Origin of the sequence: Herpetosiphon llansteffanensis (assembly GCF_003205875.1) — a bacterium.
GTDB lineage: Bacteria > Chloroflexota > Chloroflexia > Chloroflexales > Herpetosiphonaceae > Herpetosiphon > Herpetosiphon llansteffanensis.
Genome location: NZ_PUBZ01000147.1, coordinates 115,343 through 160,548, shown reverse-complemented (window position 1 = coordinate 160,548; position 45,206 = coordinate 115,343). Strand labels below are relative to the sequence as shown.

The following is a 45,206-nucleotide window of genomic DNA, read 5'->3' as shown; positions in this document are numbered from 1 at the left end:
AAGGATTGGCGACCCGCATTGCGAGCAAGGTGACGCATCTCGTCGTCAAAGCCGTATTGCGGGCGCGATTTGGGATCGATGTCCTCACCTTTACGGTTATCAACGATGCCTAACTCACATCAGGCGTATAATCTAATGAATTAGAAATACGTTATGGAGGATTAAGCGAAGTCGGAATTAAAAATAGATTTCACTTAATCCTCTTTTATTATTTATTAACTATAATTATTTATTTCAATTTTCTTATAATAAATTACTGAATATAAAATCCATCGAGTATAACTATAAAATATAATCATATTAATACTAAATTCATATTCGATTGAGAGATATTTGTAATTCACTGATCCACCAACAAGCCTTGGCTCCTATCTTTCGCACGCAAGGCCATTGTGTGCTTGATTCGGACATATAATTGCATCTCGAACACCACAACATCAACCCATGAAGGAGTATAGCAATGAGATATGTGTTTGCATTCCTATTGGCATGCCTGCTGCTCCAGGGCTGTAGCTCCAGCCAACCAACCATTGTGACCGATGATCTGCGCATCGCTAGCGAGCAGCTCCAGCAGACCGACATTGTTCCCTCGGCAACGGCAATTCCTCCCTCAGTGGTTCCGCCAACCCCAACTGAAGAATGGTATGAATACGCTGGTTGCGAAAACTTATCCCGCCCGCTGTATCCCCAACGACTGCTCTACCCCGACTATCGTGATCTCACCCAGACAGACATACCAACTCCTCCGATCGAGGTTCGGCACACGACATTCAGGAGTTCCGCCGCTGCAAGCACGATCTTAGCATGGTATCGTGAACAGGCCCTTGCCGATGCTTGGCAGGAAAAGCAATTTACGGCAACGATGAGTCGGTATGAATATGGCAATGGAGTCTGTGGGCCTGCATTTGAAATAACGATTACTGTCACCAGCGATGCTACTGATTCGATAGTAACCATGACCCGAGAATTTTCTGGCCCATTTTCAACAGAGCTTTGGCCCAAAGATTAGATCTATCATGTAAACCAGCACACCATCGAAAGGCAACCCATGAGCAACCAGCAAACCTACATCAACCTTGGCTACTACCTTTCGCACGCAGGGCCATGGTGCGATCATTACAGCATCACAACCCCTACGTTTTTCTTTACCCAAGATGCCAAACATCCATTACTGCTTGAGCCTGACTGTATCGATAAAATCACCAATGTTGGCGCGGCAACCGATTGGCTCGGCCAAAAGCTCGATGCAGGCTTTAAATTTCCCTATGTGTTTACGGTTTTTGAGGTTGCTTTGGAGTTTGTCAAAAACTTTTGTAGCAAGCAGCATCAATGGCAAATTGTCAGTCCATCTATTCCCGCGCAGTTTGCTGCACCCTCGCTCGCCGCGATTGAAGAATTGTATCCTCAGACGAAGCCTGCACTGTATTCCATGCTTCAAACTCAACAACCGCTGCATCCAGCCATGCAGCCACTCGGCTTCGATATTCTTTCGTTTGATATTTTTTGTTGGGAATCGTATCTCTATCGGCGAGTCTTGCCTGAAAAACCAATCTTGCTTGAGCTAAATCAGCATCAATTAATCGATTCGTACGCCGATGCAGTGCGCCTGACCAGAACAATCATCAATCGCGAAATCGGCTGGGATGGGTTTCCGATCTCAATTGGTAATTGGGTTCCATGTTTAATTCAGTCCTTCGTTGTAGAATAGCAGCAGATTTCTCCACCATATTTGTCCAAATTCTATGCGGAGCACGATTCTTGAACCAACTCAGCAGCATCAAATCAACTCTTAGCCAGCTCAGCGGTGGTGATTAAGGTTATGTCCTCTGCATGAGATATACAGTTGATGTTGAGACCATCAATTGCGACTGAGAACAAGAGAGTTCTTTGTATTCCATTTGATCTCAATTAAATACGAGGTCTTAATTGGCACCAATCAGCGATAAAAGACGCGACAATTCCGTCTCTTCAGGGCCAACAGCATCCAAATGGTCACGACTTCACTCGGATGCAGGTTGGCGAGTGGAGGCATTCGGAAAATATATCACAAATCCTTCACTTAATTAGCAATAGTGGTTATTTAATCATATGAGGATTAATCGAATGAAAAATTTTATTACACTAATAATTATCTCAATACTACTTATATCTTGCCAAAATAATGATAAATTTACACCAAATAAATATAGTGAAGAAATACCGATCAAATACAAAGAAGATATTTCCAGCAACTATACAGTATTATTAGAAATAAATGATTTTATAAAAAACACAAATGTAAATACAGATACAGTGTTATCAAATGATAATTTATTTAACTTATACTGCAAAGAGACACAAATTTGTCTAGAAATCAAAGATAATACTCAATGGAGTGCTCTTATACAGCCTTCTTATAAGAAATATCATATCACTTTTGAATACTCTATGGGTGATAATATGTATTATGAATGCACAATTGACCAAAATGATAGCCAACCATCCTGTAATACTAATACTAAGATTGAATAATGAATAATGTATGCCTCAACAACAACAATCCATCAATCTTGGCTCCTACCTTGCGCACGCACGGCCATTGTGTGCTTGATTAGGGCAGATAGTTGTATCTCGAATACCACAACATCAATCAATCAAGGAGCATCCCAATGAGATATGTGTTTGCATTCCTATTGGCATGCCTGCTGCTCCAGGGCTGTAGCTCCAGCCAACCAACCAGTGTGCCCGATGATCTGCGCATTGCCAGCGAGCAGCTCCAGCAGACCGACATTGTTCCCTCGGCAACGGCGCTTGCTCCCTCGGTGGCTCTGCCAACCCCAACTGAAGAATGGTATGAATACGCTGGTTGCGAAAACTTATCCCACCCGCGCTATCCTAAACTGCTGCTCTACCCCGACTATCGCGATCTCATCCATACATCTGCTCCCACCGATCTGGCGGAAATACGCAGTACGACATTCAGGAGTTCCGCCGCTGCAAGCACGATCTTAGCATGGTATCGTGAACAGGCCCTTGCCGACGCTTGGCAGGAAGAGCAATTTACGGCAACAACCAGCGAGTATGTATACACGGCAAATGCAATCTGTGGGCCAGCATTCAGTATGATAATCGCCGTCACCAGCGATGATTCTGGTTCCATAGTAACCATGACCCGAGAATTTTCTGGCCCGTTTTCCACAGAGTTTTGGCCCAAAGATTAGATCTATCATGTAAACCAGCACAATATCGAGAGGCAACCCATGAGCAACCAGCAAAGCTACATCAACCTTGGCTACTACCTTTCGCACGCAGGGCCATGGTGCGATCATTACAGCATCACAACCCCTACGTTTTTCTTTACCCAAGATGCCAAACATCCATTACTGCTTGAGCCTGACTGTATCGATAAAATCACCAATGTTGGCGCGGCAACCGATTGGCTCGGCCAAAAGCTCGATGCAGGCTTTAAATTTCCCTATGTGTTTACGGCATTTGAGGTTGCTTTGGAGTTTGCTCAACGCTTTGGCAAAAAGCAATATCAATGGCAAATTGTCAGTCCATCCATTCCTAGCCAGTTTGCTGCACCCTCGCTCTCCGCGATTGAAGAATTGTATCCTCACACGAAGCCTGCACTGTATTCCATGCTTCAAACTCAACAACCGCTGCATCCAGCCATGCAGCCTCTCGGCTTCGATATTCTTTCGTTTGATATTTTTTGTTGGGAATCGTATCTCTATCGGCGAGTCTTGCCTGAAAAACCAATCTTGCTTGAGCTAAATCAGCATCAATTAATCGATTCGTACGCCGATGCAGTGCGCCTGACCAGAACAATCATCAATCGCGAAATCGGCTGGGATGGGTTTCCGATCTCAATTGGTAATTGGGTTCCATGTTTAATTCAGGCCTTCGTTGTAGAATAGCAGCAGATTTCTCCACCATATTTGTCCAAATTCTATGCGGAGCACGATTCTTGAACCAACTCAGCAGCATCAAATCAACTCTTAGCCAGCTCAGCGGTGGTGCATTGTGGTATCACGGTGCCAGCTGCGACCTCGAAAGTTTTGTTATTCGCGTTATCGAGCCAACCACCCGTGAAATTCAATATTACCAATTGACAATTAACTGTGCTTGGCGTTTGCGTCAACAGCATCAAGTGGTGCTCAGCAGCGATGATTACTGGTTTGAAGACGATAACTCTCTTAGCTTCGAGCCAAACGTCGCGGCATTTTGGGCCACGCATAATCCCGCTAATTTAATTATTTGGGCGATTGATGTGCAGCCCCAGAGTGGCGATCTCTGCTTTTCAATCAATCATGAATATAAACTCGACATTCTAATCAATGCAGCAGCTGGTGAACATTGGGTTTTGTACCGCGATGGGCTGAAAATTTGCAGTTATCGCAGCTAGGAGTTTATGCACGAAATTTCGATCATTCAACAAAAACTGGCATGTTTGCTTGGCCAAGAGTTGTGGGATGGCTTTGATGTTGGTGGAATCTGGTGCTTGCGGATTGGCGCAAAGCGCATGACTATCAACCGCAAACAAGAAGAAGTTGAGATTAGCCGCTATGGCTTGCATATTAGCGGCGAATGGCGCTTGTGGCAAAACCAACGGATTATTATCGGCAGTGGCGATTGGTTTCAGCCCGATCCTGCTGGCGTTGAACGTTCAGCTTTGTACAGTTTTTTATCCAGCTTTTGGCCTCAATCGTTATTCATCCGCAGTATTCAAATCAATGCTATCGGCGATGTTAAATTGCATTTGAGCAAAAACTATTGCTTAGAATTATTGATTAGCTCAACCAATAGTGAGTATTGGCGCTTGATCGATGATGATAATGATGAGCATTTTATTGTTGAGGCAAATGACGATGAAGAAGAGCAAGCAGATTTTGATAGGAGCTAGGATAAATAATGTGGTACGATTGTGGTTATTTGCTCATGACCAAGATTCAGCGTCCATCCGATCTCGATCCAACGCTGTTTCCTGAAAAAATGTTTGCCTTGCGCGATTGTAGTTTCAATGCGCTGCCTGAGCATTGGTGGCGTTATTTCAGCGCTGACCCAAGCGATTTGGTGGCAAAAGAATTAGCTGATTGGTATCAAAAAAATGAAGATGATTTGTTACTGCCCAATATTTTCACAACCCTCGAATTGGCCCAAGAATTTGCATTAAAATTACCAAAACAAAGCGAAGCATTGCAAATTGTGCGGATTGGCTTAGCTGCCCAATATCACGAGCAATTCATGGCTGAGCAAACTGCAAAGCGCCCAGGTGAACAGCCAGAAGGGTTTTTAACCATGCTGCGCCAGCCAAAACCGCTGCCAATCGAAGCGGGTCGCTGGCTGGGAATTGAGCTAGGCTGGTTTAGCTATAGCAGCATTCACACGTGGGTCTGCGAATCAGACAATCAACAATTGATTCGCAATAATCCACCAGTTGATTGCATGCCGAATCAGTACGGGTTGCAAAACGATTTTGCAGCGGCGCAATATCTCATATCGCAGATTGAGATCTACAATGGCATCAATGATGATACACCACTACCCAAGGTCTATCCGTTTTGTTTGATTGCCTATGATACGTCTTTCGCAATTACCAAACAGCAGATTCTGCATACAACTAAGAGCAATAACAACTAATATTATTTGCTGAAATGATTGAATTCTATATGCGTTGCTTCGCTGCAACCAAAAACCTATTTTCGCGTACATATACCGTTGATAGGCTAATACAGAGGGGCAAAAGCATGAGATTGATGTATGGGTTGGCTTTAATTTTGATTTTAGTTGGTTGCCAAAGCACAGCACCAAATAATAACTATAATCAATATCTTGATACAAAAATTGAAGAGTTATATGGAAAACGCTTAGATAATTATCTTATATTTGGTGTCGTCTACAACAGTAAATCAGCGAATACCGAAGTGCAAATTATTGATCTAGAACGAAAACAATTAAATTATCTGAAATTCACTCAGGATTCGCACGATATTTCTGAAATAAAAGCTGCGGGTAATGATCAAATTTTAAGGTACACGGATTGCAATCGGATGGTCGGCAAACTTAACCTTAGCCCACAAACAGCAATTGAACTTGCAATTAAAGATGAATCTACCATTAACGGGAAAGATTTATTAGTTGTCTATATTCCTCATGTACTAGATAGATGTACTAATGAATGGATGGTAACTACGAGCGATTATATTGCATTTATTAATGCTGAGACTGGCGAAATTAGACAATAAATCTTTAATGAAGCTATTTTAGCCTCGGACGCTGGTATGAGCCAGCAGTCGAGGCTTTTTGCTATACTCGCCCTAGCAATTTCCCCAGCAGAGAGTATGATGATGAACTCAATCGATAATTCGGAGACTTATACGATTGCCGAAATGCAGGCACTGGCTCATCATCCTGTGGTTGAACAACGACAAACCATTGCCTACGATTTGCGCTTTTCAACCAACCCTAACGCCTTGCTGCTTTTGGTCGAATTATTAAACGATGCTGATCATCAAGTGCAACTTAATGCGATTCGCTCGCTTGGCTTATGGGGCGCGCGCCTAAACTCGCCAAGCAACATGCAACCAGCAACACAAGCCTTATTAGCACTGGCACAAACTATCAACGACCAAAGGCTGCTTGATTGCATCTTGTGTAGCCTTGGCGAAATAGGCGATCCAATCGCGATTGATTGGTGTTTGAGCCAATTGATCGAACAACCACGCTCACGTTTGTGTGCTGCTGCCGCCTTGGGTGCGCTCAAAGCCGAACCAGCGCGTCCATGGCTTTTGCAAATAGTGACCGATCAGCGTGAATCGTCGCTGGTGCGCGTAACCTGCATTGAAACCCTGAGCCAGCTTGCAGAAGATTGCCAGTAACCAAGCATTAATCATTGCATTGCACGATTCTATGGTTGAAGTGCGCGAGCATGCTGGTTTGGCGCTCTGTCAATTAGGCGACTTTAGCGCCTTCAAGCAACTTTGGGCCTACATTCGCAGTGAAACTGCGATCAAGCCGAGCCAAGTTGCCCATTCAATCGCCTTATTTGGCGACCAAGCTTTCGCGCCAACCTTGGCCCTGTTGCACGATCCAAACCCAAATCTGCGCTATTGGGCGGCTTTGGCACTGGGCATGTTCAACAATTCGCTAGCGATTCCAGCTTTAGTCAATTTATTGCATGATCAGGCGCAAACTCATACCCGCGCCTTGGTTGCCAGCGCCGCCCGCAAAGCGCTTAAACGGCTCCAAGCTTAGCTACATAGCAACCTTAGTGGCACTTTCACGTACAATGAGCAAGTTTCAATTTGCATTGAAGGGAATGGTTATGAATCAGCAGCAGCTCGACAAAATCAATTTCATTGTTGGAGCATTCTTAATCCCTACGGGAATTGTGTTCATTTACCAGACTTTAGCGAACAATATATCGTGGAATGGAATTTTTGGTGGGATCGGGTTTATTTTAATGGGAGTAAGTTATTTTCTGCAGAAGAAAATCAATAGCACTACTAAAATCATTCTTAGCGCTAGCGCACTTCTGTTTTTCGTAATTAATTTTATTATTACGGTTGTTTAATCAGAAAGCGATTTTATCATGAGCTTACAGCGTTGGATTATGCTTGGTTTATTGGTAGTATTCGCAAGTAGTGTTGGGGCTTATATTTGGCTGAATCAGCCAGAGCCACGGCCAATTCCGCCAGCAGGTTGGCAAACAATCGAACAAGCTGATTTGATTATTTCGTTGCCGCCAGAATATATTGTGCTTAATCCAACGCTGGCTAATGCCAATCAAAAATTTACCGAGACCTATAGTGGAACTTATAAAACCTTGGTAAAAATTGCCACTGATCCGGTTAAAATCGATTTTTTGGCGGTTAATCCTAAAAATGGCGATACGATTGCGATTATAGATAAAGCGTATAGCAAAAATTATCTCCCTGTTTTTGATCAATTTGATGATGTTACCGATTTGCTGATCGATATTCGCAAGCATAACCAGCAGCCAGTGGATGTATTTACTACGAGTGATCGCTCTAGAAAATACAATAAAGAGATCATATTTCAAGTTTTTAGCGAAGAATCACAATTCTCTCAAAGTGAGCCTATTTTTGAATTAATTGGTCAGAATATTGTACTCCTCGATAATTGATTATTGGATAGGGGTCTAGTGATTGGATTGGTTACGAAAGAAGGTTTGAGATGCGGACAGCACGTTGGATTATTTTCGGCTTACTGGCAATCTTTGCGTTGATTATGGCCTATGTTTGGTCAATTCAGCCAGTGGCTCCAGCAGAACCGCCGCCTGGCTGGCAAACATTTAAACAAGGCCCATTAACGGTTGTGCTGCCACCAGAGTTTATCGTGCTTGATCCAAACCAGCCTGATGCTAACCAGCATTTTACCCAAACCTATAGCGGCACCCACGAAAGCTTGGAGAAAATTAGCACTAGCCCAGCAAAAATCGAATTTCTGGCGGTTAATCTTGAAAATGGCGATATAGTTATGTTGATTGATGAAGCAAATCAGCAAAGCGAATCAACGCTACTCAAACAAATTGATAATGTTGCAGAATTATTATTTCGGATTCGCGAACACAATATCATGGATACAGAATCGTTTTCAAGAACTGGCAGTATATCAGTAAATGATACGTTAATAGCATATTTCATTAGCGAAAAATCTCAAATGCTTCAGAGCAATGATGCATTTGAACTTATCAGACTCCAGATTAAAGTAGAAAAGGAATAAGTATCGAATGGAGAGATTTATGCAAGAGCGTCAACGCTTCAATACCATTTACAATGATTTATTGATAACGCTTGATCAGCATGTTTTACGTGGTGAAGATCGAGGTTTTCTCGGTACAAGAGTTTTATTCGAAATACCTGTCGCGCAAATTAGCTATGTTAAGTTGCGTAAACGTTGGATTTGGTTTGGCAGCCAAGGCTTTGAAATTAACTATCGCAGGCAGCCGAAAGGCGCGTTATTTGGCGCATTTTTTGCTTCAAATCAAATTCAACAATGGATCGATGCATTCAACGCAGCAGGCATCAAAATTATCGATTAATCAAACTTAGGATAAACATCATGCAAGAACGAATTAATACTATTTTTGCTCGGAATCCTACATTCGTGAATTTCAATCAACAAGGCTTTATTATTAAAATCCTTTGGATCTTTTTTGTAAACCCAAAATATCATATTCCAATCGAACAAATTAGTTATATTCAGTTACGTAAAGAATTTCTGTTTTTTGGCAAGCAAGGTTTTGAAATTAACTATCGTCTTTATCCAAAGGGTGCGTTACTAGGCTTCTTTTTTGTTTCAAAGCAGCCTCAAGCGTGGATCGATGCATTCAACGCAGCAGGCATTAAGCTTATCCCAAGCCCATAATTAATTCAAGGATTCTACTCATGGTTAAGAAATTTTTTGATTGGATTGTGGGTCATAATCTCTCAATTGAGCCATGGCAACTGCAAACACTCAATTGGCAGGTTGCAGAATATCAGCTTGATTGGGAACTAGCCGAATCGGAAGCCACACCAAATCAGCCTTGGCTTTCGGTGCGAGCAACTGCCGAGTTGCTTGATCACATGGTCAACGAGCAGCGCTTAACCGTATTTTGCTACCACAATCAAGAATTTGCCCAAGCCGCTGAAATTTGGGCTGAGATGTTCAGCGATTACGATTTTGTTTATATTCTCGCCAACGATGCGCAGGCAATGTTCAAGCCACTGGCCCAGCAATATCGCAACATCGGCACTACAACCATTCGCGATAATCGCGCCAATCAGCTGATTTGGCGACATGACGCGCTTTTGCCCGAAGCTATCATCGAACATAACGAGGATTTGCTGATTCTTGGTCACGATGCTGATAGTCTATTTTTGATTCGACAGAATGCAATAGCCAGTTGAAATTAATCCATAATTCGGATTAATAACGAATAGCTATACAAGGAGTAGAAAATGGGTCTGAATTGGCGAAGATTGGTTTTAGGTTTGATTCTATTGAGCTTGGTTGGCTGTAGCTTTGAATCAAAATTCCTCAATCAACAGGAGATCGATGAGGTGTTGCAAAACGAACAAGCAAGTTTGCTACACACGATTAATACAGCAACCAATACTGTTGTTTTTCTGCAAACGCCGACTGGCAAAACGTGCCGTGTTTTTAGTAGTGGTTCGAGTGAATCAGGTTTTAGCCAATCCCACGAGGGTATCTATTATCCCTCTGCTGCAAATCAAGTAATAGTGCTAGAGTTGGTAAGTTATGCGACTTTGCCACCAGAAGATATGTTTTGTATTTCGATTGAAGACCAACAGTTGCAACAACAAACGCAAACGATCACAATTCATCAATCGAATGGGCAAACCCACACTATTAAAACCAACGGCACAGCCTATAGTATTACAGTTTTAGCCATCGACCAACAATCAAGCACGGATAACTATCGCAAAGTCGAGTTTTTTGATGCAACGGGCAAGCTCTTGCACACCGAAAAGCCAGCCATTCGATAATCTAATAAAGGTTAACCATGCAGTTTCGGCTTAAACATGAGTATCTGGTGAGTAGCCTGCTCTATGGCGCAGCGCCATTGTTGCTGTATGCCTTGCTCGATTCGCTGTGGCTCGGATTATTCCTCGGTTTTTGGTTGGTGGTTGGCCTGATTCGCTGGTTTACTGCAATCATTTGGCGGCCATGGATAGTATGGCTTGGCTATGCGGCAACGCTTGGCTTGGCGGCCCTGATTATAGCGTTGGGGCTGCATCCAACAACCGTAAGTTTGTATTTTTTGGCATGGCTCGCTGCAGGCGTGGTGGCGAGCATGCTGCTTAATCGTTATTAAACCTCAACGACATTACCTCATAGCTAGGCCTCAGGAACGCCCGCGTACCAGCAATTTTCTGCTAAGATAGCCCTTGCATAGAAATTATGCTATTACTTTGCAATGGGGAGCTTTGAACTATGACACTCGGTGTGGTTGTGCTTGCTGCTGGTCAGGGAACGCGCATGCGTTCGAGCTTACCGAAAGTTTTACATCCTGTTGCCGGATTGCCATTAGTTGAGCATGTTACCCGTCTGGCCGATGCGGTCGGCGCACAGCAGATTGTATTGGTCGTGAGCGAAGATACGTTAGCCCCAATTAGTGCTGCCTTTGGTCATCGCTATCGCTATGTGGTGCAACATGAACGGCTTGGCACTGGCCATGCGGTGGCTCAAGCACGCGCCGAACTTGAAGGCAAGGTCGATGAAGTGCTGGTGTTATATGGCGCTGATCCGTTGATGCGCCATGAATCGCTGCTCGAATTGCTGGCAGTGCGCCGCACGAGCAATGCCAAGGCCGCAATCGTAACCTTCCAAGCTGATCCGCCAACTGGCTATGGCCGAATTGTGCGCGACGAGCATGGCGCAGTTCAGGCGATTGTCGAAGAACGCAACGCCAGCCCCGAACAACGCCGCATTACCGAAGTGAACCAAGGCGTGGCGCTCTACGATGGCGCTTGGCTCTGGAACGCCCTCGATCACGTGCAGCCCAATAGCCTGAATGGCGAATATTATTTGACTGATTTGGTGGAAATTGGCTTGCGCGAACAGGGCGCTGGCGCAATAGCTGCTATTCAATTACGTGACCCCGACGAAGCGTTGGGAGTCAACGACCGCATTCAGTTGGCCCAAGTTGGGGCAATTTTGAATGCACGCAAGCTGCGCGCCCTGATGTTAGCAGGCGTAAGCATCATTGATCCAGCCAGCACCTTTGTTGACCAAGATGTACAAATTGGCATGGATACGACCCTGCTGCCGGGCACGATGCTCAAAGGCCGCACCACAATTGGGGCCAATTGTACGATTGGGCCAAACAGCTTGATTGAAGATTCGCAGATTGGCGAGCATTGCAAAATTAGCTATTCCGTCGTTGAGCAGGCACGGATGGAATTGGGAGCCAACATTGGGCCATATGGTCACCTGCGCAGGGGAGCGCACCTGATGGAGCATGTCCACATGGGCAACTTCGGCGAGGTGAAAAACGCAACCCTTGGCCCTGGTACGAAAATGGGCCATTTTTCCTATATTGGCGATGCCACAATCGGCGAGAATGTTAATATCGGCGCAGGCACAATTACCTGCAATTTTACTGCTGATGGCAAGAAGCATCGCACCGAAATTGGCGCGAACGCTTTTATTGGCTCCGATTCGATGTTGCGTGCGCCAGTCAAAATTGGCGAGGGCGCAATTACCGGAGCCGGTTCGGTTGTGACCAAAGATATACCTGATGGCGGCGTTGCCGTGGGTATGCCAGCCCGCGTCATTCGCCACCGCAAGCTTGAGCAGAGCGAGAACGAGTAGGTTTGGGTTTTTCAATTTGACCAATTACTAACTTGGGGGGCATCGAATGGACGGGCGATTGCAGATTTTTACGGGTAATGCCAACATCCCGTTAGCTCGCAGTATCGCATCGCATCTCAATTTGAATCTCGGTCGGGCGATTGTCGGCGTTTTCAAGAATGGCGAAACTCGCGTGCAGCTTGAAGAAAACGTGCGTGGCTCCGATGTATTCATCGTACAATCCTTAACTACGCCAGTTGATCATCACCTCATGGAGTTATTGTTGATGATCGATGCCCTACGCCGAGCTTCGGCTCAACGGGTAACAGCGGTTATTCCTTACTATGGCTATGCCAAGCAAGAGAAGAAAACCACTGGGCGTGAGCCAATCTCAGCGAAATTGATCGCCAACTTGATTGCTACTGCTGGAGCCGATCGGGTGCTGACCATGGATTTACATGCGCCAGCAATCGAGGGCTTTTTCGATATTCCAGTTGATCATTTGCAAGCTGGGCCATTGATTGCCGACCACTTCCGCAGCCGCAACATGAAAAATGTCGTGGTGGTTTCGCCAGATGCTGGCGGCGTGGGTCGGGCCAATAAATTCCGCGAACGCATCGGCGCAAGTTTGGCCATTATCGCCAAACAACGCCCAGCGCCCGATGTTTCCGAAGTTGTCGAAATGGTCGGCGACGTTGCAGGCAAGCACGCAGTGATTTTCGACGATATGATTTCAACTGGGGGAACCTTGGCCGAAGCAGCCAAAACCCTCAAAGAACGGGGCGCAATTAGCGTTGTGGCCTGTGCAACTCACGGCATCTTTGCTGGCAATGCAGTCGAATTGCTTGGCGATTCGGTGATGGAAGAAGTATTGGTTACCGACACAATTCCCTTGCCACCAGAAGCCAACGCAGCGCGGATTGCCCAAATTTCGGTGGCTTCGTTGTTTGCAGAAGCAATCATTCGGATTCACAAAGACCTTTCATTGAGCGCACTCTTTAGCTAAACTCAACGTACAGATACACTTCATCAAGCGCTGCTAGCTTTGGTTCTAGCGGCGCTTTTTTTGTGCGGCGCAGCAAAACTTGCCCTCCTGAACAGATGCGTTAGAATAGCCCTGACCTTAAAGGAGTTTCGTGCATGGGTTACACCATCCTGAGCATTGCCTCAACCTCATTTTTTGCTGATTACGGCGCACATGTTCGCATTTGGGAAGAAACCCGCGCCCTGCAAAAATTAGGTCATCGCATTGTGATTGCAACCTACCATAATGGCGATAATATGCCAGGCTTTGAAATTCGCCGCTCATGGGACGTACCATGGGTCAAGCGCACGATGGTCGGGGCTTCGCATCATAAAATGTATTTGGATGTGGCGCTTTCATGGCGAGCCTTACGCGTTGCTATGGAAATCAAGCCCGATTTGATCCATGCTCATATTCACGAATCGGCCTTAATTGGCAGCGTACTTTCACGTATGTTCAAGGTTCCCTTGGTGTTCGATTATCAAGGCAGCCTCACCGCCGAAATGCTTGATCATGGCTTTCTTAAACGCGATGGCATGTTTTATAAGCCATTTCACTGGCTTGAAGATAAAATTAATCGGACTGCCGATGCGGTACTGACCAGCTCCTTTAATGCAGCCAATATGCTACGCGACGATTGGCAATTTCCAGCAGAGCGGCTCTACACCGTGCCTGATAGCGTCAATACCGACCGCTTCCGGCCCTTCGATGGCTCAGCAGAGTGGGCGATTGAGCGCGAACGAATTCGCAGCGAGCTTGGGATTCCAGCAGGCCGCAAAATTGTGGCCTATCTTGGCTTGCTCGCAGCCTATCAAGGCACGAATGTGTTGCTTGAAGCAGCCCAGATTATTCGCCAGCAACGCGATGATGTGCATTTCTTGATTATGGGATACCCCGATGTGCGCTCATATTTGGCCTTGGCCGAATCGCTTGGGGTACGTGATATTGTGACCATGCCAGGCCGCATTTTGTATAAAGATGCTCATGCCTACCTTGCCTTGGGCGATGTAGCGGTTGCGCCCAAAATGTCGGCCACCGAAGGTGCTGGCAAAATTCCCAATTATATGGCGGTTGGCTTGCCTGTGATCACCTTTGATACACCAGTCAGCCACGAAATTTTGGGCGATGCAGGAGTGTATGCCAAGTTTGGCGATGCCCAATCGCTGGCCGACGAAATTCTGGGATTAATCGATAATCCCGAGCGGCGGCATAATTTGGCGCAAACAGTGCGCACTCGGGCAGTCAACGAACACTCGTGGGAGTTAGCTGCGCGCCAGATCGAAGCAATTTATGAACGGGTTTTGGCCAAACGCGCTGGCAATCCATTGCCCGAATTTCCCACCAGCTTGCAACGCGAACAAGGTTCGTGAAATTGGCTATGGGCTATGGGCTATGGGCTTTGGTTATGTTCTATGATCTTTGTTCTTTTTATCCCTCATTCCTTATTTTAGCCACGAATTGCACGAATTACACGAATAATGTTCCGATAGCCCATAGCTTACAGCCAAAAGCCATGATTTCTCTACGCCTCTGCGTTAAAAAATTGATCCACGAAGGACACGAAGGGCCACGAAGCACGGAACCACGAAGGCGAGGTTTTTTTAGCCACAGATTGGCTCAGATTGGCTCAGATTATTAATTTCTCATAGCCAACAGCCAATAGCCTATAGCCATGGAATCTCTGCGCCTCTGCGTTAAATTTCCGCTCCCCAAGCCCTATGTTCTATGGTCTATGCTCTCTGTTCTTCATCCCTCATCCCTCATCCTTCATCCTTCTAACTAATTGACGCGAGCTAGAAAATCGAGGGTAATTCGATAGAGCTCATCAAGCTCTGGTGAGCGATCAACTGCCTGCAAATAATGCGACATGCCATCGAAAAAATAGCTTTCGACCTCAACACCTAAGCCACGCCATTGCTCAGCCAAAAATTCTGATTGGCTGGCTGGCACAACTTCATCGGTGCGACTATGCAGCAACAAAATCGGCGGCAAATCGGCCCGTGGGTGCAATTGAGCCGAATAGGTTGCATAGCGCTGAATTTGCTCATCGGGATAGCCCAAGGCAATCAGGGCTTGATCAAGCCCAAACGGCGGCATGAACGTTCCGGCCACAAAATTCTCGCGCATGGCAAACAAATCGCTAATTGGCCCGAGCAACACCACGCCAGTGAAACCAACATCATCTTGCAGCAAGCGCAACACATGCAGGCTGCTATAACTGCCTGCCATAATCGCCACGCGGCTGCCATCAACTCCCACAAACGAGCCTCCGCGGGCCAAGGCCAACAGGCGTTTGAGATCGGCAATATCGGCTTCGAGGTCGAGGCTGTAGGCTGGGCCAACCGCTAACACACTATAGCCACGCTCGGCCAAGGGAATGCTGACGCTCTCCCATTCATCTGCAGGCCCGGGATACACCGCGAGCATCAAGGGCAATGGATTGGTTGTGGTGGTAATTGGCCGATAGAGCAAGGTTAATTGCTGCTCGCCATTATCGCCCCAGACCTGCACTTGTTGGCGTAAGGCTTGGGTTGGATAGGGCGTGGTGCGGCTGACCACACTGGTTGCGCCAATGTGTAGCTTTTCGACTGGTGCAAAACTAGCAGCAATTGCTGGGGCAAGTTGCAAATTGTGCTGAATTGAGCTACTGCGCAGATCAACCGCACTCACATCATCGCGATAGCTTGGTGCAGTAACCAACAAGCGATAGGTGTTTGCTGGCAGATTGGCGAGCGTGTAACAGCCTTGATTATCGCTGCTAGCCCGATGGAGTTTACCATTGCGCTCGCTGACTGCCACAATTGCCCCAACGATTGGTTGCTGCTGGGCATCGCGAATACAGCCGGTAATGCTACGATCGGCTGGTTGTTGGCTCGCGCTTTGACCATCGGCGCGCCATTGATCAAATTGGTAGCGCAAGGTATTACGAATTGGCCAAATTGTTACATTATCGGTCGTCAAAAACCAAATCACACCAATCGCCAACAGGCCAACGATAATGCCCAAAAGCTTGCGCCAAGAACGCTTGAACCACTGCATAACTTGCTCCTTTGATGAAGGTTTATGTGTTCTCGTTGCTGCTAACTGTGCTGGTACATCACGTTAACCATTGTCTGCCCCCCTCACCCCAACCCCTCTCCCGTGGCGCGGGCGAGGGGCTTTAACGCCGTGGTTCACCCCCAATTCCTTCGTGAAAACCGATGCTCCCCCTCGCCCGCGTTCAGTGGGAGAGGGGGCTGGGGGGTGAGGGAATGCTGCTTGTTGTTCATCCAATGTACCAATACAGCTAACCTCTATCAGCATTTTGCGCTTAGCTGAACCAGCCATTTCTTTCGCCTTCAGTATGGCTTAATTTGACTGGCCGAACCAGTGGCGCTACTGGCAATTACTGTAGATTACGCCTGCTCAATTGGGCAGCTAGTTGGCAAGCGCCAAAAATAACGCATAATAGCACTATTCATGGCACGAAATGCAGCGAGACCAAGGGAGAACTGTTGATGGTCGAAGCACATTTATTTGGATTTGGAGTTGCCCTGTGGCTAGCGTTGTTTATCGCCACACGTACCCACCACCATTCAAAGCTTTTTTGGGCAATCAATGTTAGTTTGTTGGGATTAATTGGCTTTTTTGGCTCAGGCATCATCGGCGGCGAGGCCCTGAATATTGCCCAATTGATTGTGCTTGAACGTGGGTTTTGGTGGAGTTCAGTGCTGCCAATGAGCGCTTGGCTGATGGTTTGTAGCCTTATCCATCAAACTTTGCAGCCAAGCATCGTCAAGATCGCCATGCCCGAACGGTGGCTAACAGGCATTATTGGCGTGCTCATGATTGGGCTAGGCAGCTTCAGCAATAGTCTGTTGAATTATGCAGAGCCAGTGATGCTCGCCAGCGGCAGCCAAATTATCGGCACTGGCCAAGCCTACCCCATCTATAGTGCCTATGTGATGGGCTGTGTGAGCGCGGCACTTTGGCATTTGGTCGCAAGTTGGCGGATTGCCGAAACAGGCATTGCGCGGCGCAGTTTGGCCAGCTTAGTGCTTGGAGCCTTATGCTTTCTGCTTGGTACAAGCATGTTATTGGCGCGGCTAATTAGCGCTGGCACATGGTCGATATTGTATGGCTATGTGCCGATTTTTGCTGGCTTATTGATTAGCGGCTTTAGTTTGGTGCGATTTGGCTTGTTGCTGCAAGGCCAAAATGTGCTGCGCGATTTGATTTATAGCTTTTGTGAAATGAGCATTTTGGCGCTGCTGTATTTGGTTAGCGTCAATATTCTTGATCTGTTGCGACCAAGCCAATTGGCCTTGCTTCTCGCTTGTGTAATTATCAGCCACACGGGGCTTGATCGCGGGCGACGCTGGCTTGATCGTTTATTTTTCTCGCGTGCTGAGCAAGCAGCTCGTAGCCAATCGCGCGAATTTGCCGTTGCGTTGGCCTCGACACCCACGCCAACGCCTGCACCAACAATTGTTGCTGCCAAGCCCGATAAAACCTGGAACGATGCAGTGCGGCGGGCAATTAGCGGCTTGAAAAATCCAGTGCAACTCGCCCAAAATTCATTGTTGAGCAGTGCCTTGGTGAGCAATCATTTACAAGCCAAAGAGCTAGAAGATAATCGCTTGAATCGCAGCGCAATCACCCGCGAACTGTTGCTGCAAGCGATTGAGCAATTGCGGCCTGATGCCAGCCCAAGCTTGGGTGCTGGCGATGCATGGCGCTGGTACAACGTGCTGTATCTGCCCTATGTGCGCGAGATCAACCGCAAAACCGCGATCGATTGGCTGCGGCGAGGGTTAAGCGATCCCTTGATAGATGCGAGCGTGTTGAGTTGGCTAGCCGATATTGATGAAGATACGTTTTATAAGTGGCAGCGCCGCGCCTCGGATGTGATTGCAGCGCAGCTTTGGGAGCAGCAGCTGAAGCTATTGCAACCTGAGGTTTAATGACGATGACAGGGCGGAGCATTTGAGCTATCCGCCCCGTGAGCCAATCCGCGCTCCTTCAATTCTGGGTAGGCTGCACCAACATCAAAAGCATGCAGTCATCGCCCATCCTGGCGAGCGATTGCGCCATCACTCACGCCAGAGCCACAGCAGCAGCATGTTAATCGCCACGGCTATGGCAAAACCGACTGCTAGCCTAGGTCGGTTGGCCATCACTAATGCCACCGCGCCTAGGCTAAGCATGGCTCCCTTGAGCCAGAACGTCAGCACGGGATCGAGCGGGCGGGCTGCTTTGGGCGCTAGGAATATCCCCCACACGACCGCAGCCAGCAACGGAGCAGCCAGACCAAGCACAATCCTGGGCCAGCCCTGGATCGTAGTGAAGCCCCAATAGCCGAGTGCCGCCAGCATACACAGTTCCAACAGAAAGGCCACGGCGAGATTGATTGATCGAAGGAGTGCCATACCCATGTGTCCTCATAGCGCGCGGCTAGACGGCCAGATCAAGGCCGTCAGCACCCAAGAATAGAAGAAGGCAACGGCTCGCGCGGTCACAATCGCCCATCGGCATGCACCAAGGTGGCAGCATATCGAGCGGGTGGATCGTGTTCGTGAGCTATGAGATCATCGGTCACCTCGTCGTAAGCGTGATCAGAAACCGATCCGGTTGACCTGAACGAGACCAAAACTCATGGTCGTTGCTTGATCAACTCGTGCCAAAACAGCCATCAGCCCTAGGATAGTGCTTAAACTAAAATAGAGCAAAGAACCAAGCAAAAATTATGCTCTATGTTCTTTGCTCTATGTTCTGTGTTCTTTGGTTAGCCAATCATCGTGCCAGCCACGGTATTTTCGCGGCGAGCTTCGATCACATCCTTGACCCGATTGAGTTTATCCAAAATGCGACTAAGTTGATCGATGCTCTCGATGCGGATGGTCGCCAGCAAGGTTGCTCGCCCATGATGTTTGTTATCCAATTGCTGAACTGCTTGAATGTTGATGTTGCCATCAGCAATCGCATTGGTCACGTCGCGCCAGAGGCCAACCCGATCCCATGCTTCGATGCGAATTGGTACAGGATACGATTGTTTTTCAGTCGCTCCACCCCATTCAACATCGATCAAACGTTCGCGGTTGCGTTCATGCAAAACGTTATAACAATCCATGCGATGAACGGTAATGCCATGGCCACGGGTTGTATAGCCAATGACCGCCTCAGGATAAACCGGATTACAGCAATGAGCGATTCGAGTATAGACATCGGCCTCACCGCGCACGGTAATGGTGCCAGGTTTGACCGGCTTAGATGGTGGGGCAATCGTGGGAATCGCCGCCAATGGCTCTTCCTCAGCGCCTTTATCGCTGATGACGCGCTGAATTGCTTGGCGTGGCGAGAGATCGCCATTGCCAATTGCCGCCAGAAAATCTTCGCTATTTTTCATGGCGTTAGCACGAATCAGATCTTCCATGGTTGGGCGCACGCCCAAGCGCTTGAGTTCTTTTTCGATTAATTCGCGGCCAGCAGTGATGTTTACATCGTTTTCTTGGCGACGGAACCAGCGTTTGATATGGGTACGCGCACCATTCGATTTAACATACTCGAGCCAATCGCGCGAAGGGCCGCGCGGCACTTTGCTGGTCACAACATCGATAATTTCGCCGTGTTGCAATTGATAATACAGCGGCACTGGCTTGTTGTTGACTCGTGCGCCAATACAGCGATTGCCGACCTCGGAGTGAATCCGATAGGCAAAATCAATCGGGGTTGAGCCTTTAGGCAAATCAATAATCTTGCCCTTGGGAGTCAGCACAAACACCTGATCGCGCAGCACATCTTCTTTGACCGACTCGAAAAACTCGGTCGGATCAAGGTCGCGCTGGCCGTTGATTGCTGAACGCAACCAAGCCAATTTGGTTTCAAATGATTGATCGTTGCGGTTGCCAAAGCCTTCTTTATAGCGCCAGTGTGCTGCAATCCCATATTCTGAGACTTCGTGCATTTCGTAAGTGCGAATTTGCACTTCACACGGCTGCTCACCTGGAATCACCACAGTTGTATGCAGCGAACGATACATGCTCTCTTTGGGAACAGCAATATAATCGTCGAATTCGCTCATAATTGGAATCCAAGTCGAGTGGACAAGGCCCAACACACGGTAGCATTCATCGACGGTTGTGACCATGACCCGCACAGCCAATTGATCGTAAATTTGATCAAGGCTAACACCCTTGCGCTCCATTTTGCGCGCAATCGAATAGATATGTTTGGGGCGGCCAGTTACTTCAGCTTTAATGTTATCGCGATCAAGAATTTGTTTGAGGCGGGCGATGACCCGTTGGACGATCCGTTCGCGGGTTTCGCGGCGCAAGTTGAGTTGGCGACCAATTTCGCTATACTTTTCTGGGTTCATATAGCGAAACGAAAGGTCTTCTAGCTCCCACTTGAACTGCCAAATCCCCAGTCGATGAGCGAGTGGCGCATAGACTTCAAGGGTTTCGCGGGCGATGCGTTGCTGCTTGTCTGGGCGCATTGCGCCAAGCGTACGCATATTGTGCAAGCGGTCGGCCAGCTTGATGAGCACCACGCGCGGATCATCGGCCATCGCAATAAACATCTTGCGATAGGTGATGGCTTGGGCTTCTTCGATGCTTTTGGCTTCGAGCTTGCTCAATTTGGTTACGCCATCGACGATATGCGCGACTTCGCGGCCAAAATCGGTGCGAATTTGATCGAGCGTAATTGGCGTATCTTCAACCACATCGTGCAAAAGCGCTGCTGCAACCGATTCGGGGTCGAGCTTCATATCGACCAAAATATGGGCCACTTGCACCGGATGCAAAAAATATGGCTCGCCCGATTTGCGCACTTGCGGGGCGTGAGCTTCTTTGGCTACATCCCAGGCCCGTTCGATCAGCTGAAACTCATCAAGCGGCCAATAGGTACGCATGCGGCTGATGAGCGCTTCGCTTTCGTGCACTTGCGGCGAACTAGCGGGAGTGGCTGTGATGTGTTTGGTGCTCTCGCTATGAGTAGCATCATCATTATAAGAACTAGGCATATGAGGTGCGAGGTCCATAATGACCCTCGTTTCTAGCGGCATTGCGCTGTTGTGTCGCGATCCATGTCTGCTGATTGTAGCGAACAGATTAACACGCCCCTATACACATGTCAAGCAAATTGCATACCACAATGACGCAGTGTGTTATGCAGTTTACCCAAAAGCCAATTGACACATTGCACAAATTAACATAGAATGGCTTTAACTCTGATTTAACACACCTCTGGTCTAAATCCAATTGTTCGCCAACTTTTTGCCCAACCAAAAAACTCAACTCGTCAACCTGACGAACTAGGTTTCCCCTCCTGCAACGACGCAGAATGCACCAATGAAGGCTCTCCCGCAGCGATGACGCTGGTGGTTTACCCAACGTTTCTTTGTGCTACCTGAAAATGCGCCATGGTATAGGGCAGCGTTGCTAACGCCGTCGCGTATTTGCCAACTCCCTGCGCGAAAGGAGACCTCGCATGAACCGCCTGTTGTATGACCCACGCTTTGAACATGATGCATGTGGCATTGGCTTTGTCGCTCGAATTGATGGAAAACCAACTCATGCAACAGTGAGCTTAGCCCTCGCGGCGCTTGGCAGTCTGACCCATCGCGGTGGGATTGCCGCCGACGGTCTGACAGGTGATGGCGCTGGCCTCTTAACGAGCATTCCACGCGCATTTATGGCTCGTGAATTAGCTGCTCGCCGGATTTTGGCTAACCCGCAGCGGATTGCGGTTGGCATGATCTTTCTACCAACCACCAATACCGAACGCGCCCGCGAACTAATCGACGATGCGCTTGTCTGGCGAGGCTTACGACCGCTTGGTTGGCGTGAAGTACCGCTTGATCGTGAGCAACTTGGCCCGATTGCCCGCGATATTTGTCCCCAGATTGAGCAAGTTTGGGTCGATCGTCCAGCCACGATGGACGACGATAGCTTTGAACGTGAACTCTACCGCGCCCGCCGCCGCGCCGAACGCACCGCCCTCGCCGAGAACATCGACCTCTACATTCCTTCACTTTCTTGTCGCACAATTGTCTATAAAGGCTTGATGCTGCCAAGTCGCTTGGCCTTGTTCTACCCCGATTTGGCCGATGCCGACTATAGCGCCAGCGCTGCGGTCTACCACCAACGCTATTCAACCAACACCATGCCAACCTGGAGCCGCGCCCAACCCTTTCGCGTCGTCAGCCACAACGGCGAAATCAACACCTTGGCTGGCAATGTGAACTGGATGCGAGCACGCGAAGCCCATCTTTCCAGCCCGTTGCTTGGCAATGTGCGCGAACTTGCGCCAATTGTCGACGAACGTGGCAGCGATTCAGCTCAGTTCGATAATGTGCTAGAGCTGTTGGTGCGCGCTGGCCGCGATGTGCGCCATTCGTTGTTGATGATGATGCCTGAAGCGTGGGAACATATCGATGATCTCCCGCAAGATGTGCGCGATTTTTACCAATGGCACGCCAATTTGATGGAAGCATGGGACGGCCCCGCCGCCATGACCTTCTGCGATGGCAAAATTGTTGGCTCGGCCTTAGATCGCAACGGCTTGCGCCCAGCCCGCTATATCGTCACCGATGATGGTTTAGTGGTCGTGGGCAGCGAAGTTGGCGCAACGCCAGTCGATGAAGATCGGATTATTCGCAAGGGTCGGCTTGGCCCAGGCCAAATGATCGCCGTTGATCTGATTAAAGGCCAATTGCTGGATAACACGGCGATTAAAGCGATGTTTGCTGCCCGCCAGCCCTACGGCCAATGGCTGCAAAACAAGAGCGTCGATTTGGCCGAGCTGGTTGCCGCCTACAACGAAGCCGATGTTGAACTCAACGCCGACGATTTATTGCGTTTGCAAGCAGCCTTTGGCTATACCGACGAAAACTTGGCAATGGTGCTCAAGCCAATGGGTCGCGAAGGCGCTGAACCAATTGGCTCGATGGGCGACGATACTCCAATGGCAGTCTTCTCGAACCTTGCTCGCCCAGTCTATGGCTACCTTAAACAACGCTTTGCCGAAGTAACCAACCCGCCAATCGACCCACTACGCGAACAATTGGTCATGTCGTTGTCGATTCGCTTAGGGCCACGCCACAATATTTTGATCGAACGGCCCGACCAAGCTCACCAAATTGCCTTGGCTAGCCCAATTTTGCGCAATATCGAGCTGGCAGCGTTGCGCGCTTGCCCCGATCGCAGCTTTGGCACTGCAACCTTAGATACCACCTTCCCCGTCACCGACGATGCTCAATGGATCGAACATGCGCTCGATGATTTGTGTAGCAGCGCCGACCGCGCCTTGGATAGTGGTGCAACAATCCTTGTGTTGAGCGACCGTGAAGTTGCCCCACAACGAATCGCAATTCCAACGGTCTTGGCGCTCGGCGCAGTTCACCATCATCTGATTCGGACTGGGCGGCGCTCAACCTGTTCGTTGATTGTCGAAACTGGCGAGGCTCACGAAGTGCATCATGTTGCAGTCTTGGTTGGCTACGGCGCTGAAGCCGTCAACCCCTACGTTGCCATCGCCACGATTCGCGAAATTGCCAAAGAACGCTCACGCACGCCAATCACCGCCGATCAAGCAGAAGACAACTACGTGCATTCGTTGGAAAAAGGCTTGCTCAAAGTGATGTCGAAAATGGGTATTTCGACCGTCGATAGCTACTGCGGAGCGCAAATTTTCGAGGCGATTGGCCTCAGCGATGCAGTCATTGCCCGCTGTCTGACTGGCACGCCTTCACGGTTTGGCGGAGCAGATTGGCAGCGCTTAGGCCGCGAAAGCTACAAACGCCATGCCCAAGCGTTTGGCTTGGAAAAACCAGCGCTCAGCCACCCAGGCTTGTACAAATTCCGCAAGGATGGCGAATATCATGCCTTCCAGCCAGCGGTTGTCCATGCCCTGCAAAAAGCCGTGCGCGCCGCCGTCGATAATGGTGCAGATTTCGAAGCTGGCTATGCAACCTATCGCGAATATAGCGATTTGCTCAACCAACGCCAACCCTCAGATCCCCGCGATTTGCTCGATTTTGTGGCAACGGAGCCAATTGCAATTGATCAAGTCGAATCAATCGAAACGATTGTCAAGCGCTTCTCGACCGCCGCAATCTCCTATGGTTCGTTGAGCGCCGAAGCCCACGAAACCTTGGCAGTCGCTATGAATCGCCTTGGCGGCATGAGCAATAGCGGCGAAGGCGGCGAAGATCCAGCGCGCTTTGGCACCGAAAAGGTCAGCGCTATCAAGCAAATTGCCTCAGGCCGCTTCGGGGTCACCCCAAGCTACTTGATGCACGCCCGTGAACTGCAAATCAAAATGGCCCAAGGCTCCAAGCCAGGCGAGGGTGGCCAAATTCCAGGCAACAAAGTCACCGAAGACATTGCGCGCACCCGCCACACCACGCCCGGCGTAACCTTGATTTCGCCGCCACCACACCACGACATCTATTCAATTGAGGATTTGGCCCAGTTGATTTACGACATGCGCAGCATCAACCCCACTGCTGCGGTTTCGGTCAAGCTCGTTTCAGAAATGGGTGTTGGCACAATTGCGGCTGGCGTGGTCAAAGGCGGCGCTGATGTGGTGTTGATTAGTGGCAATTCGGGTGGCACTGGCGCTTCTCCGTTGTCATCAATCAAAAACGTTGGCATTCCGTGGGAAATTGGCTTAGCCGAAACCCAACAAACCCTGATGATCAACCAACTGCGCGATCGCGTGCGAGTACGGGCCGATGGTGGCTTGCGCACTGGTCGCGACGTGGTTATGGCCGCCTTGCTTGGTGCAGATGAATATTCCTTCGGCACCTCAGCGCTGATTGCCGAAGGTTGTGTGATGGCTCGCGCCTGCCACAACAACACTTGTCCAGTTGGGATTGCCACCCAGCGCCCTGATTTACGCGCTAAATTCCCCGGCAAACCAGAGCACGTCATGGCCTTTATGCAGTTTATCGCCCAAGAAGTGCGCGAATTGCTGGCCCAACTTGGCGCTCGCAGCCTGAACGAAATTATTGGCCGCGTCGAATTATTGCGCCAACGCCAAACCAATAACCCCGACCACGATGCGCTTGATCTTAGCCCATTGTTGGGCTTGGCCAACGCAGGCCCACGCCGCTACAACGGTATGCCGCAGTTGGTCGGCATCGATCGGCTGAATCAATTTTTGGTCGATAGTGCCTTGCCAAGCGCCAAAGCTGGTCAAGAAGTGATTATCAACGCCGAAATCACCAACGAAGATCGCTCAACGGGCATCACCTTGGCAGGCGAATTGGCGCTGCTCAAAAATACTGGCCACGTGACCATGAACTTTACTGGCAGTGCAGGCCAAAGCTTTGCCGCCTTCGCCACTCGTGGCATGCAACTCAACCTCGTTGGCGATGCGAACGATTATGTTGGCAAAGGCTTGGCTGGCGGCGATGTCGTAATCAAACCACGACCAAATGCCCAATTCTTGGCCCACGAAGCCACAATTCTTGGCAACACCGCGTTGTATGGGGCAACCAGTGGCAGCTTGTATGCAGCAGGTCGCGCCGGCGAGCGCTTCGCGGTGCGCAATAGTGGCGCAGTTGCCATTATCGAAGGCATTGGCGAGCACGGCTGCGAATATATGACGGGCGGCACGGTGGTGGTGCTCGGTAGCACTGGCAACAACTTTGGTGCAGGCATGAGCGGTGGTCAAGCCTTTGTCTACGACCCCAGCCAACGCTTCCTTGGCCGCCTCAACGACGAAATGGTGATTGCCGAACGGGTTGCATCGCCATTGGTCGCCGACCATTTGCGCGAACTGATCGAACGCCACGCGGCACTTACGGGCAGTGTCTTGGCCAACGAAATTCTCGCCAACTGGGAAGATCAACAATCAGCCTTCTGGCACGTTATTTCCAAGGCCGCTCACGCTGCGGCAGCCCAAAATAACCAACCAGAACTGGCAAAAGTCGCCGCTTAACGCTAGTCACTCCTTCACACACACCAAACACCAGCGATCAATGTTGATCGCTGGTGTTTGTTTAGGCGCTTTAAACACCAGCCTAGTAATGCTAAGAAGTAAAAATTTAATAAAGAATAGCGCAAGCGTAAGCATGCTCGTAAGGTTGGCGCTTTAGGCTGCTTGTTAATGGGCAAGTTAGATTAAACGATCAATTCAGCTATTTGAGAACACTATGAGCGACCAACCAGTAGCAGAATCAGCTGCTTCAACCAAGCTTCAATCAGCCCTCAATGTTGAGGTTGCGTTTGCTCTCCGCCCAACCGTAACAGGCTTGGGTTTTTTATATTTGTTATTTAGCATCGCCCATGCCTTGGTGCTGCCAACCCCGATTAAGCTGCCAATGGTGATTGTTGCCTTGGTGAGTGTGCTCTTTTTTGCTTTTTGGTGGTGGCGCTTGCAACACTGGCGGCCATCCGCCGAATTCGCCCATCCGCTGGCAACGCTGTTTATTGTTGTTGCGGGCTTCAATAGCATTTTGCATATTTGGCTCAGCGGCGAGATTCACCAAAGCACCAATATTGCCTTTATTTTGATTGGCACTGGCTGTTTGTTGCTCTCGTGGAACTGGTTTATTGTCGGCATTGGCGCAACCTTGCTGGCTTGGATCGCGGCAATTAGCTCATTGCCAAGCTCGCCATTAACCATGCATTTTATTTTTATGTTGGTCAGCGCCACGATTGCCGCTGCCACAATTCTAGCGATTCGCCTGCGCACTGTTCGCGGCCTGATTGCCCTGCGCATGCAAGAAAGCACCTATAAATATGAACTGCAAGAAGCATTAATTCAAATCAAAATGAGCGAGGAGCGTTTTCGCGCCTTGGCCGAAGCAACCTCCGAAGGCGTGGTGCTGCAAGATGAAGGCGTGGTGATGGATGCCAACGAGCGCTTTGGCGAGATGTTTGGCTATCATCGCGATGAGATTCTCGGCCACTCGCTGCGTGAATTTGTCGAGCCTCAATCGTTGCAAAAAGCCATGACCAAATATAAAGATGGCGATCCCTACGAGGTGACGGCCTTGCGCAAAGATGGCAGCACCTTCATCGCCTTAGTTTTAGGCACAAATCTGCCCTATAGCAACCGCGTGGTGCGGGTCGCAGCGGTGCGCGATATTACCGAACAACGCCATTTTGAAAACTTATTGCTCAGCGCTAAAGATCAAGCCGAAGCCGCCAACCGCGCCAAAAGCACCTTTCTATCGACCGTCAGCCACGAATTGCGCACGCCGCTCAACGCGATTGTTGGCTATAGCGAAATGATCTACGAAGATTTGATCGATCGCAGCATGCCCGAATTGGCAATGGATATGACGCGCATTCGCAGCGCTAGCGATCGCTTGCTCAGCCTCATCGATGGCGTGTTGACGATTACCGATCTTGATGCAGAAGTTGTGCGCTTGGAGCATGAAACGATCGATTTGGCTCTGGCCATTGGCAGCGTCAGCGACCAACTCCAAACCAAAGCCCAAGACAACAAAAACACGATCCAATTGTTGGGCAGCCCAAACTGGGGTTCGGTGGTGACCGATGATCATAAACTACGCATGATCATCTACCATCTGCTGGATAATGCGATTAAATTCACCCACGCTGGCTTGATCAGCATCTCGGTGCAGCGCTTGCAACATGCTACTGGTGGCTGGCTCGAAATCGCCATTCGCGATACTGGGATTGGCATCGCCTATGAACAATTCGAGCGCATTTTTGAACCGTTTGTGCAGGCCGATTCCTCGGCAACCCGCCAATACGAAGGTACTGGGTTGGGCTTAGCAGTTGGTTTGCGCCTAGCCAAAGCCTTGGGTGGCACGATCGAGCTTGATAGCCGTTTGGGCCTTGGCTCGACCTTTACCTTGCATCTGCCCGAACATCCCCCACGCCCTAACCAACAGTTGAGCCAAATGTCCCACGCTCAAGCCTAGTTTGGTAGCCCAACCTACGTTATAATCAACCTAACCGCATGAGATGAAGCGGGTAGGATGCGATCATCAGATTAATTTCAAGCTTGCTTCAGCATTTGCACCCAAATTGAAGATTAACCGTACAGTCATTGATCTTATTCGGAGCAAAGGGAGAAGATTATGCTTCGTTTCAAACTGTTTTTGCGAGCCACCATCTGGGTTTGGCTTAGCATTGTGGTATTTGCAGGCTGTGGCGCACAGCAACCCCAAGCCCCAAGCTATCGATTTCAAATCGTTGACCCGCAACAAAAGCCCATCTTAGCAGCTATGGTTAGCCTGCGTTGGAGCGACGAACCAACGCCATTTAGCGTTAGCAAAACCGATAATCAAGGGTTCGTTGGCGGAAGGATAATAATCCAAGGTGCACCGGAGCATTGGTCGCGAGACGTAGTTGTAATCGCAACTGAATCAACGTTTGATTATGATACCGATTCAATGCGTGATATAAGCACAAGCTTAACGGTTACACTGCAGCAGGGCAAACAAATCGAACAAACCATCATCATTGATTCAAATCAATAGTTTTTAGCATGGAGAGAGAAGCAATGAAACCATTTCACCGTTGGCTAATCGCAGCCTTAACGCTTGGCTGTTTAGTGCTCAGCGTTTATAGCTACACCATCAATCAAAATTTGCAAAGCAGCAAGCAACTTCAGCAGGCACAAACTTCTCTCATCGGGAAAATGTTATGGTTGAGTTGGGACAACTGTGCTAATAGCCTTAAGCAAGTTTTGCGGGCGGTTGATAACCAGAATCAAGCAGAGGTCTTAGACCACTTTTCAAATGCTCAAATTTATTGTCAATCCTCAAGCAGCTTGAAACACAGCTATGTACTAAGCTTGGAGTCTCCAGCTCAATTATGGTGGAATACCACACAGCAAAACCCAGCAAAATCGCTTGGATTTATGGTTTTATTTACAGATTATTCGATCCAAATATCTACAATCCACTATGCTGTTCAAACAGAAGGCTCAGTGAGTGCAACGAGCCGTGCGCAAATCGAACGGCTACATTCGGAAATTGAAACATTTACCCAACAAGTATCAGACACCATGCTGCAAAATGGCGATATTGCCCAAATTCAGCAAGCAATTGCTAGCTGGTGTGGCACGGTCACCGATGTCGCTGCCAAAAAAATACCGAGCCTGATTGAAGATGAATATCTGGGAGTTTGTAAATAACCCCTGCACAGTTAATGTGCCTAAACTGGCATTGAGCGACACTATGGCATCCATCCACCAAATATTAAATGGAGAGAAGCAATGAAACCCTTTCAACGTTGGCTAATGGCATTCTTAGGCATTAGCTGTTTAGTGCTCAGCTTTTATAGCTACACCATTAATCATAAGTTGCAGGTAATCGAACACCGTCAGCGAAATCAAATTCTCACGACAGCTCAATCGTTATGGTTCAGTTGGTACTATTGTGTTGAAGAGCTTAATTCTGGCTTGCAGGCGGTTGATAACCAGAATCAGGTTCATGTTCTGACCTATCTTTCAAAAGCTCAGATTCACTGTCGATCATCAACTCAATTTATGTATAACTATAACGCTGCTTTGGATTTTCCAATCAAGCCTTGGTGGAATTTGAGTCTAACATCAACTGACGCAATTGGTTTTGTCCGCTTGTTTGGCCACTATTCGGCTCAAATAGGTCAAGTTCGGGGTGCAATTGAAACCGAAGGCTCAGTGAGTGCAGCTAATCGTGCTCGGTTGCAACAATTGCATGATGATATTAAAACATTTGCCAAACAAGTACCAGAAATTATGTTGCGAAAGGGCGATATTGCTGAAATCCACCAAGCAATTGCCAGCTGGTGTGGAATGATCACCGATGTTGATGCAAAAAAAACAATTATCCTGACCGAAGAGCAATATGAAGGGGTTTGTAAATAACTCGTAGAAGCGTTAATGTGCCTAAACTAGAAACCATAGGGAGAAGTGTATGCGTCGCCAAGCTCAAAAATTCGCTATGCTCATGCTGTTACTCCTTGTTGCATGTAGCAACCAAGCGGAAACGCATGGAGCACCCAGTACCGATATAACAGTGTGTTTGTTGGATGGTCAACAGCAGCCGATCGAAAATCAAGAATTTCGCTTTGCAATTCAGCTTGATGATGGCCAAGTTCTTACATCGGCTATGGCGAGAGCCGATGAGAAGGGATGTAAAGAGTATTCGATTGGCGAATTCACCAGCACCTATCCACAACCGTTCATGGTGCAGGTTACTGTCGATTATACTGATACGGTCTACTATTTTGAGCAACGGCCTGGCAGCCCAAATACCGTCTTTAATATTGTGCTTCAATAATCAACTCAATTGATCAATGAGGAGCAGTAGATGTACAAGGTACCGAAAGCCAGCAAATCGCAGCCGAGCAAGCTAAGAAAGTATCTGTATTTGGCCAATATTGGGCTCTATTCATTGGCTGTTCACTTCATTATCTTTACTGCCGAGCAAATTATGGGTTGGTGACATGAAGACTCTCGCTATCAATTAAATTATGTCTCGTTCATTTGGCTGCCAATCGGCTTATTGCTGCTCAATCCCTTTATTTGGCGCAGGGTGTATCCAACACTCAGCTTAGAAATTGGTGCTCTCTGCTTGCTGTTACTGAATCTATTTTTATTAAGCTTTATGGAAAGTGGCGATCACGGTAGTAATCTGGTTGGCTGGAGAATTGTTACGCTCATTTCAACCGCAACCACACTCTATGTTTGGTCTATTGCAAAACCATGGCAGCAATCAAAGCATAATAATTAATATTTTAATCGGTTCTTACCGATTTCAGAGATACCGATGATACATTTAGAGTACCAAGCATTATTAACAAAGAGTGTCTTTAATCCTAGATAAGCCACAGATTTAGAGGGGTTTTGGCAATGCGCTACTACAAATATGGTTTTTTCATACTGCTTACGCTTGCATTAATCCAATCAATTGTGATTTACAATAAATTACAGCACCAAAAGGATCAAGCAGCTCAACAACGAGGTTTTGAAAGCATTGTTGCTGCTGATATGTATAATCAGTGGGCTGTTTTTTCTCGTCAGCTTCAGGATTTAGAGGCGGCGGTTAGTAATAATGAAATTGAACGAAGTAAAGCAATCCTAAATAATACAATCGCCATGTTGCAGAGTCAAAATCAAACACCGTTGCTCTATGATAGATATCTAGCGACCCATCAATCTAGCTCAGAATATGGTATAGGTTTAGGTTCAATGTTCAATGGTTATGCAATTGTATTGGGTAATATTAGCAGTAGTTTTGGCAATAATCTTAGCGAAAACCAAAGCCATCTCGCGCAAATTCGTGGCATACGGGCGGATATGGGCGTGCTCCTACAAGAATTACCGTTGGATAGACTTCGATCGTATAACCATGTCGAGCTTAGAGCGCATGTCGATAACGTTTGTAAAGCATTACAAACCCATGAGATCGATGAATTTGTTCCATGTCGCCATATCATCGGGCGCTAAACTGCCAGTTGGCATGGGGAACTAGAAGAAGTTAAGTAAACTACTCAAAAATCCAACTTGACAGAGTATCGCTGGATGTGTATACTCTGCACAAATAACTTTTGTAGGAAACTACCAAATGAGCAATCGTCCCGCGTTTATTATTATTAGCAACCTCCTTAGCCTCGTAATCGTCGTTATTACGCGGTCACTTTTATGTGGGAGGGGCTAACAAGCCTCGCGGGTAGTTCAAAAGAACTCAAGCCCCTCCCAATCGGGAGGGGCTTTTTGGTTAAGTTGGTTCGCTTCTGGAGGATAAACACATGCGGAACTTGTTGACACTTCTCGTCACCATGATCACTCCTCGTCCGCAGTTTATTATTCTCCAACCCATTCCCATTTGGTCGTGTCGCGGAGGCCGTCGCCTGCGCTAGAGCGATAACCCGAACCGTTGCAATGATTGCAACAAACCTCTGAGCAGTGTCGCTCATTCGTTCAAGCTCATTGATGAGTATGTTCGCCCATCTTTTGCCTGTGTTCAGCATCGGGACTGACAAGGCTTGCTTTCCTATTGCCAAAAATCGAGCGCTGTGTGGCCAATTCAACTGGAGTATTGGCCCAAGCGAGCTTATTGCTGCGATGGCCAGTCCAGCCATCCACATCTCTATGCGGGGAGCATCTATGCGTTCAGATACGATCAAACGGGGCTTTGCACGCGCTCCACATCGTTCACTACTCCGTGCGACAGGCCAAATTCAAGATGATAGCGATTTTCAGAAGCCGTTCGTGGCAATCTGTAATTCGTATATCGATATTATTCCTGGCCACGTCCACTTGCATGAGTTTGCCAAAATCGTCAAAGATGCAGTGCGCGCTGCGGGCGGCATTCCCTTTGAGTTCAATACCATCGGGGTTGATGATGGCATCGTCATGGGCCACGAAGGTATGCGCTATTCGTTGCCTTCGCGCGAGTTGATCGCCGATTGTGTTGAAACGGTAGCAGCGGCGCACTGCTTCGATGCGATGATCTGTATCCCCAACTGCGACAAAATTGTGCCAGGCATGCTGATGGGCGCTGCCCGCGTCAATATTCCCACCGTGTTTGTATCTGGTGGGCCGATGCAGGCTGGCCGCGATAAAGATGGCAATAAGGTCGATTTGATCAGCGTCTTCGAAGGCGTTGGTCAACATGCTTCTGGCCGCATCAGTGATGAGCGGCTGCTGGATCTGGAGCGCAACGGCTGCCCGACCTGTGGCTCGTGCTCCGGCATGTTCACCGCCAATTCGATGAATTGTCTGTGTGAAGCACTGGGAATCGCCCTGCCATACAACGGTTCATTACTGGCCACCGACCCCGCCCGCCACGAATTAGCCCGCACCGCTGCTAGCAAAGTCCTCGAACTGCTCCGCCAGAATATTTCCTTCAGCGATATTGTCACTCCCGAATCGATTGATAACGCTATGGCACTCGATGTTGCCATGGGCGGCTCGACCAACACCGTCTTGCACGTTTTGGCCTTGGCGCGTGAAGCTGGCTTAGATTATCCAATCAGCCGCTTTAACGAAATTGCAGCCCGCGTGCCGCACTTGGCCAAAGTTAGCCCAGCTTGGGATGGCGATCGTCAATGGCATATGGAAGATGTGCATCGCGCTGGTGGCGTACCAGCAATTATGGCCGAACTGGCCAAAAAGCCCGATGCTTTGCACCTGAACGTGCCAACCGTGACTGGCCAAACCTTGGGCGAGCAATTAGCAGGCATCGCCAACGAAAACCCTGAATGCATCCGCCCAATTGATGCTCCGCATTCAGCCCAAGGCGGTTTGTGCATTTTGTTTGGCAACTTGGCTCCCGAAGGCTCGGTGATTAAAATTGGCGCAGTTGATCAGCATCAAATGACATTTAGCGGCCCCGCCCGCTGTTTCCCCAGCGAAGAAGCTGCAACCTACGCCGCCCGTTCTGGCGAAATCCAAGCTGGCGATGTGGTGGTTGTGCGCTACGAAGGCCCACGCGGCGGCCCGGGCATGCGCGAAATGCTGGCTTTGACTTCGTTGCTCAAAGGTATGCCGTTGGGCGAGCAAGTGGCCTTATTGACCGATGGTCGCTTCAGCGGCGGCACGCGCGGCCTGTGCATTGGCCATATCTCACCAGAAGCCGCCGAGGGTGGCCCGATTGGCCTGATCGAAAATGGCGACATCATTCACATCGATTTAGCAAATCGCCTGTTGGCAGTCGAACTCAGCGAAGCGCAATTTGCCGAACGCCGCGCTGGGTGGCAAGCCCCAGAACGCAAATATCGGCGCGGCTGGTTGGCACGCTACACCCGTTTGGTGACGAACGCCAGCAATGGCGCGGTGTTGGAAGCATAGATTATTGAAATCCTTACGCAAGGCGAGGTATACCAATGAAAACGCTAACTGGTGCTCAAATGATGTGTGAAGCGTTGATAGCCGAGGGCGTTGATGTGATGTTTGGCTATCCTGGTGGGGCAATTATGCCCTTCTACCATGCGCTGCCCGAATATCCCCAATTGCGCCATATTTTGGTGCGCCACGAACAAGCAGCAGGCCATGCCGCCGAAGGCTACGCCCGCACCAGCGGCAAAGTTGGCGTTTGTGTCGCCACCAGCGGCCCGGGCGCAACCAACTTGGTCACCGCAATTGCCGATGCCATGATGGATTCAATCCCGATCGTGGCCATCACCGGCCAAGTCGTGACCTCGTTGATTGGCAAAGATGGCTTTCAAGAAACCGATGTGACAGGCATCACCCAGCCAATCACCAAGCACAATTATTTAGTGACCGATGTACGCGACCTGCCACGGGTATTCAAAGAAGCTTTTCATATTGCGCGAACTGGTCGCCCAGGCCCAGTGCTAATCGACATTGCCAAAGATACCCAAAATGCCCGTGGCGTGTTCGAGTATCCAGAAACTATCGATTTGCCTGGCTACAAGCCCAACTACGATGGCAATCGCCGCCAAATTAAAGAAGCCGCCAGTTTGCTGAATCAGGCCAAAAAGCCCTTGATCATGGCAGGCCACGGCATTTTGCTGGGCCACGCCAGCGTTGAATTACGCGAATTTGCCGAAAAAACTGGCATTCCAGTCATCACCACGCTGTTGGGCATTAGCTGCATTCCCGAAGATCATCCGCTATCGTTGGGTATGCCCGGGATGCACGGTTGGGTGCATGTCAATCGTGCGATTCAAGAATGCGATGTATTGTTTACGATTGGCGCACGCTTCGACGACCGCGTAACTGGCAAATTGGATAGCTTTGCCCGCAACGCCAAAATTATCCACGTTGATATTGATCCAGCTGAAGTTGGCAAAAACGTGGTAACCGCCGTACCAATTGTTGGCGATGCCAAGCGCGTGCTAGAAAACTTAACCGAAATTGTCAATCCCAACGACCACAGCGAATGGGTCAACCATATTCGCGAGGTTCAGGCAACCCGCTCCAAGCGCCAACGCGACCCAGAAAGTGGCATGTTCACGCCACACCATGTTTATGCAGAATTCACCCGCATTTTGCAAGGCGAATTTCGGGTTTGCACCGACGTGGGCCAGCATCAAATGTGGGCTGCCCAGCTGATCGAATATATGAAACCACATACCCACATCACGTCTGGCGGTTTGGGCACGATGGGTTTTGCCTTGCCAGCAGCAATGGGCGTGCAAGTGGCCTGCCCCAACGAAGAAGTTTGGGCAATTGCTGGCGACGGCGGCTTCCAGATGAATTTGCAAGAGCTAGCCACGGTAGTGCAAGAAAGCCTGCCCTTGAAGATTTGTATCATCAATAATGGCTACTTGGGCATGGTTCGCCAATGGCAGGAGCTTTTCCACGAACGTCGCTATTCGGCTACGCCAATGTGGAGCCCCGATTTTATCAAATTGGCTGATGCCTATGGCATTCCTGGGGTACGCGTCGAACGCGCCGAAGATGTGGCCGAGGCAATTCATCAAGCGCGGGCAACCAATGGCCCATTCTTGATTGAATTTGTAGTTGAGCGCGAAGTCAATGTTTACCCGATGGTAGCTCCAGGCGCAAGCATCAGCGATATGTTCGAAGACCCCAGCGAAGTCGAAATCGAAGACGTTGTGGCAGTGAAATAGGCTCAGGAGATTTTTGTTATGAAACATACCTTAGTAGCTTTGTTACGTGACCAACCTGGGGTGCTGAACCGCTCTGTGAGCCTGTTTCGCCGCCGTGGCTTCAATATCGAAAGCTTGACCGTTGGCCACACCGAAACCGCTGGCATCTCGCGCATGACCTTGGTGATCGATGGCGATACCACCAGCGTCGAGCAAGTGATCAAACAACTGTATAAATTGATCGATGTGCTGAAGGTCAGTGATGTAACCCAAGATCCAAATGTCACCCGCGATTTGCTGTTGGTCAAGGTCTATGCACCACCAGCCAAGCGCAGCGAATTGATGCAATTGGCCGATATTTTCGGAGCCAAAATCGTCGATGTCGTGCCCGATGCCATGATGATCGAACTAAGCGGCAGCCCTGAACAACTCGACCGCTTTGTTGACCTGATTCGTCCGTTTGGCATTCGCGAGATGGTGCGCACTGGCTGCGTGGCAATGACCCGTGGCGCATCGACCATCAGCGGGCCATATCAAAGCCAAGAATTTCGCGCCGCTTAATTGCATTCAACGAGGCAATCGCCTCTTCATTAATAAAGGATCACGACCATGCTGCAACCAATGTTTGAAGAAGAAACCACCGCGACCGCTGATAAAGCCCACTATAGCGACGAAGATGTCAATTGGGATACCTGGTGGGGCGATTACGGCGAGACCATGGAATAAACACGGGTAGCAATTGTTCATCGTTCAAACCATTTCCTAGTTATATTTGAGGAACTCATTCAATGGCAAAGCTTTATTACGATAACGATGCGGATCTTGGACGCTTGGCTGGCAAAACTGTGGCGATCATCGGTTATGGCTCGCAAGGCCACGCCCACGCCTTGAATTTGAAAGATAGCGGCGTGCAGGTGGTGGTTGGTTTGCACGAAGGCAGCAAATCAAAGGCCAAAGCCGAAGCTGCGGGCTTGCAAGTGTTGAGCGTTGGCGAGGCCACCAAGGCTGCTGATGTTGTCATGGTGTTGGTGCCAGATACCACCCAAGCCCAACTCTACAGCGATGAAATTGCCCCCAACTTAAAGCCCAATGCAACCTTGATGTTTGCTCACGGCTTCAATATTCGCTATGGTCAAATCGTGCCACCAGCCGGGGTTGATGTTTCGTTGATCGCGCCAAAATCGCCTGGACATCGCGTCCGTGAAGTGTTTGAGCATGGCGGTGGCGTGCCTGGTTTGGTCGCGGTTTATCAAGATGCTAGTGGCGAGGCCTTGCAAAATGCCTTGGCCTATGGCAAGGGCATCGGTTGTGCGAGGGCTGGCGTGCTCGAAACCACCTTCGCCGAAGAAACCGAAACCGACTTGTTCGGCGAGCAAGCAATTCTGTGTGGCGGGGTTTCGGCCTTGGTCAAAGCTGGCTTTGAAACCTTGGTCGAAGCTGGCTACCAACCAGAAGTTGCCTACTTTGAATGTATGCACGAACTCAAATTGATTGTCGACTTGTTCTACCAAGGTGGCTTGAGCTATATGCGCTACTCGGTCAGCGACACCGCCGAATGGGGCGATTACATCGCAGGCCCACGGGTTGTAACCAGCGAAACCAAAGCCGCCATGAAACTGTTGTTGGAAGAGATTCAAAATGGCGCATTCGCCGAAGATTGGATCGAAGAAAACCACACTGGCCGCGCTCGTTTCAACAAATATCGCTCGACCGATGTCGGGCACCAAATCGAGCATGTTGGCCGCGAACTGCGCTCAATGATGCCGTTCGTCAATCCAAAAGAAATTAACCCAGGCAGTTAATTTAGGGAACGAGGGCTAGAGTTGCCGAAACCACGAAGGACACGAAGAACACGAATGTTAAGCTCCCTACTTAGCGATCTTCGCGTTCTTCGCGGTTTCAACAGGCTCAAACAATCGCCCTCATTACGGAGAACTCTATGACCAGCGATTATGTACGAATTTTCGATACAACCCTGCGCGACGGTGAGCAATCACCAGGCTGCACCATGCATCTGCACGAAAAGTTGGAAGTTGCCAAACAATTGGCGCGAATGGGCGTGGATATTATCGAAGCGGGCTTTCCTGCCGCCTCACCAGGCGATTGGGAAGCAGTCAACCAGATTGCCAAGAGCGTCGGCACTGCCAACGGCCCAGTGATCTGTGGCTTGGCGCGGGCAGTCAAAAGCGATATCGAAGCCTGTGCGACGGCGATTGCCCCAGCTGCCAAAAAGCGCATTCATACATTCCTCTCAAGCTCAGATATTCATATCGAGTATCAATTGCGCTCGACCCGCGAGGAAGTGCTGGCAAAAACCCGCGAAATGGTGCGCTTGGCTAGCTCACTCTGCGACGATGTTGAGTTCTCGCCGATGGATGCGACCCGTTCTGACATCGAATTTATGTATCAGATGCTAGCCGCAGCGATTGAAGAAGGCGCAACAACCTTGAATATTCCTGATACCGTGGGCTATTCCACGCCTGAGGAATATGCAGCGTTGCTTCGGGGCATTATCGAAAACGTACCTGGTGCAGCTGATGTAGTTATTTCGACCCACTGCCACGACGATTTGGGCTTGGCGGTGGCAAATTCGTTGGCGGGAGTGCGGGCTGGCGCGCGCCAAATCGAATGCACCATTAACGGCATTGGTGAGCGGGCTGGCAACGCTTCGTTGGAAGAAGTGGTGATGGCGTTGGAAACGCGCAAGCAATTTTATGGCCTGAGCACCAACATCGACACCACCCAATTAACCCCTAGCTCACGCTTGTTGAGTGCCTGCACCAACACCCAAGTGCCACCCAACAAGGCGATTGTTGGCGCGAATGCCTTCGCTCACGAATCGGGCATTCACCAAGATGGCGTGTTGAAGCACCGCATGACCTACGAAATTATGAGCGCCGAATCGGTCGGCCAAGATGGCAATGCCTTGGTTTTGGGCAAGCACTCAGGCCGTCATGCCTTCCGCCATCGAGTGCAAGAGCTGGGCTATAGCTTCGACGAAGCCACAATCAACCACTTGTTTGCGCGATTCAAAGATGTGGCTGATCGCAAAAAATATGTTGATGATCGCGATGTTGAAGCTTTGATTACTGATGAAGCAGGTCGCCCAAGCCCAGTTTATGAATTGGAGCATGTGCAATTTGCCTCAGGCGTGAACGCCATTCCAACCGCAACTGTGCGCATGCGCGGCCCCAACGGCGAGGTCAAAATCGAATCGGCGCAAGGCACAGGCCCAGTCGATGCAGTCTATTCGGCAATCAACAAAGTGGTTTTGACTCCGGTTACCTTGCTTGAGTTTGCGGTCAACGCCATCACCGAAGGCATCGATGCAGTTGGTGAAGTCAGCGTAAAAGTGGTTGAAGGCAAACACAAACATGTGCGTGGCGTGCTAACCGACAAAGCAGCTGATGCCAAAGTTTGGCGCGGCAATGGCGTTAATGTTGACATCATCGTTGCTGCTGCTGAAGCCTACGTTGGAGCCTTGAACAAATTGCTCAAAGCCCGCCAAGAACGGCTCAAGCAAGAAACCACCGCCCGCATGGAAGTCGCTAGTGCCGCCCCAGGCGTGGATTTGTTCGGTGGCTCGACGCTTGGTCGTTACGAATAATTTACGGCCTTGGTTCACAGCGAATCAAGGCCACTAGCCTAAACGAACTTATGAAAATTGCGTATCTCGGCCCAGCTGGTACATTCAGCGAAAAAGCAGCGTTGGAAGCGGGCGACCAACAATCCACCTATTTGCCAATGGCAAGTATGCCCGCTGTGATTACGGCTGTTGAAACGAGGGCGGTTGATTTGGGCATTTTGCCCATTGAAAACTCGCTCGAAGGTGCGGTGAGCATTACGCTCGATGTGCTGATTCACGAAACTCGTTTGCGGATTTGCCGCGAAATCGTGATTCCGATTCGGCATATGTTGGTGGCCAAACCCGATGTGCAACTCGATACGGTCGAAGTGCTCTACACCCACCAACAACCGCTGGCTCAATCGCGCCGTTTTATTGAACGCTGCTTGCCGAATGTGCCAACCGTGGCCGCGTTAAGCACTGCTGCTGCATTGGTCGAAGCGCTCGCCGATGAGCGCCGCGCCGCCGCATTGACCACCTTGCATGCTGCCGAACGCGCCCAAGCCAACATCTTGGCCTACGATGTTCAAGATAACACCAACAATCGCACGCGCTTTGTGGTTTTGGCTCCTGAAGATGCCGCGCCAACTGGCGACGACAAGACTTCGCTGATGTTTACGTCGAAGGTCAATCGCGCCGGAGCCTTGCACGAAGCCTTGGCAATTTTCGCTCAAGCTGGGATCAATTTGAGCAAAATTGAATCGCGGCCAGCCAAAGCCGAGCTTGGCGATTATGTTTTTCTCGTAGACATCGATGGCCATCGCCACGAGCCAGTGGTTGCCGAAGCCTTACAAAAGCTGGCAAGCATCGCTGGGCGGGTCAAGATTTTTGGCAGTTATCCAAAGTTTAGAACATAGAACATAGAACATAGAGCATAGAACATAGGAGCAGGTGATGAGTGAAGCATATTCATATCGCAATTTGATTATGTGGAATAAAGCTCAAGAATTGGTTATGGATGTGATTCAACTGATTAGCAATGTGCCAAACTCGTGGAGTAATGCAGTAATTGTGCGCCAAATTGTTAGTTCCGCTACATCAATTAGCGCTAATATTGCCGAAGGTCATGGTCGATTTAGTCTCGGCGCACATAAAAATCATCTTTCGATTGCGCGTGGTTCAGCTGCCGAAACTGATAATTGGGCTAATACATTATTCCGGCTTGGCTATATTGACGATGATGCAGAAAAGCGCATTCAAAAACGCTGCAACGAGATTATTGCAATGCTATCAAGCAAGATGCGTAAGCTTGAACAATCACAACAAAGCTTGCATGAATCAGTAGCAACGTATCACGTTGATGATCAAGCTAATCTCTTTGATGCTGAGGACTACACTGATTGAGTTTATGTTCTATGTTCTATGCTCTATGTTCTAGGAGTATGACAGATGCAAATATTTCTCTATGATACAACGCTACGGGACGGCACTCAACGCGAAGGGCTTTCGTTATCGTTAGCCGATAAACTGAAAATCGCTCGCGAACTTGATCGCTTTGGCATGCATTATATCGAGGGCGGTTGGCCTGGCTCGAACCCCAAAGATGCAGCATTTTTTGCCGAAGCTGCCAAAATAGAGTGGAAGCACGCCAAGATTGCGGCCTTTGGTTCAACCCGCCGCGCCAATAGCAAACCAGAAACCGATGCCAATCTCAAGGCTTTGCTCGATGCTAACACACCAGTCGTCACCTTGGTTGGCAAATCGTGGACGTTGCACGTAACCGAGGTGTTGGAAACCACGCTCGAAGAAAATTTGGCCATGATTCGCGATAGCGTAGCCCTGATGAAGGCCAACGGCAAAGAAGTGATCTACGATGCTGAGCACTTTTTCGATGGCTTCCGCGCTGATAACCGCTATGCGTTAGCCACCATCAGCGCCGCCGCCGAAGCAGGAGCCGATTGGATTGTGCTGTGCGATACCAACGGCGGCTCGCTGCCCGATTGGATCAGCGCCGTAGTGCAGCAAGTCAAGGGCAAAATCAAGACCCAACTTGGCATTCACACCCACAACGATAGCGAGTTGGCGGTAGCCAATTCGTTGGCAGCAATTGTCGCTGGTTGTCGCCAAGTTCAAGGCACGATCAACGGCTATGGCGAGCGCTGCGGCAACGCCAACTTAATTTCGATCATTCCCAATTTGCAAGTAAAAATGGGCATGTTCTGCGTGCTGCCGGACCAACTGCAACGCTTGACCGAGCTTTCGCGCACGGTCAGCGAGATTGCCAATTTGAACCCCGACGAACACGCCGCCTACGTTGGTAACAGCGCGTTTGCCCACAAAGGCGGCATTCACGTTGCGGCAGTGGCCAAAGTTGAACATTCGTATCAGCATATCGATCCAGTGCAAGTTGGCAATCGCAAACGGGTGGTGATTAGCGAGCTTTCAGGTCGTGGCAACATCAAAATGCGCGCCGAGGAATTGGGCGTGGAGAGCGCAGGTCTTGAACGCGGCGTGCTCGAACGGGTCAAATTGCTCGAAAGCAAGGGCTTTCAGTTCGAAGCCGCCGAAGGTTCGTTTGAATTGCTAGTGCGTCGCGCCGCCGCCGATTATACCGCGCCCTTCAAATTGCTCGACGTGGTAACGATTGTTGAGCAACGGCGTGGGGTTGAGATGCAGGCCGAGGCAACAGTTAAGCTACAAATTGGCGAGGAAATTTATCATACAGCAGCTTCGGGCAATGGCCCAGTGAATGCGCTCGACCAAGCCATGCGCAAAGCGTTGCTGACACGCTACCCAGAATTGGCCGATGTGCATTTGGTTGATTACAAAGTGCGGATTCTCGATTCGGAATCGGCGACTGGCGCAACCACACGGGTGCTGATCGAGGCTGCGATGGGCGAAGAACGCTGGACAACCGTTGGCTGCTCGGAAAATATTATCGAAGCCAGCTGGCAAGCCTTGGTCGATTCACTAGAATTGCCCTTGGTTCGTGCGCAGAGCAACCAACCAGTGCTACTCAAACACGCCGAAACCGTCGCGGCGTAGCTCTCATAAAAGGAATACTGCATGTCAATCAAACCGACCAAGTACATTTGGATGAACGGCGAACTGGTGGAATGGGAAAAGGCCACCGTGCACGTGATGAGCCACGCCTTGCACTATGGTTCATCGGTTTTTGAAGGCATTCGGGCCTACAACACGCCCAACGGCCCAGCTTTTTTCCGTTTGCAGCCGCACCTGCGCCGTTTGTACGATTCGGCCAAAATCTATCGCATGCCGATTCCTTTTGATCAAGCGCAATTGGCTGATGCTTGTCATGCAGCGGTGCGCGAAAATGGCTTAGACTCGGCCTATCTGCGGCCCTTGGCGTGGCGTGGTTATGGCGTGCTGGGCGTAAACCCGCTGGCAGCGCCGGTTGATGTGATGATTGCAGCGTTGGAATGGGGAGCCTATCTTGGCCCCGAAGCGCTGGAATTGGGCGTTGATGTCTGCGTTTCGTCGTGGAATCGCACCGCGCCAAATACCATCCCAACCATGGCCAAGGCTGGCGGCAACTACCTTTCATCGCAATTAATCGTGATGGAAGCAGCGCTCAACGGCTACGCCGAAGGCATCGCGCTTGATGTCAATGGCGTGTTGAGCGAAGGCAGCGGCGAAAATCTGTTCATCATTCGCGATGATGTGATTTATACCACGCCAGTCACGGCGGCGATTCTGCCAGGTATCACCCGCGATAGCGTGCTGACGTTGGCTAAAGAATTTGGCTACGAAGTGCGCGAACAAGCCTTGCCACGCGAAATTCTGTATCTGGCCGACGAAATGTTTTTCACTGGCACAGCCGCTGAAGTCTCGCCAATTCGCTCGGTCGATGGCGTGCAAGTTGGCGAAGGCAAGCGCGGGCCAATCACCACCGTGTTGCAAGAAGCCTTCTTTGGGTTATTCAACGGCAAAACCGAAGATAAATGGAACTGGTTGGAGTATCTGCGATGAGTATTCGCTACAGTAGCGAGAGCGTGATCAGCGGCGCGCAATTTGTAGCCGTGCTGAATGCCTCAACCCTTGGCGAACGCCGCCCAGTCGAAGATTTGGCGCGCATGCAAACGATGATCGACAATGCAGATTTGATCGTCACAGCGTGGGATGGTGCAAAGCTGGTTGGCGTAGCCCGCACAATCACCGATTGGAGCTATGCCGCCTATCTTGCCGACCTTGCAGTTGACCAAAGCTACCAAAAACAAGGGATTGGCCGCCAATTAATTGCGGTTACCCGCGAAAAACTTGGTGCGCAATGTTCCTTAGTCCTCTTAGCAGCACCCGCCGCCGCCGATTACTACGCCAAAGTTGGCTTCGATTGGATTGAAAACGGCTGGCAAATCAAACGGACAAATTAATGGCTATAGGCTATTGGCTATTGGCTATAAGAAATCACAGGATATTCCGATAGCCGATAGCCATCAGCCTATAGCCTCACATTCTATTTGGAGAACCAACATGGCCAAGACATTATTTGAAAAAATCTGGGATGCACACGTTGTTCAAGCTGCTGACGCTGAATCGCCAGCAACCTTATATATCGATTTGCACTTGGTGCATGAAGTTACCTCGCCGCAAGCCTTTACGATGTTGCGCGAACGCGGCTTGACTGTACGCCGCCCAGCCCAAACCCTCGCCACGATGGACCACAGCACACCAACCACGCCACGCGGCGCTGATGGCATTATTCCGGTAACCGACGAAATTGCCCGCAAACAATTGAATCAGTTGATTCAAAATTGTAGCGATTTTGGCATTCCGTTATACAATTTAGGCACCGAAAACCAAGGCATTGTGCACGTGATTGGGCCAGAACAAGGCTATACTCAGCCTGGTATGACGATTGTTTGTGGCGATTCGCACACCAGCACCCACGGCGCGTTTGGCGCATTGGCCTTTGGCATTGGTACCAGCGAAGTTGGCCACGTCTTGGCTACCCAATGTTTGTTGCAGCAAAAACCGCAAACTGCCGAGATTCGCATCGATGGCACGTTGCGCGCGGGCGTAACCGCCAAAGACATCATCTTGGCGATTATTGCCAAAATCGGGGTTGGCGGCGGCACAGGCTATGTGCTCGAATACACCGGCTCGGCCATTCGCGCCCTGACGATGGAAGAACGCATGACCATCTGCAATATGTCGATTGAAGGTGGCGCACGGGCTGGCTTGATCGCGCCCGACGAAACTACGTTTGCTTGGTTGAAAGATCGCCCGCATACGCCCAAGGGCGAAGCATGGGATGCTGCGGTCGAATACTGGCGCACGTTGCCCAGCGATGAAGGCGCAACTTACGATCTGCAAGTCGTGTTGAATGCAGATGAATTGGCTCCGATGATTACCTATGGCACCAACCCTGGCATGGGCATTCCGGTAACTGGCAATGTGCCAGCTCCCAGCGATTTGGCTGACGATAGCCAACGCATGGCCTTGGATAAAGCCTTGAATTATATGGGCTTGCAACCAAACCAACCGCTGATTGGCCAAAAAGTTGATGTGGTGTTCCTTGGCTCCTGCACCAACTCGCGGATCTCCGATTTGCGGGCTGCTGCTAAGTTGTTGGATGGCAAAAAAGTTGCCGACGGCCTGCGCATGTTGGTCGTGCCTGGCTCGCAACAAGTCAAACGCCAAGCAGAAGCAGAAGGCTTGGATCAGATTTTCCGCGCGGCGGGCGCTGAATGGCGTGAAGCTGGCTGCTCGATGTGTATCGCCATGAACGGCGATCAACTGCAACCTGGCCAATATGCGGTTAGCACCAGCAACCGCAACTTCGAAGGTCGCCAAGGCAAGGGCGGGCGCACCTTCCTCG

At 49.5% G+C, this 45,206-nt stretch carries 45 protein-coding genes and 2 pseudogenes (1 of these 47 cut by a window edge); 43 read left to right on the top strand and 4 right to left on the bottom strand.

The window, feature by feature from the left end; genetic code table 11:
* The 3 genes and pseudogenes from C5S61_RS27720 to C5S61_RS24165 form a co-directional block, all read left to right on the top strand.
* A pseudogene (locus tag C5S61_RS27720) lies at positions 1-113 on the top strand (IS982 family transposase); the annotation flags it as partial.
* Between the two features lie 347 nt (positions 114-460).
* Entirely contained in the window at positions 461-1,009 is a 549-nt protein-coding gene (locus C5S61_RS24170; RefSeq protein WP_110519743.1) for a hypothetical protein, read from the top strand.
* Between the two features lie 39 nt (positions 1,010-1,048).
* A complete protein-coding gene (locus C5S61_RS24165) occupies positions 1,049-1,708 on the top strand; it encodes a hypothetical protein (RefSeq protein WP_110519741.1) in 660 nt (219 codons plus the stop codon).
* 231 nt (positions 1,709-1,939) lie between these two features.
* Here the strand turns inward: C5S61_RS24165 and C5S61_RS27715 are convergent.
* Positions 1,940-2,026: pseudogene (locus C5S61_RS27715) on the bottom strand (transposase); the annotation flags it as partial.
* A gap of 77 nt (positions 2,027-2,103) precedes the next feature.
* On the opposite strand from C5S61_RS27715, the gene C5S61_RS24155 reads away from it, so the two are divergent.
* From C5S61_RS24155 to C5S61_RS24060, 20 genes are all read left to right on the top strand, one after another.
* On the top strand, positions 2,104-2,511 hold the full coding sequence (locus C5S61_RS24155; protein ID WP_110519739.1) for a hypothetical protein: 408 nt from the start codon (positions 2,104-2,106) through the stop codon (positions 2,509-2,511).
* A 137-nt stretch (positions 2,512-2,648) separates the two neighbouring features.
* A complete protein-coding gene (locus C5S61_RS24150; protein ID WP_110519737.1) occupies positions 2,649-3,200 on the top strand; it encodes a hypothetical protein in 552 nt (183 codons plus the stop codon).
* Positions 3,201-3,239: 39 nt separating this feature from the next.
* Complete coding sequence (locus C5S61_RS24145) at positions 3,240-3,899, top strand: hypothetical protein (protein ID WP_110519734.1); 660 nt, start codon at positions 3,240-3,242, stop codon at positions 3,897-3,899.
* Between the two features lie 50 nt (positions 3,900-3,949).
* Entirely contained in the window at positions 3,950-4,387 is a 438-nt protein-coding gene (locus tag C5S61_RS24140) for a hypothetical protein (RefSeq protein ID WP_110519732.1), read from the top strand.
* A 6-nt stretch (positions 4,388-4,393) separates the two neighbouring features.
* Positions 4,394-4,885: a hypothetical protein gene (locus tag C5S61_RS24135; RefSeq protein ID WP_110519729.1), complete on the top strand. Its 492-nt coding sequence runs from the start codon at positions 4,394-4,396 to the stop codon at positions 4,883-4,885.
* A gap of 35 nt (positions 4,886-4,920) precedes the next feature.
* The gene (locus tag C5S61_RS24130) at positions 4,921-5,622 is read left to right on the top strand and encodes a hypothetical protein (RefSeq protein WP_124033504.1); all 702 of its coding nucleotides are present in this window, start codon (positions 4,921-4,923) and stop codon (positions 5,620-5,622) included.
* A 107-nt stretch (positions 5,623-5,729) separates the two neighbouring features.
* Positions 5,730-6,227: a hypothetical protein gene (locus tag C5S61_RS24125; protein ID WP_110519725.1), complete on the top strand. Its 498-nt coding sequence runs from the start codon at positions 5,730-5,732 to the stop codon at positions 6,225-6,227.
* A 96-nt stretch (positions 6,228-6,323) separates the two neighbouring features.
* A complete protein-coding gene (locus tag C5S61_RS24120) occupies positions 6,324-6,860 on the top strand; it encodes a HEAT repeat domain-containing protein (protein ID WP_164689758.1) in 537 nt (178 codons plus the stop codon).
* Positions 6,841-7,236, top strand: a complete 396-nt coding sequence (locus C5S61_RS24115; RefSeq protein WP_124033503.1) for a HEAT repeat domain-containing protein — start codon at positions 6,841-6,843, stop codon at positions 7,234-7,236. The genes C5S61_RS24120 and C5S61_RS24115 overlap by 20 nt, the downstream gene beginning before the upstream one ends.
* 70 nt (positions 7,237-7,306) lie before the next feature.
* Positions 7,307-7,555 (top strand): hypothetical protein, encoded by a 249-nt coding sequence (locus C5S61_RS24110; RefSeq protein ID WP_110519719.1) that lies wholly within the window; start codon positions 7,307-7,309, stop codon positions 7,553-7,555.
* Between the two features lie 18 nt (positions 7,556-7,573).
* On the top strand, positions 7,574-8,128 hold the full coding sequence (locus C5S61_RS24105; protein ID WP_110519717.1) for a hypothetical protein: 555 nt from the start codon (positions 7,574-7,576) through the stop codon (positions 8,126-8,128).
* Between the two features lie 50 nt (positions 8,129-8,178).
* Complete coding sequence (locus C5S61_RS24100) at positions 8,179-8,727, top strand: hypothetical protein (protein ID WP_110519714.1); 549 nt, start codon at positions 8,179-8,181, stop codon at positions 8,725-8,727.
* Positions 8,728-8,746: 19 nt separating this feature from the next.
* Positions 8,747-9,046 (top strand): hypothetical protein, encoded by a 300-nt coding sequence (locus C5S61_RS24095; RefSeq protein WP_110519712.1) that lies wholly within the window; start codon positions 8,747-8,749, stop codon positions 9,044-9,046.
* A gap of 20 nt (positions 9,047-9,066) precedes the next feature.
* Positions 9,067-9,372, top strand: a complete 306-nt coding sequence (locus tag C5S61_RS24090; RefSeq protein WP_110519710.1) for a hypothetical protein — start codon at positions 9,067-9,069, stop codon at positions 9,370-9,372.
* A gap of 20 nt (positions 9,373-9,392) precedes the next feature.
* Positions 9,393-9,896, top strand: a complete 504-nt coding sequence (locus C5S61_RS24085; protein ID WP_110519708.1) for a hypothetical protein — start codon at positions 9,393-9,395, stop codon at positions 9,894-9,896.
* 51 nt (positions 9,897-9,947) lie between these two features.
* Entirely contained in the window at positions 9,948-10,496 is a 549-nt protein-coding gene (locus C5S61_RS24080; RefSeq protein ID WP_110519706.1) for a hypothetical protein, read from the top strand.
* 17 nt (positions 10,497-10,513) lie between these two features.
* Entirely contained in the window at positions 10,514-10,825 is a 312-nt protein-coding gene (locus tag C5S61_RS24075) for a hypothetical protein (RefSeq protein WP_110519704.1), read from the top strand.
* Positions 10,826-10,944: 119 nt separating this feature from the next.
* Positions 10,945-12,324, top strand: a complete 1,380-nt coding sequence (gene glmU, locus C5S61_RS24070) for a bifunctional UDP-N-acetylglucosamine diphosphorylase/glucosamine-1-phosphate N-acetyltransferase GlmU (protein WP_110519702.1) — start codon at positions 10,945-10,947, stop codon at positions 12,322-12,324.
* A 46-nt stretch (positions 12,325-12,370) separates the two neighbouring features.
* Complete coding sequence (locus C5S61_RS24065; RefSeq protein WP_110519700.1) at positions 12,371-13,309, top strand: ribose-phosphate diphosphokinase; 939 nt, start codon at positions 12,371-12,373, stop codon at positions 13,307-13,309.
* Between the two features lie 134 nt (positions 13,310-13,443).
* On the top strand, positions 13,444-14,697 hold the full coding sequence (locus tag C5S61_RS24060) for a glycosyltransferase family 4 protein (protein ID WP_110519698.1): 1,254 nt from the start codon (positions 13,444-13,446) through the stop codon (positions 14,695-14,697).
* A gap of 409 nt (positions 14,698-15,106) precedes the next feature.
* Here the strand turns inward: C5S61_RS24060 and C5S61_RS24055 are convergent, their stop codons facing one another.
* Positions 15,107-16,366, bottom strand: a complete 1,260-nt coding sequence (locus C5S61_RS24055) for a carboxypeptidase regulatory-like domain-containing protein (RefSeq protein WP_110519696.1) — start codon at positions 16,364-16,366, stop codon at positions 15,107-15,109.
* Between the two features lie 458 nt (positions 16,367-16,824).
* Between C5S61_RS24055 and C5S61_RS24045 the strand changes: the two genes are divergently transcribed.
* Complete coding sequence (locus C5S61_RS24045) at positions 16,825-18,270, top strand: hypothetical protein (protein ID WP_110519692.1); 1,446 nt, start codon at positions 16,825-16,827, stop codon at positions 18,268-18,270.
* Positions 18,271-18,399: 129 nt separating this feature from the next.
* Here the strand turns inward: C5S61_RS24045 and C5S61_RS24040 are convergent, their stop codons facing one another.
* Together C5S61_RS24040 and C5S61_RS24035 are read right to left on the bottom strand one after the other, a co-directional pair.
* Positions 18,400-18,735 (bottom strand): YrdB family protein, encoded by a 336-nt coding sequence (locus C5S61_RS24040; protein ID WP_164689757.1) that lies wholly within the window; start codon positions 18,733-18,735, stop codon positions 18,400-18,402.
* Between the two features lie 356 nt (positions 18,736-19,091).
* Entirely contained in the window at positions 19,092-21,347 is a 2,256-nt protein-coding gene (locus C5S61_RS24035; RefSeq protein ID WP_110519689.1) for a RelA/SpoT family protein, read from the bottom strand.
* A 449-nt stretch (positions 21,348-21,796) separates the two neighbouring features.
* Between C5S61_RS24035 and gltB the strand changes: the two genes are divergently transcribed.
* From gltB to leuC, 19 genes are all read left to right on the top strand, one after another.
* On the top strand, positions 21,797-26,254 hold the full coding sequence (gene gltB / locus C5S61_RS24030; RefSeq protein ID WP_110519687.1) for a glutamate synthase large subunit: 4,458 nt from the start codon (positions 21,797-21,799) through the stop codon (positions 26,252-26,254).
* A 214-nt stretch (positions 26,255-26,468) separates the two neighbouring features.
* Positions 26,469-28,211: a sensor histidine kinase gene (locus C5S61_RS24025; protein WP_110519684.1), complete on the top strand. Its 1,743-nt coding sequence runs from the start codon at positions 26,469-26,471 to the stop codon at positions 28,209-28,211.
* Positions 28,212-28,370: 159 nt separating this feature from the next.
* On the top strand, positions 28,371-28,772 hold the full coding sequence (locus tag C5S61_RS24020; protein WP_110519682.1) for a hypothetical protein: 402 nt from the start codon (positions 28,371-28,373) through the stop codon (positions 28,770-28,772).
* An 8-nt stretch (positions 28,773-28,780) separates the two neighbouring features.
* Entirely contained in the window at positions 28,781-29,431 is a 651-nt protein-coding gene (locus C5S61_RS24015) for a hypothetical protein (protein WP_124033502.1), read from the top strand.
* 81 nt (positions 29,432-29,512) lie between these two features.
* The gene (locus C5S61_RS24010; RefSeq protein WP_110519678.1) at positions 29,513-30,145 is read left to right on the top strand and encodes a hypothetical protein; all 633 of its coding nucleotides are present in this window, start codon (positions 29,513-29,515) and stop codon (positions 30,143-30,145) included.
* A gap of 49 nt (positions 30,146-30,194) precedes the next feature.
* Entirely contained in the window at positions 30,195-30,560 is a 366-nt protein-coding gene (locus C5S61_RS24005) for a hypothetical protein (RefSeq protein WP_110519676.1), read from the top strand.
* A gap of 30 nt (positions 30,561-30,590) precedes the next feature.
* Complete coding sequence (locus C5S61_RS27485; protein WP_276309118.1) at positions 30,591-30,725, top strand: hypothetical protein; 135 nt, start codon at positions 30,591-30,593, stop codon at positions 30,723-30,725.
* 407 nt (positions 30,726-31,132) lie between these two features.
* Complete coding sequence (locus C5S61_RS24000; RefSeq protein WP_110519674.1) at positions 31,133-31,729, top strand: hypothetical protein; 597 nt, start codon at positions 31,133-31,135, stop codon at positions 31,727-31,729.
* 660 nt (positions 31,730-32,389) lie between these two features.
* The gene (ilvD, locus tag C5S61_RS23990; protein ID WP_110519671.1) at positions 32,390-34,075 is read left to right on the top strand and encodes a dihydroxy-acid dehydratase; all 1,686 of its coding nucleotides are present in this window, start codon (positions 32,390-32,392) and stop codon (positions 34,073-34,075) included.
* A 35-nt stretch (positions 34,076-34,110) separates the two neighbouring features.
* Positions 34,111-35,823, top strand: coding sequence for a biosynthetic-type acetolactate synthase large subunit (gene ilvB, locus C5S61_RS23985; protein ID WP_110519669.1), 1,713 nt, complete (start codon positions 34,111-34,113; stop codon positions 35,821-35,823).
* A gap of 18 nt (positions 35,824-35,841) precedes the next feature.
* Positions 35,842-36,363, top strand: a complete 522-nt coding sequence (gene ilvN / locus C5S61_RS23980; protein WP_204753919.1) for an acetolactate synthase small subunit — start codon at positions 35,842-35,844, stop codon at positions 36,361-36,363.
* A gap of 227 nt (positions 36,364-36,590) precedes the next feature.
* On the top strand, positions 36,591-37,604 hold the full coding sequence (gene ilvC, locus C5S61_RS23975) for a ketol-acid reductoisomerase (protein WP_054532917.1): 1,014 nt from the start codon (positions 36,591-36,593) through the stop codon (positions 37,602-37,604).
* 137 nt (positions 37,605-37,741) lie between these two features.
* On the top strand, positions 37,742-39,409 hold the full coding sequence (locus tag C5S61_RS23970) for a 2-isopropylmalate synthase (protein WP_110519665.1): 1,668 nt from the start codon (positions 37,742-37,744) through the stop codon (positions 39,407-39,409).
* Positions 39,410-39,459: 50 nt separating this feature from the next.
* Entirely contained in the window at positions 39,460-40,284 is an 825-nt protein-coding gene (gene pheA / locus C5S61_RS23965) for a prephenate dehydratase (RefSeq protein WP_110519663.1), read from the top strand.
* A 37-nt stretch (positions 40,285-40,321) separates the two neighbouring features.
* Positions 40,322-40,771: a four helix bundle protein gene (locus tag C5S61_RS23960; RefSeq protein WP_110519661.1), complete on the top strand. Its 450-nt coding sequence runs from the start codon at positions 40,322-40,324 to the stop codon at positions 40,769-40,771.
* A 45-nt stretch (positions 40,772-40,816) separates the two neighbouring features.
* Positions 40,817-42,412 (top strand): citramalate synthase, encoded by a 1,596-nt coding sequence (cimA, locus tag C5S61_RS23955; protein WP_110519659.1) that lies wholly within the window; start codon positions 40,817-40,819, stop codon positions 42,410-42,412.
* A gap of 21 nt (positions 42,413-42,433) precedes the next feature.
* The gene (locus C5S61_RS23950; protein ID WP_110519657.1) at positions 42,434-43,357 is read left to right on the top strand and encodes a branched-chain amino acid transaminase; all 924 of its coding nucleotides are present in this window, start codon (positions 42,434-42,436) and stop codon (positions 43,355-43,357) included.
* A complete protein-coding gene (locus tag C5S61_RS23945; protein ID WP_110519655.1) occupies positions 43,354-43,758 on the top strand; it encodes a GNAT family N-acetyltransferase in 405 nt (134 codons plus the stop codon). The genes C5S61_RS23950 and C5S61_RS23945 overlap by 4 nt, the downstream gene beginning before the upstream one ends.
* A 100-nt stretch (positions 43,759-43,858) precedes the next feature.
* Positions 43,859-45,206, top strand: partial view of a 3-isopropylmalate dehydratase large subunit gene (gene leuC / locus C5S61_RS23940; protein ID WP_110519653.1) — the 5' portion only. 68 nt of this gene lie beyond the right edge of the window; 1,348 of the gene's 1,416 nt are visible here — the first part of the coding sequence; its start codon is at positions 43,859-43,861; its stop codon lies beyond the right edge, outside the window.

Bases quoted from the DNA above. Each gene is read 5' to 3' on its own strand.
- C5S61_RS24170 (WP_110519743.1), top strand. From the start codon at position 461: ATGAGATATGTGTTTGCATTCCTATTGGCATGCCTGCTGCTCCAGGGC.
- C5S61_RS24165 (WP_110519741.1), top strand. From the start codon at position 1,049: ATGAGCAACCAGCAAACCTACATCAACCTTGGCTACTACCTTTCGCAC.
- C5S61_RS24155 (WP_110519739.1), top strand. From the start codon at position 2,104: ATGAAAAATTTTATTACACTAATAATTATCTCAATACTACTTATATCT.
- C5S61_RS24150 (WP_110519737.1), top strand. From the start codon at position 2,649: ATGAGATATGTGTTTGCATTCCTATTGGCATGCCTGCTGCTCCAGGGC.
- C5S61_RS24145 (WP_110519734.1), top strand. From the start codon at position 3,240: ATGAGCAACCAGCAAAGCTACATCAACCTTGGCTACTACCTTTCGCAC.
- C5S61_RS24135 (WP_110519729.1), top strand. From the start codon at position 4,394: ATGCACGAAATTTCGATCATTCAACAAAAACTGGCATGTTTGCTTGGC.
- C5S61_RS24130 (WP_124033504.1), top strand. From the start codon at position 4,921: ATGACCAAGATTCAGCGTCCATCCGATCTCGATCCAACGCTGTTTCCT.
- C5S61_RS24125 (WP_110519725.1), top strand. From the start codon at position 5,730: ATGAGATTGATGTATGGGTTGGCTTTAATTTTGATTTTAGTTGGTTGC.
- C5S61_RS24120 (WP_164689758.1), top strand. From the start codon at position 6,324: ATGATGATGAACTCAATCGATAATTCGGAGACTTATACGATTGCCGAA.
- C5S61_RS24110 (WP_110519719.1), top strand. From the start codon at position 7,307: ATGAATCAGCAGCAGCTCGACAAAATCAATTTCATTGTTGGAGCATTC.
- C5S61_RS24105 (WP_110519717.1), top strand. From the start codon at position 7,574: ATGAGCTTACAGCGTTGGATTATGCTTGGTTTATTGGTAGTATTCGCA.
- C5S61_RS24100 (WP_110519714.1), top strand. From the start codon at position 8,179: ATGCGGACAGCACGTTGGATTATTTTCGGCTTACTGGCAATCTTTGCG.
- C5S61_RS24095 (WP_110519712.1), top strand. From the start codon at position 8,747: ATGCAAGAGCGTCAACGCTTCAATACCATTTACAATGATTTATTGATA.
- C5S61_RS24090 (WP_110519710.1), top strand. From the start codon at position 9,067: ATGCAAGAACGAATTAATACTATTTTTGCTCGGAATCCTACATTCGTG.
- C5S61_RS24085 (WP_110519708.1), top strand. From the start codon at position 9,393: ATGGTTAAGAAATTTTTTGATTGGATTGTGGGTCATAATCTCTCAATT.
- C5S61_RS24080 (WP_110519706.1), top strand. From the start codon at position 9,948: ATGGGTCTGAATTGGCGAAGATTGGTTTTAGGTTTGATTCTATTGAGC.
- C5S61_RS24075 (WP_110519704.1), top strand. From the start codon at position 10,514: ATGCAGTTTCGGCTTAAACATGAGTATCTGGTGAGTAGCCTGCTCTAT.
- glmU (WP_110519702.1), top strand. From the start codon at position 10,945: ATGACACTCGGTGTGGTTGTGCTTGCTGCTGGTCAGGGAACGCGCATG.
- C5S61_RS24065 (WP_110519700.1), top strand. From the start codon at position 12,371: ATGGACGGGCGATTGCAGATTTTTACGGGTAATGCCAACATCCCGTTA.
- C5S61_RS24060 (WP_110519698.1), top strand. From the start codon at position 13,444: ATGGGTTACACCATCCTGAGCATTGCCTCAACCTCATTTTTTGCTGAT.
- C5S61_RS24055 (WP_110519696.1), bottom strand. From the start codon at position 16,366: ATGCAGTGGTTCAAGCGTTCTTGGCGCAAGCTTTTGGGCATTATCGTT.
- C5S61_RS24045 (WP_110519692.1), top strand. From the start codon at position 16,825: ATGGTCGAAGCACATTTATTTGGATTTGGAGTTGCCCTGTGGCTAGCG.
- C5S61_RS24040 (WP_164689757.1), bottom strand. From the start codon at position 18,735: ATGGCACTCCTTCGATCAATCAATCTCGCCGTGGCCTTTCTGTTGGAA.
- C5S61_RS24035 (WP_110519689.1), bottom strand. From the start codon at position 21,347: ATGGACCTCGCACCTCATATGCCTAGTTCTTATAATGATGATGCTACT.
- gltB (WP_110519687.1), top strand. From the start codon at position 21,797: ATGAACCGCCTGTTGTATGACCCACGCTTTGAACATGATGCATGTGGC.
- C5S61_RS24025 (WP_110519684.1), top strand. From the start codon at position 26,469: ATGAGCGACCAACCAGTAGCAGAATCAGCTGCTTCAACCAAGCTTCAA.
- C5S61_RS24020 (WP_110519682.1), top strand. From the start codon at position 28,371: ATGCTTCGTTTCAAACTGTTTTTGCGAGCCACCATCTGGGTTTGGCTT.
- C5S61_RS24015 (WP_124033502.1), top strand. From the start codon at position 28,781: ATGGAGAGAGAAGCAATGAAACCATTTCACCGTTGGCTAATCGCAGCC.
- C5S61_RS24010 (WP_110519678.1), top strand. From the start codon at position 29,513: ATGAAACCCTTTCAACGTTGGCTAATGGCATTCTTAGGCATTAGCTGT.
- C5S61_RS24005 (WP_110519676.1), top strand. From the start codon at position 30,195: ATGCGTCGCCAAGCTCAAAAATTCGCTATGCTCATGCTGTTACTCCTT.
- C5S61_RS27485 (WP_276309118.1), top strand. From the start codon at position 30,591: ATGTACAAGGTACCGAAAGCCAGCAAATCGCAGCCGAGCAAGCTAAGA.
- C5S61_RS24000 (WP_110519674.1), top strand. From the start codon at position 31,133: ATGCGCTACTACAAATATGGTTTTTTCATACTGCTTACGCTTGCATTA.
- ilvD (WP_110519671.1), top strand. From the start codon at position 32,390: ATGCGTTCAGATACGATCAAACGGGGCTTTGCACGCGCTCCACATCGT.
- ilvB (WP_110519669.1), top strand. From the start codon at position 34,111: ATGAAAACGCTAACTGGTGCTCAAATGATGTGTGAAGCGTTGATAGCC.
- ilvN (WP_204753919.1), top strand. From the start codon at position 35,842: ATGAAACATACCTTAGTAGCTTTGTTACGTGACCAACCTGGGGTGCTG.
- ilvC (WP_054532917.1), top strand. From the start codon at position 36,591: ATGGCAAAGCTTTATTACGATAACGATGCGGATCTTGGACGCTTGGCT.
- C5S61_RS23970 (WP_110519665.1), top strand. From the start codon at position 37,742: ATGACCAGCGATTATGTACGAATTTTCGATACAACCCTGCGCGACGGT.
- pheA (WP_110519663.1), top strand. From the start codon at position 39,460: ATGAAAATTGCGTATCTCGGCCCAGCTGGTACATTCAGCGAAAAAGCA.
- C5S61_RS23960 (WP_110519661.1), top strand. From the start codon at position 40,322: ATGAGTGAAGCATATTCATATCGCAATTTGATTATGTGGAATAAAGCT.
- cimA (WP_110519659.1), top strand. From the start codon at position 40,817: ATGCAAATATTTCTCTATGATACAACGCTACGGGACGGCACTCAACGC.
- C5S61_RS23950 (WP_110519657.1), top strand. From the start codon at position 42,434: ATGTCAATCAAACCGACCAAGTACATTTGGATGAACGGCGAACTGGTG.
- C5S61_RS23945 (WP_110519655.1), top strand. From the start codon at position 43,354: ATGAGTATTCGCTACAGTAGCGAGAGCGTGATCAGCGGCGCGCAATTT.